The organism is Mycobacterium sp. NGS57 (assembly GCF_059812405.1).
In genome coordinates, this window is the sequence record NZ_JCALCP010000001.1 from 224,685 (window position 1) to 278,996 (window position 54,312).

The window sequence follows — 54,312 nt, forward strand, 5'->3', positions numbered from 1 at the left end:
CACTCAACCTCGACGAATTGATCGCCACGCTGACCGCCGAGCGTATTTCGACCATGGTGACCGTTCCGGCGATATATGCCCTGATGTTGCGGCACAAGGCCTTTGCCGGCGCCGACGTGTCCGGCGTCCGCTGGGTGGGCTACGGGGGCGCGCCGATCGCCCCGTCGTTGGTCAGATCGGTGCAGGAGGCGTTCGGCCAGGCGACCGTGTCCAACGGTTACGGCATGACCGAGACCGCGTCGCTGATGACCGCCCTGCCCGACCGCGACGCCGTCGAGCACGCCGACTCGGTCGGCTACGCGGTCCCCTCGGTGGACCTGGGTCTGGTCCCGTTCGCCGGCGACGAGCCCGGGGTGGGGGAGCTGGTCGCCCGCGGCGCCAATGTCACTGCGGGCTACTGGAATCGGCCGGATGCCACCTCGGAGACGTTCCGGGACGGCTGGCTGCACACCGGCGACGTGGTCCGCGTCGACGACGCGGGACGCGTGCACATCATCGACCGGCTCAAGGACATCATCAACCGGGGCGGCGAGAACGTCTCCAGCGTCGAGGTCGAGGCCGCGCTGCTGGGGGCGCCCAACGTCGCCGACGCCTGCGTGCTGGCGGTGCCCGACGACGTGATGGGGGAAAAGGTCGGCGCCGTCCTGGTCGCCGGCGAGGGCGAGATCGACGTGCGCGCCGTGCTCGAGCACTGCCGCGGCCAGCTGGCCGACTACAAGGTGCCCCAATACCTCAGCGTGGTGGCAGACGCGTTGCCGCGCAACGCCGGCGGCAAACTGCTCAAGGGCGAGCTGCGCGGGCAGGTGCGATGGGGCGATCCGCTCCGATGAGCACCGCCCTGCTGATCGCCAACCGCGGTGAGATCGCACTCCGAATCGTCCGCACCGCGACCGAACTGGGAATCCGCACGGTGGCCGTCTACGCCGACGACGACGCCGACAGCCCCCACGTGCACGCCGCCGACGAGGCGATCGGCCTGCCGGGTACCGGACCGGGTGCCTACCTCGACCACGGCGAGCTGCTGGCGGCGGCCAAGACGTCCGGCGCCGAGCTGATCCACCCGGGCTACGGGTTCCTCTCGGAGAACGCCGAATTCGCGCGCGCCTGCGCGTCCGCCGGGTACACCTTCGTGGGACCGGACGCCGGCGTGCTGGAGTTGGTCGGCAACAAGTCGTCGGCCCGCGCGGCCGCGGCGGCCGCCGGGGTCCCGGTGCTGCCCGCGACCGAGGGGCCGAGCGGTGTCGAGGACGTCAAGGCCTTCCTCGCCGGCCGGGACGGCGCCGTGATGATCAAGGCCCTCGCCGGCGGCGGTGGCCGGGGCATGCGCAAGGTGCGCGCCCCGGACGACGTCGACGCCGCCTACCGGCAATGCGCCGCGGAGGCTCAACTCGGCTTCGGCGATCCCGCGCTGTTCGCCGAGGCGGTCCTCGACGCCGCGCGCCACATCGAGGTCCAGGTGGTCGGCGCGCCGGCCGGGCACCAGACGCACGCGCTGGCCCTCGGCGACCGCGACTGCAGCATCCAGCGCCGCTATCAGAAGCTGATCGAAATCGCACCGGCGCAGGGTCTTTCGGATGCGCTGCGGCGCGCCCTGCACCGGGCGGCGGCGCGGCTGTGCGCTCGCGTCGGGCTGCACGGGCTGGCCACCGCGGAGTTCCTGGTCGCCGGCGACGAGTTCGTGTTCCTCGAGATCAACCCGCGCATCCAGGTCGAGCACACGGTCACCGAGGAAATCACCGGGCTGGACCTGGTGGCCGTGCAGCTGGCCATCGCCGGCGGCGCGTCGTACTACCAGCTGCGGCTGCCGGCCGGGATCGCCTCGGACGGAACCGAGGTCATCGGTGAGCCGGCCGCGCGGCGCGGCATCGCGATCCAGGCCCGCGTCAACATGGAGACATTCGCCGCCGACGGGTCGGTGGCCTCGGCGGCGGGCACGCTGACGGCGTTCTCGCCGCCGAGCGGCCCCGGCGTCCGCGTCGACACCTACGGCCGGCCGGGGCTGACGACCAGCCCGCGCTACGACTCGCTGCTGGCCAAGGTGATCACCCACGCACGCGGCCCGTCCTGGGCCGCGGCGGTGCGCAAGGCCCGCACCGCGCTCGGCGAATTCACCATCGAGGGCGTGGGCACCAACCTCGTGTTCCTGCGAGAGTTGCTGGGCGACAGCCAGATCCAATCCGGGTGGGTGACGACGGACTTCCTCGACGACAAGCTCCCCGAGCTGGCCGCCGCCGCGCTGGCCCACCGGCAGGACGCCCGCGTGGCCGCGGTCGAGCTGTACCCGGGCGAGGAGGCGCTGCGCGCGCAACTGGCCGGCACCGTGGTCGAGGTGGCCGCCGATGGCACCGAGGTCGTCGCCGGCGGGCAATTGGCGGTCCTCGAGGCGATGAAGATGCAGCATGTGCTCGCCGCGCCGGACGCGTTGCGGACGGTCCGCAGCCTCGTGGCGCCGGGCCAGGTCGTCGGGACCGGGGATCCGCTGCTGGTGTTCGTCCGCACCGGCGCGGGCGCCGATGCCGAATCACCCTCGGCAGCCATGGATCTCGACCGGCGGCGCGCCGACCTCGACGAGGTCGCGCAGCGGCATCTGCTCACCCTTGACGAGGGCCGCCCAGCGGCCGTCGCCAAGCGGCGCGCGCGCGGCCGGCGTACGGCCCGCGAGAACATCGCCGATCTGATCGATCCCGGCAGCTTCGTCGAATACGGCGCGCTGGCCGTCGCCGCCCAGCGCAGCCGGCGCACCGAAGAGGACCTGATCGCCAACACGCCCGCAGACGGACTGGTCGCCGGCCTGGCCAGCATCGGCGCGGATCGTTTCGGGCGCGCGGCGGCCGAGGCGGTCGTCGTGTCCTACGACTACACCGTGCTGGCCGGGACGCAGGGCATGCGCAACCACGCCAAGACCGACCGCGTCTTCGAGCTCGCGGGCCGAAAACGCCTGCCGGTGGTGCTGTTTGCCGAGGGCGGCGGCGGCCGGCCCGGCGACACGGACGTCGGCGGCGCCGCCGGCCTGGACGTGCCGACCTTCCGGATGCTGGCCGGGCTGTCGGGGCGGGTTCCGCTGGTGTCGATCGTCTCGGGCCGGTGCTTCGCCGGCAACGCGGCGCTGGCCGGGGTGTGCGACGTGATCATCGCGACCCCGGACGCCAACATCGGGATGGGCGGGCCCGCCATGATCGAGGGCGGCGGGCTGGGCGTCTACCCGCCGGAGGCGATCGGCCCGATCGACGTGCAGCGCCACAACGGTGTGGTGAGCCTGGCCGCCCGCGACGAGGCGCACGCGGTGTCGCTGGCCCGCCAGTACCTGTCGTACTTTCAGGGCGACGTGGACCACTGGGATGCACCGGATCCGCGGCTGTCCCGACATGTGGTGCCGGAGAACCGGTTACGGGCCTACGATGTGCGCCGCGCGATCGAGTCGATCGTCGACACCGGGTCCGTCCTGGAGCTGCGCCCCGACTACGGCGTCGGGATCGTCACCGCGCTGGTGCGTGTCGAGGGGGTGGCCTACGGGCTGATCGCCAACAGCACGCACCACCTCGGCGGCGCGATCGACGCCGAGGCGGCCGACAAGGCCGGCGACTTCCTCGCGCTGTGCGAATCGTTTCGGCTGCCGGTGATCTCGCTGTGCGACACCCCCGGATTCATGGTCGGCCCGGACGCCGAGAAGGAGGCCGCGGTGCGGCGTTTCGGCCGGGTGTTCGTCCTCGGCGCGAAGTTGACCGTGCCGCTGGGAATGATCATCCTGCGCAAGGGCTATGGGCTGGGCGCGATGGCGATGGCCGGCGGGTCGTTTCGGGCGCCGCAGTTCACGGTGGCGTGGCCCACCGGGGAGATCGGCGGCATGGGCCTGGAGGGCGCCGTGCGGCTCGGTTTCAGCAAAGAGCTTGCCGCCGAAGAGGATCCAGCCGAGCGCCAGAAGCTGTTCGACAAGCTCGTCGCGGCGGCCTACCAACACGGCAAGGCGCTGCGATCGGCCACCACGTTCGAGCTCGACGACGTGATCGACCCCGCGGACTCCCGAGCCTGGATCACCAGGCTCCCGGCTAACATGCGTGTCGAACACTCAACGGAAGGCCCACGCTGATGACGTCACAAGATCTGACCGGCCGCACCGCGATCATCACCGGCGCCTCGCGCGGAATCGGGCTGGCGATCGCCCAGCAATTGGCCACCGCCGGCGCCGACGTGGTGCTGACCGCCCGCAAGCAGGAGGCGGCGGAGGCGGCCGCTGCCCAAGTCGGCGAGAAGGCCCTGGGTGTCGGCGCGCACGCCGTCGACGAGGACGCCGCCCGGCGCTGCGTGGAGCTGACGCTGGAGCGCTTCGGCAGCGTCGACATCCTGGTCAACAACGCCGGGACCAACCCGGCCTACGGCCCGCTGATCGACCAGGACCACGCCCGCTTCACCAAAATCTTCGAGGTGAACCTGTGGGCCCCGCTGCTGTGGACCTCGCTCGTCGTGAAGTCGTGGATGGGCGAGCACGGCGGGGCGATCGTCAACACGGCGTCGATCGGCGGCCTGCACCAGTCACCGGCGATGGGCATGTACAACGCCACCAAGGCCGCGCTGATCCATGTCACCAAGCAACTCGCACTGGAACTTTCGCCGCGCGTGCGCGTCAACGCCATCGCGCCCGGGGTGGTGCGCACCCGGCTGGCCGAGGCGCTGTGGAAGGACCACGAGGATCCCCTGGCCGCGTCGATCGCGCTCGGCCGCATCGGTGAGCCGGTCGACGTGGCGGGGGCGGTGGCCTTTCTGGTTTCCGACGCGGCGAGCTGGATCACCGGCGAGACGATGGTCATCGACGGCGGCCTGCTGCTCGGCGCCGCGCAGGGCTTCCAATCCCGGGGCGGCTCATGAGCAGCGACGACGTCGACACACGTGTGCGTGCGCTGCTCGACGCGCACGACCCGGCGTCCAGCGACCCGCGCGAATTCCTTGGCGCGCAATACGATGCGGGGCTGGCCTGGGTGCACCTGCCGGAAGGGTTCGGCGGGCTTGGCTTGCCGCGCACGGCGCAGGAACGGGTCGACGCGCAGCTTGCGGGCGCGGGCGCGCCGGTCGGCGGGACGCCCAAGAACTACATCGGGATGGGGATGGCGGCGCCGACGATCGCCGCGTTCGGCACCGACGAGCAGAAGCGAAAGTTCCTGCGCCCGTTGTTCACCGGCGAGCAGATCTATTGCCAGCTGTTCAGCGAGCCGGGCGCCGGGTCGGACCTGGCCGGGGTGGCAACCCGCGCGGTCCGCGACGGTGATGACTGGATCGTCAACGGCCAGAAGGTGTGGACGTCCCAGGCCCAGCACGCGCAGATGGCCATCCTGGTCGCCCGCACCGACCCGACGGTGCCCAAACACCAAGGGCTGACGTACTTTCTGTGCGACATGACCCAACCCGGCGTCGAGGTCCGGCCGCTGCGCCAGATCACCGGTGAGGCCGAGTTCAACGAGGTGTTCCTCACCGATGCCCGGGTGCCCGACGCCAACCGGCTGGGCCCCGAGGGCGGCGGCTGGCGGGTCGCGACGACCACGCTCAACAACGAGCGCATCGCGATCGGCTCGCGCTCCGGTGCGCCGCGGGAAGCCGGCCACATCGGCAAGGTCACCGCGGCCTGGCGTGACCAGCCGGCGCTGCGGGATCCCGCCATGCACGACGAGCTGATGCGGCTGTGGGTGGACGCGGAGGTGCTTCGGCTCACCGGTGAACGGCTGCGGCAGCAGGCCAGCTCCGGCCAGCCCGGCCCGGAGGGCGCCGGCATGAAGGTGGCGTTCGCCCGTCTGGCGCAGGCGATCTCGGGATTCGAGATCGAGCTGCACGGCGAGGCGGGCCTGCGCTACGACGACTGGACGATGCGCAGGCCCGAAACGGTCGACCTGATCGGGCGTGAGCCCGGCTACCGCTACCTGCGGGCGCGCGGCAACTCCATCGAGGGTGGTACGTCGGAGATCCTGCGCAACACCATCTCCGAGCGAATCCTCGGCCTGCCCGGCGAACATCGCGTCGACAAGGATGTCGCCTTCAAGGACCTGAACAAGGGGGACCAATGAGCGTCGGCGACCTGCTGTACTCCGACACCGAGGAGGCGTTGCGCGACAGCGTTCGCCACCTGTTCGCCGACCGCTGCCCGCCGGAGTTGGTGGCGAAGGCGTACGACCAACCACCGCAAGACTTTTCGGACCTCTGGCGGACGCTGGCAGTCGAGCTGGGGGTGGCCGGGCTGCTGGTGCCGGAGGCGCACGGCGGCGCAGGCGCGGGCGCCCGGGAAGCCGCCGTCGTGATGGAGGAGATCGGCCGCGCCGTCGCACCCGTGCCGTTCTTGACCAGCGCGGTGCTCGCCACGGTCGCGCTGTTGGAGGCCGGCGACACCGAAATCCTGCCCGAGTTGGCGCAAGGATCGCTCACCGCGGCGCTGGTGGTGCCGCTGTCGGCGGCCCCCTGGGACCCGGTCGCCGGGCTGAGCGCCGGCCCCGACGGCGTGAGCGGCACGGTCAGCAGCGTCGCCGGCGCCGGCGAGGCCGACGTGCTGGTGGTGCCGGTCGCCGGCCCCGACGGCCCCGAACTGCACACCGTCGCGCGCACCGCGGCCGGTGTCGAGGCCTCACCCGTGCTGGCCCTGGACATGACGAGGCCCCTTGCGGACGTGCGTTTCTCGGCGGCGGAGACGACGCGGGTGGGCGGGGCGGACGGGCCGATCGACGCGGCGCTGCAGACGGGTGCGGCGCTGCTGGCGTCCGAGCAGCTCGGTCTCGCGCAGTGGTGTTTCGACACCACGCTCGGCTACGTCAAGGAGCGCAGGCAGTTCGGCCGCGCGATCGGCTCCTACCAGGCGATCAAACACCGGCTGGCGGACCTGTGGTTCGACGTCGGGTCCGCGACGGCGGCCGCCCGCCACGCCGCCGACACCCGCGCGTGCGGCTCCCACGATGCCGAAGTGGCCTCCAGCATCGCCCAGGCCTACTGCAGCGGCGTCGCGGTGCACGCCGCCGAGGAGTGCGTGCAACTACACGGCGGGATCGGAATGACCTGGGAGTATCCGGCGCACCTGTACCTCAAGCGGGCCAAGGCCGATCAGCTGGCGCTGGGCAGCGCCTATCGTCACCGCGCCCGCGTGGCCCAGCTGGTCAACGTGCCGGCGTCCTGATCCGGCGCGTCGTTGTTGAGCCATAGCTCTTCGGTGCGGTCATGGAAGGTGACCAGCGCGACGGTGTCGTCGCGGCGGCGCATCGCCGACTTGCTCATGTTGGCCCATACCGCGTGACCCGATTTGTGCCGGAGCTCGACCACGTGCTTGGCGCCCGTGCCGACCAGCGCGACCCAGCGGTCGTCGGCCGGCATGCGGAAAAAGATGTTCTCGAATTCCATCGTGAGAAGCTCGTCGCACGAATAGCCCACCATGTCGCAGAACGGGCCGTTGGCGAACAGGATGGTCCCTATGCGGTCGACCGCCAGGGCCGGGGCCGGAAGCCGTTCCAGGACGAGCAACGCGGGCATCCGCTGGAGTTCTTCGATGGGCCCCTGGTCGGGGGGTCTCGGGCTGCGGCGCTCAACGCGCCGGCCGTTAACGGCTGCGGGACTCTTCGTGATCACGGTCTACCCTTCGTCGCCCACGCACCCGATGCGGGGATTAGCGCACTTCGGTCTAAATGCGCTGACCGCAAATATTATGGTAAGGCCGATGGTTAGTCCATAGTTCGTTAGCCGTATTAGCTATTTGCCACGCGTCCAATTATTTTCCGAGGTAATTGCCGCCATCATTATTAGCTGCACGTTCATCTTCCCGATTGTCGGGCGATACGCCAGCCCGTCGCAGCAAACACCTTTTATGAGCTTCGCTAACTCCACGCACGCCGAGTCGGCGGCGGAATGCCGTGGCCAGCAACCGCCGCTATTGACCATCGCTAACTTGGGGCGCCGCGCACTCCGGGCGCCGGGGCAATTGCTTGCCAATTCGTGGGGATTACCGCGCCAGCGCCGAGGAGAACGTCCCCGTCATCGCCGTCCAGTGCCGCTCGTCGGCGGCCACATCGTAGGGCGGGTTGTCCGGTACCGCGAAGCCGTGCCCCGCCGAATACCACTCGATGGTGTGGTTCACGCCGGCCGCCGTCAGGGCCTTGTCGAGTTGTTCGGCGTGGTCGGCCGTGAACGACGCGTCCTTCTCGGCGCCGCCCACGTACACGGTCGCGGTCATCCGGTCGGCCAGCAGGTGCGGGCTGTCCGCGCCGTCGGTCACCAGCCCGCCGCCGTGGAACGACGCCGCGGCGGCGACGCGGTCCGGCACGCGGCCGGCCACCACCAGCGAGGTGCGTCCGCCCATGCAGTAGCCGCACACGCCGAAGCGGTCCCCCGACACCTCGGGACGGGCGGCCAGGTAGTCGAAGAAGGCCCCGGCGTCGGCGGCCATCTTGTCCGGCGTGACGCTGCCGATCATGCCGAACAGCCGACCGCGCTCCTTCGGATCGCCGAACACGGTCGCCATGTCGAACGGGGCCCAGTTGCCGCTGCGGTAGTACACGTCGGGAAGCAGCACCGCATAACCGAAACCGGCCAGCTTCGCGGCCATCTGGTCGAAGGTGTCGCGCACGCCGCCGGCGTCGCAGTACATCACGACTCCGGGCCAGGGTCCCTGTCCATCGGGGGTGAACAATGCGACGGGGCAGGAGCCGTCGGGGGTGGTGACGGTGTCGGTGATCTTCGGCATGGCATCCGTTCTACTCCCCGGCCCCAGAGCTAAATCAGTCGGCGCCGACCCGCCGCGCCCGGCTTCGCCGCGCTTGCGATCGCCGCTAAGCTGGCCGCGTGCCTGTCCCCACCCCCTACGAGGACCTGCTGCGCGTGGTGCTCGAGCGGGGCGCGGCCAAGTCCGACCGCACCGGCACCGGGACCCGCAGCCTGTTCGGTCAGCAGCTGCGCTACGACCTTTCGGCCGGCTTCCCGCTGCTGACCACCAAGAAGGTGCACTTCAAATCGGTGGTCTACGAGCTGCTGTGGTTTTTGCGCGGCGACTCCAACGTGGCCTGGTTACACGAGCACGGCGTCACCATCTGGGACGAATGGGCAAGCGACACAGGCGATCTCGGTCCGATCTACGGCGTGCAGTGGCGGTCCTGGCCGACCCCGGCCGGTGAGCACGTCGACCAGATCAGCGCCGCGCTGGAGCTGCTGCGCACCGACCCGGACTCGCGGCGCATCATCGTCTCGGCGTGGAACGTCGGCGACATCCCGCAGATGGCGCTGCCGCCGTGTCACGCGTTCTTCCAGTTCTACGTGGCCGACGGGCGGCTGAGCTGCCAGCTCTACCAGCGCAGCGCCGACCTGTTCCTCGGCGTGCCGTTCAACATCGCCAGCTACGCGCTGCTCACCCACATGATGGCCGCCCAGGCCGGGCTGTCGGTGGGCGAGTTCGTCTGGACCGGCGGCGACTGCCACATCTACGACAACCACGTCGAGCAGGTGCGGCTGCAGCTGGGCCGCGAGCCGCGCCCGTACCCGGAACTTCATCTGGCCCAGCGGGATTCGATCTTCGACTACACCTACGATGACGTCGTGGTGAAGAACTACGATCCGCATCCCGCGATCAAAGCTTCCGTCGCTGTATGAGGGACCTGGGTCTGGTGTGGGCTCAGTCGACGTCCGGTGTGATCGGCCGCGGCGGCGACATCCCGTGGCGCGTGCCCGAAGACCTGGCCCGCTTCAAGCAGGTGACCCTCGGGCACGCCGTGGTGATGGGCCGGCGGACCTGGGAGTCGCTGCCGGCGCAGGTTCGGCCGCTGCCCGGGCGCAGAAACATCGTGCTCTCGCGCCGGGCCGGCTTCGTGGCCGACGGCGCCGAGGTGCTCGGTTCGCTCGAGGAAGCCCTGACGGAGCCGCAGACGTGGGTGATCGGGGGCGCGGAGGTCTACCGGCTCGCGCTGCCGCAGGCCGCCCGCTGCGAGGTCACCGAGGTCGAGATCGACCTGGTCCGCGACGACGAGGACGCGCTGGCCCCGGTGCTCGACGAGGGGTGGGTGGGCGTCACGGGGGAGTGGCAGAGCAGCCGCACCGGGCTGCGCTACCGCTTTCACAGCTACCGTCGGGCGTGAGCGCGCGCACCTGCGCCTTTTAGGCCGACCGCGCGATCCTGACATACTCGGAAGTCGGGGTCGGGGGCGCACGGGGTCTACCAGGCGTTTCCAGGAGGGGAAAATTGGCAGTGATAACCGAACCCGCGAAGACGTTCACCCGCATGTTCCGGGGCTACGACCCGGGCGCGGTTGACGCGCACATAGAGATGCTGACCGCCAAGCAGCAGCTGCTGGTCGATGACGTCGAGAGCCTGCGGGCCCGGCTGCGTGAATCCGGCGACGAAACGGCCGCACTGCGCAAGGAGGTCGCCGTCCTCACCGACACCTCGCCCACGCCGCACGCGATGCAAAAGCGGATGGCGACGATGTTGCGGCGCGCGGTCGACGAGATCTCCGAGATGCAGGCCGAGGCGCGGGCCGAGGCGGACGCGCTGATCGCGGCGGCCGAGGCCGAGATCGAGGCCGAGCGGCGCAAGCACGAAAAGACGCTGGCGGACCTGGAGGCGCGCCGAAAGGCGATGGAGGCCGAATACCAGGAGGCCAAGGACAAGCTCGAGGCCGAGCTGGCCGGCATGCGCGAGGACGCCGACCAGGCGCGTGAGCAACTCCTCGCCGACGCCAGGCAGCAGGCCGATCACGACCGCGAGCAGGCCCGGCAAGCGGTGGACGAGGCGACCCGGCAGCGCATCAGGATCCTGGAGCAGTTGATGGGCGTCTACCGCGACCTGGACGCCGTTCCGGCCGCCCTCGAGTCGGCGTACCGGGAACAGCAGGATCCGGCGGAGCAAAAAGTCGGCGCGGGCTAAGCGTCGCCGCCGGGGATGTCCGATGGCGCCGGTATCCTCGGCGCGTGTCCATCCCGAGGCTGTCCGCCGCGCAGGCCCGGCGGATAGCCGTTGCGGCCCAAGGGTTTAGCGAGCCGCACCCGGCCGGCCCGGTCAATCGCGGGCATCTGAAGCGGCTGATCTCGAGAATCCAAGTGCTGCAACTGGATTCGGTGTCGGTCGCGGTCCGCGCCCACTACGCGCCGGTGTTCAGCCGGCTGGGCCCCTACGACCGCGACGTGCTCGACCGCGCGGCCTGGGGGCCGCGCCCGGCGCGGCTGCTGGCCGAATACTGGGCCCACGAGGCCGCGCTGATGGCCGTCGAGGACTGGCCGCTGCTGCGCTGGCGGATGCGCCAATACCGCCACGGCCGCTGGCGCACGCACATCGCCAGGGATAATCCTCGGCTCGCCGACGACGTCGTCGCCGCCGTCGCGGAGCTCGGGCCCAGCACGGCCGGTCAGATCGAGGCGCACCTGGCTGCCGCGCCGCGCCGCAAGAAGGGAACCTGGTGGACCCGCAGCGACACCAAGTGGGTCGCCGAGGCGTTGTTCGCCGCCGGGGTGCTCACCACGGCCACCCGGGTCGGCTTCGCACGGCACTACGACCTGGTGGAGCGGGTGCTGCCGGCGAGCGTGCTGGCCCGTGAGGTCGGCGACGACGAGGCCGTCCGCGAGCTCACGCTGCGCGCGGTGACCGCGCTGGGCGTGGGCACCGAGGCCGACATCCGCGACTACTTCCGCCTATCCGCCGCCCAGACCAAGCCCGCGATCGCCGGGCTGGTGGCCGCCGGCGAGGTCGAACCCGTCGACGTCGACGGCTGGTCTGCGCCGGCGTACCTGCGGGCCGGGCGCACGGTGCCGCGCGTCGACCGCGGCACCGCGCTGCTGTGCCCGTTCGACCCGCTGATCTTCTTCCGGCCCCGCGTCGAGCGGCTGTTCGGTTTCCACTACCGCATCGAGATCTACACCCCGGCCGCGCAGCGCAAGTACGGCTACTACGTGTGGCCGCTGCTGCTGGACGGCGAGCTGGTCGCGCGGGTCGACCTCAAAGCCGACCGGACCGCCAACTCGCTGCGGGTGCTCGGAGCATTCGGCGAGACCGGTAAGCCGCGCGCGCACGCCGCCGCGGCCCTGGCCGGCGAGCTGGAGTCGATGGCGTCGTGGCTGGGCCTGGGCGGGTTCAGCGTGACCGGGAGGGGCGATCTGGCCGGGGAACTGCGCGCGGCGGTCAAGCGGGCCGGCTGATGGCCGAAAGCGTCAGGCTGGGAGACCATCTCGAATTCGGCGCCGGGGGCGCGCCGCCGGAGCGAGTGCCCGACGGACGCTACCCGGTGTACGGCGCCAACGGCGCCATCGGCAATGCGGACCGTCACAACGCGCGTGGCCCGCTGATCGTCATCGGCCGCGTCGGCTCGTACTGCGGCAGCCTGCGCTATTGCGACCGCGACGTGTGGGTGACCGACAACGCGTTGGTCTGCCGGGCCAAGAAACCCGAAGAGACGCGCTATTGGTATTACGCGCTCCAGGCGTGCGGGCTCAACCGGTACCGCGGCGGGTCGGGGCAACCGCTGCTCAACCAGGGTGTCCTGCGCGAGGTTTCGGTCCGCGCCGCCGCCGCGCGGGACCGCCGGCGCATCGGCGAGATCCTCGGCGCCCTGGACGACAAGGTCACGGCCAACCGCCGCGTCGTCGCGGCCGCCGAGGCCCTGATGGTTGCGATAGCCGGGCAAGTCTCCGAAACGACCGCCCTGTCGAACCTGGCGGCCCGATCGACGCGTTCGCTCCACCCGCGCGGGATCGACGGCCGCGTCGCGCATTACAGCTTCTCCGCCTACGACGACGGCGCCCGACCGAGACTCGTAGACGGTGGCGCGATCAAGAGCACCAAATTCGTCCTGCCCGGGCCCTGCGTGTTGTTTGCCAAGCTGAATCCGCGCATACCGCGCATCTGGAACGTCGCCGGTCTGCCTACCGAACTCGCTTTGGCGAGCACCGAGTTCGTCGTTCTGCGACCCATGGACGGCGTCGACACCTCGGCGGTCTGGTCGGCGCTGCGGCAACCCGAGGTCTTGGCGACGCTGCAACGCAGGGTTGCGGGCGTGACGGGCAGCCACCAGCGGATCCAACCGGGCGACTTGCTCGACGCCGAGGTGCGCGATGCGCGCCGGTTGAGCCGCGAATCCGCGGAGGCGCTGACGGGCCTCGGTGGCCTGTGCCATGGACGGCGCGCGGAATCCGCGCGCCTGGAGGCGGTTCGCGAAACGCTGTTGCCTGCGCTGATCTCGAGCAGTGTAGATGATCTACCCTAGGTTAGGTATCCTTCTACCATGAGCCTCAACATCAAGAGCTCACGGGCGGTAGCGCTCATACGCGAACTGGCCGCCCGCACCGGGACCAACCAGACCGCCGCGATCGAGGACGCGGTCGCGCGGCGCCTGTCGGAGCTGGACCGCGAAGAGACCACGCGCGCCGAGTCCAGGCATGCGGCCGCGGAACGGACCCTGGCCGAGCTCGGCAGATTTCTCACTGACGACGACAGGCATGCGATTAGGCGGAGCGACGCCGAGCTCGACGACGACAACGGGTTAGCGCGGTGATCGTCGATACCTCGGCGATCGTCGCGATTGCGCTGGGCGAGCCGGACGTTGACACGCTCAAACAGGTGCTGGCCCGCTCGAGCGACACCCGGATGTCCGCGCCCACCTACGTCGAACTGTGTGCGGTCCTGCAACGCCGGGACAAGCCGGAGATCGGCCGCCTGGTCGATCGCTTGCTGGCCGACTACGGAATCCGGATCGAAGCGTTCGATGCCGAGCAGGCACGCGTTGCCGCGCAGGCGTATCGAGACTATGGGCGCGGCAGCGGACATCCCGCCCGGCTCAACGTCGGGGACACGTACAGCTATGCGCTGGCCCATGTCACCGACGAGCCGCTGCTGTTTCGCGGCAGCGATTTCTCCCACACCGATATCCGGTCGGCGTGCCCCTGATGGCGCCGCGGAAAAGGCAAGGGCCGCAGCCCCCGTCGGCGACAAAGGAGCTCAAGGACACGCTCTGGAAGGCCGCCGACAAACTGCGTGGTGCGCTGTCCGCCGGCCAATACAAGGACGTGATCCTGGGCCTGGTGTTCCTCGAGTACGTCTCCGATGCGCATGACGAGACACGGGACTCCTTCGTGGTGCCGCCGACCGCGCGCTGGAAGGGCTTGGCGGACAACGCCAAAGGAATGCCCGCGCGCATAGGTCAGCTCGTCGACGAGGCGATGGACGCGGTGATGACGGCGAACCCGACGCTGGGGGGAACGCTGCCGCGGCTGTACGCCGCCGTCGACCAGCGCCGGCTCGGCGAGCTGATCGACCTACTCGACAACGCGCGGTTCAGCCGGCAGGGCGAGCGCCGCGCGCGGGATCTGCTGGGGGAGGTCTACGAGTACTTCCTCGGGAATTTCGCCCGCGCGGAAGGAAAGCGCGGAGGCGAGTTCTTCACCCCGCCGGGCGTGGTGCGCGTGATCGTCGAGGTGCTGGAGCCGTCGGGCGGGCGGGTGTACGACCCGTGCTGCGGGTCGGGCGGCATGTTCGTGCAGACCGAAAAGTTCATCCACACCCACGACGGTGATCCCGTGGTGATCTACGGGCAGGAGAGCGTCGAGCAGACCTGGCGGATGGCGAAGATGAACCTGGCCATCCACGGTCTCGACAACACGGGCCTCGGCGCGCGGTGGGGCGACACCTTCGCGTGCGACCAGCACCCGGACGTCGAGATGGACTATGTGATGGCCAATCCGCCCTTCAACATCAAGGACTGGGCACGCAACGAGAACGACTCCCGATGGCGCTTCGGTGTTCCGCCCGCCACCAACGCGAACTACGCCTGGATCCAGCACATCCTGTCCAAGCTGGCGCCGGGCGGCAAAGCCGGCGTGGTGATGGCGAACGGTTCGATGTCGTCGAACTCCAACGGCGAGGGCGATATTCGTGCGCAAATCGTCGAGGCGGACCTGGTGTCGTGCATGGTGGCGCTGCCCGCCCAGCTGTTCCGCAGCACCGGGATTCCCGTATGCGTGTGGTTCTTCGCCAAAGACAAGACCGCGGGTGAACGGGGGACGGTCGACCGGACCGGGCAGGTCCTGTTCATCGACGCCCGCGAACTCGGTTACCTGGTCGATCGCACCGAGCGCGCGCTGGCGAACGAGGAGATCGTCCGCATCGCCGAGACCTACCACGCCTGGCGCGGATCGCGGTCCGCCGTCGCGAAAGGCGTTGGCTACCTGGATGTTCCGGGATTCTGTAGATCGGTGACGCTGGCGGAGGTCAAAGCCGCCGGCTACGCGCTGGTTCCCGGGCGGTACGTCGGCGCTCCCGACGTCGAGGACGACGACGAGCCGGCCGGCGAGAAGATCACGCGGCTCACGAAAGAACTGCTCGACGCGCTCGACGAGTCCGCGCGGCTGGAGAAGGTCGTGCGCGATCACCTGACCGGACGGGGCGACCACCCGCGCCGGCCGTAGGCCCGGCTCCCGGAGATAAGGTGATCGCCGTGGCCGAGACCGCCCCGCTGCGCGTACAGCTGATCGCCAAGACGGAGTTCCTGGCGCCGCCGGACGTGCCGTGGACGACCGACGCGGACGGCGGCCCCGCGCTGACCGAGTTCGCCGGCCGGGCCTGCTATCAGAGCTGGTCGAAGCCCAACCCCAAGACGGCGACCAACGCCGGCTACATCAACCACATCATCGACGTCGGGCACTTTTCGGTGCTCGAGCACGCCAGCGTGTCGTTCTACATCACCGGCATCTCGCGGTCGTGCACCCACGAGCTGATCCGGCACCGGCACTTCTCCTACTCGCAGCTGTCGCAACGCTATGTGCCCGAAGGCGACTCGCGGGTCGTCATCCCGCCGGGCATGGACGACGATCCTGAACTGCAGCAAATCCTCGCCGCGGCCGCCGACGCCAGCCGCGCCACCTACGCCGAGCTGTTGGCCAAGCTGGAGGACAAGTTCGCGAAGGGTCAGCCGGGCGAAAAACTGGGGGCACTGCGGCGCAAGCAGGCCCGTCAGGCCGCCCGGGCCGTGCTGCCCAACGCGACCGAGACCCGCATCGTGGTGACCGGCAACTACCGGGCGTGGCGGCACCTCGTCGCGATGCGGGCCAGCGAGCACGCCGACGTGGAGATCCGGCGGCTGGCCATCGAGTGCCTGCGCCAGCTCGTCGACGTCGCGCCAGCCGTGTTCGCCGACTTCGAGGTCTCCACGCTGGCCGACGGCACCGAGGTCGCCACCAGCCCGCTGGCCACCGAGGCCTGAGTTCGCGCGCCGAGCGTCCGCAAAATGTCAGTCCGAGCGGCGTGTCGCTGAACAAACACGCGCGCTCGCGGCTTTGGCAACGCGCGGCGGTAGCAAAAGGCCTTGGTACCGCCAGGTAACCTGGAGACCGTGAGTTCCGTCGGATTCGACGTCCCCGCCCGGTTGGGAACCCTGCTGACCGCGATGGTGACCCCCTTCGCCGCCGACGGCGCCCTGGACACCGCCGCGGCGGTGCGGCTGGCGAAGCACCTGGTGGATGCCGGGTGCGACGGCCTGGTGCTCTCCGGCACCACCGGCGAGTCGCCGACCACCAGCGACGACGAGAAGCGCGAGCTGTTGCGTGTCGTGCTCGAGGCGGTGGGGGACCGGGCCCGCGTCATCGCCGGCGCGGGCACCTACGACACCGCCCACAGCGTCGCCCTGGCCAGGGCCTGCGCGGCCGAGGGGGCGCACGGGCTGCTGGTCGTCACGCCGTACTACTCGAAGCCCCCGCAGGCCGGGCTGATCGCGCACTTCACCGCCGTCGCCGACGCCACCGAGCTGCCGGTGCTGCTCTACGACATCCCGCCGCGCTCGGTCGTGCCGATCGAACCCGAGACCCTGCACACGCTGGCCCGGCACCCCAACATCGTCGGCGTCAAGGACGCCAAGGCCGACCTGCACGGCGGCGGCCAGATCATGGCCGAGACCGGCCTGGCCTACTACTCCGGCGACGACGCGCTGAACCTGCCCTGGCTGGCGATGGGCGCCACCGGCTTCATCAGCGTGATCGGCCACCTGGCCGCGGGCCAACTTCGGGAGTTGTTGTCCGCCTTCAATTCCGGGGACATCAGCACCGCCCGCAAGATCAACGGCTCCGTCGCCCCGCTGTGCAACGCGATGGCCCGCCTGGGCGGGGTGACGATGTCCAAAGCCGGACTGCGCCTGCAGGGCATCGACGTCGGGGAGCCCCGGCTGCCGCAGCTGCCGGCCACCCCCGCACAGGTCGAGTCACTGGCCGCCGACATGCGCGCGGCGTCGGTGCTCAGGTAAGCCAAAGGGTGGCCGCCAAGTGGATGTAGACCTCGCCCCGCCGGGACCCCTGCGCCCGGGCGGGCTGCGGGTCACCGCGCTGGGCGGCATCAGCGAAATCGGCCGCAACATGACGGTTTTCGAACACCTGGGCCGGCTGCTGATCATCGACTGCGGCGTCATGTTCCCCACCCACGACGAGCCCGGCGTCGACCTGATCCTGCCCGACCTGCGCCACATCGAGGACCGGCTCGACGAGATCGAGGCGCTGGTGCTGACCCACGCGCACGAGGACCACATCGGGGCGATCCCGTTCCTGCTGCGGCTGCGGCCCGACATCCCGGTCGTCGGCTCGAAGTTCACCCTGGCGCTGGTCGCCGCGAAATGCCGCGAGTACCGGATCAAGCCGGCCTTCGTGCAGGTGGCCGAGGGGCAGCGCACCACCCACGGTGTGTTCCAGTGCGAGTACTTCGCCGTCAACCACTCCATCCCGGACGCGCTGGCCATCGCCGTGCACACCGGCGCCGGGACCGTCCTGCACACCGGCGACATCAAGCTCGACCAGCTTCCGCTCGACGGCCGGCCCACCGACCTGCCCGGCATGTCGCGGCTGGGCGACGCGGGTGTGGACCTGTTCCTGTGCGACTCGACCAACTCCGAGATCCCCGGCGTCGGGCCTTCGGAAAGCGAGGTGGGCCCCACCCTGCACCGGCTGATCCGGGGCGCCGACGGTCGCGTCATCGTGGCGTGCTTCGCCTCCAACGTGGACCGGGTGCAGCAGATCATCGACGCGGCAGTGGCTTTGGGCCGGCGGGTGTCGTTCGTGGGGCGGTCCATGGTGCGCAACATGGGCATCGCCCGGGAGCTGGGCTTCCTGCGGGCCGACGACTCCGACCTGATCGACATCTCGGCCGCCGAGTTGATGCCGCCGGAGCGGGTGGTGCTGATCACCACCGGCACCCAGGGCGAGCCGATGTCGGCGCTGTCGCGGATGTCGCGCGGCGAGCACCGCAGCATCACGCTGACGTCGGAGGACCTGATCATCCTGTCGTCGTCGCTGATCCCCGGCAACGAGGAAGCGGTGTACGGTGTGATCGACTCGCTGGCCAAGATCGGTGCCCGAGTCGTCACCAATCAGCAAGTGCGCGTGCATGTTTCGGGCCACGCCTACGCGGGCGAACTGTTGTTCCTCTACAACGGCGTGCGGCCGCGCAACGTGATGCCGGTGCACGGCACCTGGCGGATGCTGCGTGCCAACGCCAAGCTGGCGGCGCGCGCCGGGGTGCCCGAGGAATCGATCCTGTTGGCCGAGAACGGCGTCAGCGTCGACCTGATGGCCGGGCAGGCCTCGATCGCCGGGGCGGTGCCGGTGGGCAAGATGTTCGTGGACGGGTTGATCACCGGCGACGTCGGCGACATCACCCTGGGCGAACGGCTGATCCTGTCGTCGGGCTTCGTCGCCGCGATCGTGGTCGTCTCGCGCGAGTCCGGGCGTCCGGTGGTTGCGCCGCAACTGCTTTCGCGGGGGTTCTCCGAAGATCCCAAGGCGCTGGAGCCCGCGGTGCGCAAGGTCGAGGTGGAGCTGGAGCAGCTGGCCGCCGACAACGTGACCGACGCGGTGCGGATCGCCCAGTGCGTGCGCCGCACCGTGGGCAAGTGGGTCGGCGAGACCTACCGCCGGCAGCCGATGATCGTGCCGACGGTCTTGGAAGTGTGAGCGGTCTAGACCTCGTTTTTTTCCGCGTAGGCCGACCATTCCAGTTGGGACGCACCGAGTTTGCGGCCGGTGGGCTCGACGTAGCGGCGGACGAGCTCGTCGGGCCCGGCCTGCTCCACCAGCCGCCAGCCGTACTCGCCGAGGAACGCCGCGACGTCCTCGGGCTGCAGGCCGAAATGCCACAGTTGGTGGCGCTCGCGCACGTTGCGGTACAGCGTGCGGGTGCCGTACCGGTTGGTGCCGTCGATGAAATCCCTTCGCACGTAGGTGAACACCAACCGGCTGCCCGGTGCGGCCGCGCGCAGGCCCTCGAGGGTGCGCCGCACACCGCCTTCGGTGAGGTACTGGGTCACGCCCTCGCAGACGAAGAACGCGCGGTAGCCGGTGCGATAGCCGTGTTCGGCCAGCGAGGTGAGCAGGTCGTCGCGCTCGAAGTCCAGCGCCACCAACCGAACCGACAGCGGCAACTCGCCCAGCACCCGCCGCACCGTCTTGGCCTTGCGGGCGATGTTGACCGGCAGATCGACCTCGAAGACCGGGACGCGGACCCGCCGGGTGAGCAGGTACGGGCGGGTGTCGAGCCCGGCGCCGAGGACGACGACCGCGTCGATGTCGTCGAGCGCCGCGTCGAGCTTGTCGGCGATGAAACGCTTGCGGCAGGCCAGATTCGCCCACAGCCCGGGGCCGGTGTACTCCGAGCCGCGGACCAGCAGCCGCCGCGCCGGCGCCCACCGGGTCGCGGCGACCAGCCAGCGCAGCGGGGCCGGTAGGAACAGCTCCGCCAGGTCGTCGTCCACCAGGCGGCTCCCCGGCGGCTCGTTGCGCTCCACGGCCGCCAACACGATGGGGCCGAAAGCGGTCTGCGCCACGGGGTTCGGTGCCATCGCGGACTACTTGTTCAAAAAGCCCGCATCGACGGGCAGGGTGACCCCGGTGACGTAGCGGGCCTGATCCGACACCAGCCACGCCACCGCGTTGGCGACATCCTCGGCCGCCAGCACCTCCACCGGCATGGCGTTGCCCATGGATTCGGTGCCGGCGGCCATCTTGGCCAGCCATTCCCGGGTGAACTCGTTGTTGATCATCGGGGTCTCGACACCCGACGGATGGATCGAGTTGACCCGGATGTATTGCTTGGCAAGCAGATTCGCGTACACCCGCATCAACCCGACCACACCGTGCTTGGCGGCGGCATAGCCGACCGAACCGGCGTCGGGACTGCCGACGCCGGCCAGCCCCGCGCTCGAGCTGATCAGCACGATCGACCCGCCGGTGCCCTGCTTGACCATCGTCGGTATCGCGGCCTTGATGGTGTTGTACACCCCGGTCAGGTTCACGTCGATGACGTCGCGCCAGCCGTCGTCGCCGGCGGACATCGGCGCGATGCCGGCGTTGGCGACGACGATATCGAGCCGGCCGAACTCGTCGAGGCCCGCCTGCAGCGCCGCGGACAGCGAGCCCCGGTCGCGCACGTCGGCCTGCCTCGCCACGATCCGGGCGCCGGTGTCCTCGACCAGCTTGACCGTGGCCGCCAGGTCCTCCGGGGTGGCCAGCGCGTAGGGCACGCTGGCGATCTGGTCGCACAGGTCGACCGCGATGATGCCGGCGCCGTCGGCGGCCAGGCGAACCGCGTGCGCGCGGCCCTGACCGCGCGCGGCTCCGGTGATGAAGGCGACCTTGCCCTCGAGCGGCCGGGCCATTACGCGCGCAGCTGTCCCTTGCCCGGCTCGCCCGCGGGCACCGGCTGCAGCATCTTGATGTCCGGCGCCCCGGCCAGGTGCTCGCCGGCCGCCGCGAACATCTTGCCGATCGCCGGCGCGGTGCTGTGCGCCTTGAGCGCATCCTCGTCGGCCCACTGCTCGACGAACACGAAGGTCTCGCCCGTCTGGTGCAGCGAGTACAGCTGGCAGCCCGGCTCGTCGTGCACTTCGCCGACCGCGGCGGTGAGGATGTCGCGGGCGGTGTCGACCGATTCGGGTTTGACGGTCATGGTGGCGACGACGACGACGGGCATGCGGGCTCCTAGCGGTCTGAGGGGGACGGCTGCCACCCTATCCCGCGTCCACCCAAATGGTGAGGGCCGCGACCGCGATCGCGACGGCTGCCAGCGCAACCGTGTCCACGGGACCCAGCCGCGCCGGGCTCGACCTGGCGACGCGCAACTCGCGGGCGATCAGGAACAACGGGAATGTCACGCTGATGGCGATGGCGAATCCGCCCAGGATGTACAGCCACACGAACCTGACGCCGTGCTTGCGCGCCTCGACCACCATGAGCACGGCGGCGGCGAGGAAGAACAGCAGGATGTCGACCGTCAGCGACCTCGACGCGGCGGTGACCTTCGAGTCGTCGAGAAACGCCGCGAGAAACCGGCCGGGCCGGTCGAGATAGGCGACGTTCTGGCTCCAGGTGCCGACCAGCGCGGCGATCGCGATGACGGCATACACCGCGCAGCGGATCTTGCCGGCCGTCGGGAAGCCGGTGGAGGGGTCAACAGCAGTGGTTTCGGCCATCCGGCCATTAAAGACGCGTCGACGACCAGACCGTCACGTTTTTGTGACCCGTGTGGCAGATGGTGAATATGGGGCGTTTGCGACTAGGCTTGGCGTCATGCCCAGTAAGACCGCCGCCCGCTCCGGAAGCCGAACGAGCAGGTCAAAGGCCCCTTCGCGAGGCAAGCCCGCAAGCCGGCGACCGGCGGCGTCCCGCAAGAGGGCCGGCCGGCCCGCGAAACGCCGCAACCGGTCGGTGTTGGTCGGCGCCGGGCTGACCTGCGGGCGGGCCATGCGCGCCACCTGGCTGATGGCGGCGCGAGGGACCGGCGGGGCGGCCCGGTCGCTTGGGCGGGCCCACGACATCGACCCCGAACACCGCCGCGACGGGATCGCGCTGGTCCTGCTCGGCCTGTCCGTCGTCGTCGCCGCGAGCTCGTGGTTCGACGCCGCCCGGCCCGTCGGGGCGTGGGTCGACACCGTGCTGCGGACCTTCATCGGCGCGGGCGTGCTGGCGCTGCCCGTCGTCGCCGCCGCGGTGGCCGTGACGCTGATGCGCACCCAGCCCAACCCCGACGCGCGGCCGCGGCTGATCCTGGGGGGCAGCCTGCTCGCCCTGTCGGCGCTCGGCCTGCGCCACCTGTGGTCGGGCTCGCCGGAAGATCCCGAATTGCGCCGGCGCGCGGCGGGATTCGTCGGCTTCGCCATCGGCGGGCCGCTGTCGGACGGGCTGACCCCCTGGATCGCGGCGCCGCTGTTGTTCATCGGGTTCATGTTCGGGCTGCTGCTGCTGACCGGCACCACCATCCGGGAGGTGCCCGACGTGGTCCGCGCCATGTTCGGCCCCCGGCTGGGCGGCAATGACGACGACGACGTTGCGTACGACTACGCCGACGAGTTCGACGACGAACCCGCACCCCGCGACGACTTCTCCGACGGGTACTACGACGAGTCCCCGGAACAGCAGCCCCAGGCCTGGCCGTCGGCTGACGGCCCGAGTGCCGAAGCTCCGCTGGCCGACGACACGCCGACCATTCCCGAACCCGGGCGCGCCCGCCGTCGCTCGAAGAAGACCACCGAAATACTGGACCGGGTCGTCGAGGGCCCCTACACGCTGCCGTCGCTGAGCCTGCTGGTGGCCGGCGACCCGCCCAAGAAGCGCAGCGCCGCAAACACCCAGATGGCCGACGCCATCAGCGAGGTGCTCACCCAGTTCAAGGTCGACGCCGCCGTCACCGGCTGCACGCGCGGGCCCACCGTCACCCGCTACGAGGTCGAGCTGGGCCCCGGCGTCAAGGTGGAGAAGATCACCGCGCTGCAGAAGAACATCGCCTACGCGGTGGCCACCGAGAGCGTGCGCATGCTGGCCCCGATACCGGGCAAGTCCGCGGTCGGCATCGAGGTGCCCAACACCGACCGCGAGATGGTGCGCCTGGCCGACGTGCTGACCGCGCCGTCGACCCGCCGCGACCACCACCCGCTGGTGATCGCGCTGGGCAAGGACATCGAGGGCGATTTCATCAGCGCCAACCTGGCCAAGATGCCGCACCTGCTGGTCGCCGGGTCGACGGGATCCGGCAAGTCCAGCTTCGTCAACTCGATGCTGATCTCGCTGCTGACGCGGGCCACCCCGGAGGAGGTCAGGATGATCCTGATCGACCCCAAAATGGTGGAACTGACGCCGTACGAAGGCATTCCGCACCTGATCACGCCGATCATCACCCAGCCGAAGAAGGCGGCGGCCGCGCTGGCGTGGCTGGTCGAGGAGATGGAGCAGCGCTACCAGGACATGCAGGCCTCCCGGGTGCGCCACATCGACGACTTCAACGAGAAGGTGCGCTCGGGGGCGATCACCGCGCCGCTGGGCAGCCAGCGCGAGTACCGCCCCTACCCGTATGTGGTGGCGATCGTCGACGAGCTGGCCGACCTGATGATGACCGCGCCGCGCGACGTCGAGGACGCCATCGTGCGGATCACCCAGAAGGCCCGCGCCGCGGGCATCCACCTGGTGCTGGCCACCCAGCGCCCGTCGGTGGACGTCGTCACCGGGCTGATCAAGACCAACGTGCCCTCGCGGCTGGCGTTCGCGACGTCGTCGCTCACGGACTCCCGGGTCATCCTCGACCAGCAGGGCGCCGAGAAGCTGATCGGGATGGGCGACGGCCTGTTCCTGCCGATGGGCGCCAGCAAGCCGCTGCGTTTGCAGGGCGCGTTCATCACCGACGAGGAGATCCACGCCGTCGTGGCCGCCTGCAAGGACCAGGCCGAGCCCGAATACACCGACGGCGTCACCACCGCCAAGCCCACCGGCGAGCGCACCGACGTCGACCCCGACATCGGCGACGACATGGACGTGTTCCTGCAGGCCGTGGAGCTGGTGGTGTCCAGCCAGTTCGGGTCGACCTCGATGCTGCAGCGCAAGCTGCGGGTCGGGTTCGCCAAGGCCGGCCGGCTGATGGACCTGATGGAGACCCGCGGCATCGTCGGCCCGTCCGAGGGCTCCAAGGCGCGCGAGGTGCTGGTCAAGCCCGACGAGCTCGCCGGGACGCTGGCGTTGATCCGGGGGACTGCGAATTCCGATGGGGGCCCCGAATAACGCCGAATGTGAAACTGCTGCGAGTTTCCTGCCGGAATTTCACAACCACTGCACGCTCGGCGACGGGCGGTGTTAGGCTCCGCGTCTCGCGCATCAGCTCGAACTGGTCGGGGGGGTTATCTAGCCAAGGAGGCTAGCCATGCCATTGCTCAGTGTCGTACCGGAACTCGTATCGCAGGCAAGCGGAAACCTGGCGAACATCGGCTCCACTTTGCGCAGCACCCTCACGGCGGCGATGACGCCGACGACGGCGATCGCGGCCCCGGCCCAAGACGAAGTGTCGGCGGCGATTACCGCTTTGTTCGCCGGCCATGCCGGGGAATTCCAAGCCGCGAGTGCCCAGGCAACGGCGTTTCACGATCAGTTCGTGAACCTGTTGAACGGCGGGGCGGCTCAGTACCTGAACACCGAGGTCGCCAACGCTCAGCAAGCCGCGATCCACGCGGTGGGCCCGGCGGCCGCCGACGCCACGCCCGACTTCTTCACCAGCTCAACCCAGCAGTACGGTCCCGTCACCGTCGCCACGACCTCGACGGCCACGTCGTCGACCCTGGACGCGTACATCGGAAGTCCATTCGGTAACTTTTCGTTGCTGTCGGCTAACACCTATTTCTCGCCAACGCCCATCGGGCCGCCGGATGCGCCCTTCACGCCGTTCGACCTTCATCTCGGTTTTCTGAACAACGGTTTCGGCTGGACCGCGTCAGGCCTTCCCGTCGGGGCGAACAACTTCGAGTACTCGTTTTATGCCACCAATTTCTGGGACACCACGCAGGGCTTTTATTTTTCCGGGCCGCTCTCGGGTACCGGCACTTTGACGGCGAGCATCCTCGAGGCCTATGGCCCGTTAGGCCCCACCGGAATTTCGTTCATCTCGGAATCCGGCGCGCCGTACGTGCCCTGGGTCGTCTTCAACGGTTCACCGGTTTTCGCCATTTAGCACGCCTACAGCACCAGCAGCATCCGGGAATTGCCCAAGATGTTGGGCTTGACGTAGCTCAGGTCCAGGAATTCGGCGACACCGATGTCGTAGGAGCGGCACATCTCCTCGTACACCTCCGCGGTCACCGGTGTGCCCTCGATCTCGGTGAACCCGTGCCGGGCGAAGAACTCCGTCTCGAAGGTCAGCACGAACAGCCGCCGCAACTCCAGCTCGCGCGCGACCTGCAGCAGCCGGTCGACGATCGCGTGGCCGATGCCGTGGCCCGTCATCGCCGGGTCGACAGCGACGGTGCGGATCTCGCCGAGGTCGGCCCACAGCACGTGCAGCGCCCCGCAGCCGACCACCTTGGACTCGTATTCGGCCACCCAGAACTCCTGGACCGCCTCATACAGCGTCACCAGGTTCTTTTCCAGCAGGATCCGCCCCGAATAGGTGTCGACGAGGTGTTTGATCGCGGAGACATCCGAGGTTCGCGCGCGCCGGACCACGGGCTCGCGGCCCCGGGAGCTTTCGGTCACGGGTAACAGTATCGGCGACGCGAAGGGGCACGCTGGTCAACCGTTATTCTGATGCCGTGTCGGGACAGCCGCAGACCGGTCCGCTAACGGGACCGACCGGCCGCGCCCGCATCGCCAACCTCGCCAACACCCTGACCCTGCTGCGGCTGGCGCTGGTCCCGGTCTTTCTGCTCGCGCTGTTCACCGCCGACGGCCACCAAATGGCCAACCGGATAGCGGCTTTCGTGATCTTCGCCATCGCCTGCCTCACCGACCGGTTCGACGGGCTGCTGGCCCGCAACTACGGGATGGCCACCGAATTCGGCGCGTTCGTGGATCCGATCGCCGACAAGTTCCTGATCGGGTCGGCGCTGATCGGGCTGTCGATGCTGGGCGACCTGCCGTGGTGGGTGACCGTGGTGATCATGACCCGCGAACTGGTGGTCACGCTGCTGCGGCTGGCGGTGATCCGCCGCGGCGTCATCCCCGCCAGCTGGGGCGGCAAGCTCAAGACCGTCGTGCAGGCGCTGGCGATCGGGCTGTTCGTGCTGCCGCTGCCGGGGGCGCTGCACGTGGCCGCCTCGGTGGTGATGGGGATCGCGATCGTGCTCACCGTGGTCACCGGCGTCGACTACGTGGCCGGCACCGTCAAATCGGTGCGCGACGCGACCGACTGAGCGGGAACCAGCCCGGCATCGCCGGCGTTGAGCGTAATGAGCGCCTGCTGAAGCGGGGTTGTTAGTGACATTTCGAGTGTGGGCAGGGCCGACTGGACGAAGGAGAGCAGGATGCCGCCATTGATGCGCGAGGTCATCGGGGACGTTTTGCGCCGGGCCCGGACGTCACAGGGCCGGACGCTGCGCGAGGTGTCGGACTCCGCGCGGGTCAGCCTCGGGTATCTGTCGGAGGTCGAGCGGGGGCGCAAGGAGCCCTCCAGCGAACTGCTGTACGCCATCTGCGACGCGCTGGACGTGCCGCTGTCGACGCTCCTCACCGGCGCCGGCGAGCGGATGGCGAGCGCGGAGCGCGGCGCCTACGCGGAGACCGGCACTTCCATCGATCCGGGCACCAAGGTTGTCATTCCGCCCGTGGTGTCGCTGGCCGTGGCCTGACCTTCGCGCTGTTCCAGGCGCAAGGGGTGGGGGGATCGGCGCCGACCCGTTAAATTGAGCGACAGGGCAGACCCGGAAGCGAAGGTGGAGCTGACTGATGGCCAATCCATTCGTCAAAGCGTGGAAATACCTCATGGCGCTGTTCAACGCCAAGATCGACGAGCACGCCGACCCGAAGGTGCAGATCCAGCAGGCCATCGAGGAGGCGCAGCGCCAGCACCAGGCGCTGACCCAGCAGGCCGCGCAGGTGATCGGCAACCAGCGCCAACTGGAGATGCGGCTCAACCGGCAACTGGCGGACATCGAGAAGCTGCAGGTCAACGTGCGTCAGGCCCTCACGCTGGCCGATCAGGCCACCGCCGCGGGGGATGCCGCCAAGGCCACCGAGTACAACAACGCCGCCGAGGCGTTCGCGGCCCAGCTGGTGACCGCCGAGCAGAGCGTCGAGGACCTCAAGACCCTGCACGACCAGGCGCTGTCGGCCGCGGCCCAGGCCAAGAAGGCCGTCGAACAGAACGCGATGGTGTTGCAGCAGAAGATCGCCGAGCGCACCAAGCTGCTCAGCCAACTCGAACAGGCCAAGATGCAGGAACAGGTCAGCGCGTCGCTGCGGTCGATGAGCGAGATCGCCGCGCCGGGCACCACCCCCAACCTCGACGAGGTTCGCGAGAAGATCGAGCGCCGCTACGCCAACGCGGTGGGTGCGGCCGAGCTCGCGCAGGGTTCGGTGCAGGGCCGCATGCTCGAGGTCGAACAGGCGGGCGTCCAGATGGCCGGCCATTCGCGGCTGGAGCAGATCCGCGCGTCGATGCGCGGCGAGGCCCTGCCGGCCGGCGGGACGGCCGCTGACGCCGCGCCTGCCACCCCCGCGCCCGCCGAGACCAGCGGTGGCCAAGTCGCCGAGAAGCCCCTTGGCCAGTAACGCGCCGGACGGCCCGCGATGGCGGTGAAAACGACCCAGCGGGGGCCGTGGCGCGGGTTGTTGCAGCGGGGATTCGAGACCGCCGCCGATGTTTCCGAGCTGGTGGCCCGAAAGATCAGCGCCGCCGCCGATCCGCGGGCCCGGCAGCTGCGCCGGCGCCGCCGGGCGTTGCGGTGGGGCCTGATATTCAGCGTCGGGTGCCTGTTTTGGATCGCCGTGACCGGGGTGCTGGCGGCCTGGGGCTGGTTCACGCTGCTGCTGCAGGTCACCGGCGCGGTCGCGGTGGTGCTGGCGATTCCGGCGACGCTGCTGCTGCTTCGCTACCGGTGGCTGCGCGCGGAGCCGCTGCCGGCACAACGGCCCGCCGGAGCCCGCCGGCTGCCCCCGCCCGGTTCGGCCGCGCGGCCCTCGATGTACGCGCTGGGCGCCTCCGAGCGCGGATTCTTCTCGCTGCTCGGCGTGATCGAGCGGGGCGCCATGCTGCCGGCGGACGAAATCGGTGACCTGACCGAAGCGGCCCGCAAGACCTCGGCGGCGATGGCCACCACCGCCACCGAGGTGGTGTCGATGGAGCGCGCCGCCCAGCACTCGGAGTCGTCGCGGTCGCATCTGGTGCCGACCATCAACGCGTTCACCGCGCAGTTGAGCGCCGGTGTGCGCCAGTACAACGAAATGGTCACCGCCGCAGCGCAATTGGTGTCCGCCGCTAACGGCGACACCGGCGCAACCCGGCAGCGCTACCGCAGCGAGCTGGTCGGCGCCACCGATCGGCTGCTCGGTTGGGCGCAGGCGTTCGACGAACTGGGCGGGCTGCCCCGGCGCTAGACGGGGTCAGTCCTCGGGCCGGGGCCTGTAACGCTCGATGTAGGCCCGGTGGATGTGGGCGTCGCGCTCGCGGGCGCGTTCGTCGACGAGGTCGGGGTCCAGGTCGTGCACCGCCAGCATGTGCCGGCGCCACACCTTGTTGAGCGCGTGCGAGAAATAGACGAACGGAATCAGGATCGGCAGCGTCATGCCCAGGTGGACGTCCAGCGTGGTCGGGATCAACCAGAACGGGGCCAGCACCAGCACGGCCGGAACCGCGACGCGCCTCATCATCCGGCCGGTGGCGCCCTTGCCGGCCAGGTCGTGGCGCACCCAATCGCGCATCGAGTCGGGCAACCGCGCCCCGGCGCAATAGCGGACGAATTGCCACGGGTTGGGCTTTCTGCGGACGTCGCTCATGGTCTTACAGTGTCGCTTTCAGCGGTGGGATCACCAACGCGGCCAGGCCGCGAACCGTCGCCTTGAGCATGTCGTAGACGTCCACGTAATCCCGCCAGAGGGTGATTCGGCCGTTGTGTACCTCGAACACGCCGCACACCCAGAACTGGATCCGCAGCGGCCCGAGGATCAGCGCGTCGGTGCGCTCGGTGAGCACCGCGGCGCCGTCGGCGGCGGCGCGGTGGATCTTCACCTCGAATCCGATGCGACCCTGCATCTTTCGAAGTAGCTTCGCGGTGCGGCGGCCGCCGCGGATCTTCGACAGCCCGACGTTCTGGTAGACGAGATCGTCGTCGAGAGCTGCGTCCACGGTGTCGAAGTCCTCGTCCTGTAGGGCGTTCAGGAAACCCTCGACCGTGCGGATGTTCGCAGCGCCGGTCTCAGTCAGCTCGGTCATGGGTGCCAGCCTAGCCCGGCGCTGTGGCAGGGTAGGGCCGATGCGCGTCGCCGTGGTCGCCGGGCCGGATCCCGGGCACTCGTTTCCCGCCATCGCGCTGTGCCAACGCTTCGCCGCGGCCGGCGACGAGCCCGTCCTGTTCACCGGCGCGGAATGGACCGGCGCCGCCCGCGGGGCCGGCGTCGAGGCCGTCGAGCTGGACGGCCTGGCGGCCACCGACGACGACGTCGACGCCGGGGCCCGCATCCATCGGCGCGCGGCGCGGATGGCCGTGCTCAACGTGCCCGCGCTGCGCGACCTGGCGCCCGACCTGGTGGTCTCCGACGTCATCACCGCCGGCGGCGGCATGGCCGCCGAGCTGTTGGGAATCCCGTGGATCGAGCTCAACCCGCATCCGCTGTACCTGCCGTCGAAGGGGTTGCCGCCGATCGGCAGCGGGCTGGCGCCGGGCACCGGCGTGCGCGGCCGGCTGCGCGACGCGGCCATGCGGGCGCTGACGGGGCGGTCCTGGCGCGCCGGTATCAAGCAGCGCGGGGCGGCCCGGCTCGAGATCGGGTTGCCCGCCGTCGACCCGGGGCCGCTGCGCCGGCTGATCGCCACGCTGCCCGCCCTGGAGGTGCCCCGCCCGGACTGGCCGGAGGAGGCCGTCGTCGTCGGGCCGCTGCACTTCGAGCCGACCGATCGGGTGCTCGAGATCCCGCCCGGTGCCGGGCCGGTGATCGTGGTCGCGCCGTCGACCGCGCTGACCGGGACCGCGGGGCTGGCCGAGGTCGCGCTGGGAAGCCTGGTGCCGGGGGAGACGCTGCCGGCGGGCTCACGCCTGGTGATCTCGTGGCTGGACGGGCCCGAGCTGGCGCTGCCGCCGTACGCGGTGGCCGGGCTGGGACACCAGTCGGAGCTGTTGACGCACGCCGACCTGGTGATCTGCGGCGGGGGCCACGGGATGGTGGCCAAGACGATGCTGGCCGGGGTCCCGCTGGTCGTGGTCCCCGGCGGCGGGGACCAGTGGGAGATGGCCAACCGGGTGGTGCGCCAGGGAAGCGGCCGGATGATCCGGCCGCTGAGCGCCGACGCCCTGGCGGCCGCGGTCGGCGGGGTGCTGTCGTCGCCGGGGCACCTGCGGGCCGCGCGGCGGGCCGCCGCCGGGAGCGCCGACGTCACCGACCCGGTCGCCGTGTGCCACGAAGCGCTGGCGCTCACTGGGTAAGTTGGCTGACGTGCGGCTGACGGAGTTCAACGAGCGGGTGGTCTTGCGGTTCGGCGCCGCCTACGGCGCGTCGGTGCTGGCCGATCACGTGCTCAGCGGTTTCGGCGGCCGGACCGCCGCGCAGGCGATCGAGGAAGGCGTCGAGCCGCGCGACGTCTGGCGCGCGTTGTGCGTCGACTTCGACGTGCCGCGCGAGCAGTGGTGACCCGTTGGAATCGAGTGTGAGTTCAAGGCTTTGAGCGTGAGCGTAGGGCGGGTTTCGGCCCGGGTTTCCGCCCAGGCTTCAGAATCAAAGCCCAGGATTCACAGTCGATTCCGGTTCGGCGGCGGCACCCGGTCGAACACGCAATCGCCGCACAGCGACGCCTCGGGGACGCGGTAGAACAGGCAGCAGCTGCGGCGCCGGAAGCCCAGCTGCGGGCCGCTGAGCTCGCCGGATCCGGCCAGCACGCCGGCGTCCAGCAGCGCGCCGGTGATCGCGACGACCGGCCCGCGCAGGTCGGGGCGCGCCATGAGCAGGGCCCGCGAGGCCCCGACGAGGGCGGACGCGATGTTGCCGGCCAGCAGAGCGGGCGCCAGCTTCACCGGCAGGCCGGCGGCCAGCGGTTCCATGTGCTCGTGCACGACGACGCGGTACAGCCGCTCGGCCGACGGGGAGCCTGTCCCGACGGGTTCGGGCATGCGCAGGTGCGGCCCGTCGTTCGCGCGCTGCAGGCCGCTCAGGTCGGGGACGACGCCGTGGCCCAGTGCGCAGGCCAGCACCGGCGACCACAGCCGCGTGGCGTGGCCGAGGTGGACCAGCGAGGCGCCGATTCGCAGGTCCGGTGTGCCGTAGCGGCGGGCGGTGGCGTCGATCAAGTCGGCGCAGCCGTCGGCGTAGGACTGCCCGACCGGGTGCCACCCCGCCGCGTCGCCGCCCACGGCAAGCGCGAAAAAGCCTCCGTAGGACGAGATCTCGGCGAGCTCGGCGGAGATGTCCATGTCCGGGCCACCCATCCTCGTCGGGGAAAACCCTCTGGCTCTGGCCGCCGCCCCGTCGGCGCCTTTCGGCAGCAGATGCTGCCACACGCCGCGCCGCGCCCGGCGTGTCAGCTTGAATCGAACAGGTGTTCGGCTACTGTGGTGATCACTGAAGAGGACGACTTGTCGGTGGCCTTCTCTAGTGTCACGGCCAACCGACCGAAACCGGTCACAGAACACCGACTACAGGAGAGCATCATGGCGCAAGCCCCCGATCGCGAGAAGGCCCTCGAGCTGGCGATGGCCCAGATCGAGAAGAGTTACGGCAAAGGCTCGGTGATGCGTCTCGGCGACGAGATGCGTCAACCGATCTCGGTCATCCCGACCGGATCCATCGCCCTGGACGTGGCCCTGGGCATCGGCGGCCTGCCCCGCGGCCGGGTCGTGGAGATCTACGGCCCGGAGTCCTCGGGTAAGACCACCGTCGCCCTGCACGCGGTTGCCAACGCCCAGGCCGCCGGCGGCGTCGCGGCGTTCATCGACGCCGAGCACGCCCTGGACCCCGACTACGCCAAGAAACTCGGCGTGGACACCGACTCGCTGCTGGTCAGCCAGCCCGACACCGGGGAGCAGGCCCTGGAGATCGCCGACATGCTGATCCGCTCCGGCGCGCTGGACATTCTGGTCATCGACTCAGTGGCGGCCCTGGTGCCGCGCGCGGAACTCGAAGGCGAGATGGGTGACAGCCACGTCGGCCTGCAGGCCCGGCTGATGAGCCAGGCGCTGCGGAAGATGACCGGCGCGCTCAACAACTCGGGAACCACCGCGATCTTCATCAACCAGCTCCGCGAAAAAATCGGCGTGATGTTCGGCTCACCCGAAACGACAACGGGCGGAAAAGCTTTGAAGTTCTACGCGTCGGTGCGCCTGGACGTGCGCCGGATCGAGACGCTCAAGGACGGCACCAACGCGGTCGGCAACCGCACCCGGGTCAAGGTGGTCAAGAACAAGGTGTCGCCGCCGTTCAAGCAGGCCGAGTTCGACATCCTCTACGGCCGAGGCATCAGCCGTGAAGGCTCGCTGATCGACATGGGCGTGGACCAGGGCTTCATCCGCAAGTCCGGCTCGTGGTTCACCTACGAGGGCGAGCAGCTCGGCCAGGGCAAGGAGAACGTCCGCACCTTCCTGATGGAAAACGCCGACGTGGCCAACGAGATCGAGAAGAAGATCAAGGAAAAGCTCGGCATTGGCGCGGTCGTGACCGACGACCCCTCCGGCGATGTCCTCCCCGCTCCCGTCGACTTCTGAGCCCTCCCGCGAAGAGCAGGCGCGGGCGTTGTGCCTGCGCCTGCTCACCGCGAGAGCGCGCACGAGGGCCGAGCTAAACGGGCAGCTGGCCAAGCGCGGCTACGCCGACGACGTCAGCGCCCGGGTGCTCGACCGGCTGGCCTCCGTCGGCCTGATCGACGACACGGAGTTCGCCGAGCAGTGGGTGTCCTCCCGGCACGCGCGGGCGGGCAAAAGCAAGCGCGCGCTGGCCGCCGAGTTGCGCACCAAGGGTGTGGACAACGAGGTGATCACCGCGGCGCTGGGCGGGATCGACGCGGACGCCGAGCGGGACCGCGCCGAGGAGCTGGTGCGCTCCAAGCTGCGCCGCGAGACGCTGAGCGACGAAGCGCGGGTGACGCGCCGGCTGGTGGCGATGCTGGCGCGCCGCGGCTACAGCCAGAACCTGGCCTGCGAGGTCGTGCTGGCCGAGCTGGCGGCCGAACGGGAGCGCCGCCGCGTCTAGCTGCGGGTTAATCCGATAACCCACGGTCGCCGTACCATGGCCCCGTGACTTCGACCGCGGTCCCGGTGCGCACCTACCAGGTGCGCACCTACGGCTGCCAGATGAACGTCCACGACTCCGAGCGGCTGGCGGGGCTGCTGGAGGCGGCCGGCTACGCCCGCGCGGCCGAGGGTGCCGACGCCGACGTCGTCGTCTTCAACACCTGCGCGGTGCGGGAGAACGCCGACAACAAGCTCTACGGCAACCTCAGCCACCTGGCCCCGCGCAAGCGCGGCAACCCCGACATGCAGATCGCGGTCGGCGGCTGCCTGGCCCAAAAGGACCGGGATGCGCTGCTGCGCAAGGCGCCGTGGGTCGACGTCGTCTTCGGCACGCACAACATCGGGTCGCTGCCTACGCTGCTGGACCGGGCCCGACACAACAAGGTCGCGCAGGTAGAGATCGCCGAGGCGCTGCAGCAGTTCCCGTCGTCGCTGCCCAGCGCCCGCGAATCCGCTTACGCCGCCTGGGTTTCCATCTCCGTCGGGTGCAACAACAGCTGCACGTTCTGCATCGTGCCGTCGTTGCGCGGCAAGGAGGTCGACCGCAGCCCGGCCGACATCCTGGCCGAGGTGCGGTCGCTGGTCGCCGACGGCGTGCTCGAAGTCACCCTGCTGGGCCAGAACGTCAACGCCTACGGCGTGTCCTTCGCCGACCCGGCGCTGCCGCGCAACCGCGGCGCGTTCGCCGAGTTGCTGCGCGCCTGCGGACAAATCGACGGGCTGGAACGGGTGCGGTTCACCTCCCCGCACCCGGCCGAGTTCACCGACGACGTCATCGAGGCGATGGCGCAGACACCCAATGTCTGCGAAGCCCTGCACATGCCGCTGCAGTCGGGATCCGACCGGGTGCTGCGCGCGATGCGCCGCTCGTATCGCGCCGAGCGTTATCTGGGCATCATCGACCGGGTCCGGGCCGCCATGCCGCACGCGGCCATCACCACCGACCTGATCGTCGGGTTTCCCGGCGAGACCGAAGAGGATTTCGCCGCCACCCTCGACGTCGTGCGGCAGGCCCGGTTCTCGGCTGCGTTCACCTTCCAATACTCCAAGCGGCCCGGCACCCCGGCCGCCGAACTGCCCGACCAACTGCCGAAAGCCGTTGTGCAGGAACGCTACGAGCGGCTTGTCGAGCTGCAGGAGAAGATCTCGCTGGAGGGCAACCGGGCCCTGGTCGGCCGAACCGTCGAACTGCTGGTCGCCGCCGGCGAGGGACGCAAGGACACGATCACGGCGCGGATGAGCGGGCGGGCGCGCGACGGCCGGCTGGTGCACTTCGCGTCGACCGACGCGGTGCGTCCCGGCGACGTCATCACGACACAGATCACCGAGGCCGCGCCGCATCACCTCATCGCCGACGCGGGGATCCTCACCCACCGCCGCACCCGGGCCGGCGACGCGCACGCCGCCGGCCGGCGGCCGCGCACGATCGGGCTCGGCATGCCCGCCGTTGGACCCACCCTCGAACCACTAGAACCCCTGGGATGTGCCCGATGAAGAACGAACACACCGACATCGACGCGTTGCGGACCGAGATCGAGGCCGCCGAACGCCGGGTGGCGCGCGAAATCGACCCCGGTGCAAGGGCTTTGGTGGTCGCGATCCTGGTGTTCGTGCTGCTGGCGTCGTTCATCCTGCCGCACACCGGCCACGTGCGCGGCTGGGACGTGCTGTTTTCCAGCCACGACGCCGGCGCGGCCGCGGTGGGTCTGCCGTCGCGGGTGTTCGCCTGGCTGGCGCTGGTGTTCGGGGTGGGCTTTTCGATGCTGGCGCTGCTGACGCGCCGGTGGGCCCTGGCCTGGATCGCGCTGGCGGGCTCGTCGATCGCGTCGGCGACCGGGCTGTTGGCCGTCTGGTCGCGCCAGACCGTCGCCGCCGGGCATCCCGGACCCGGGCTGGGGCTTTTCGTCGCGTGGATCACTGTGATCCTCTTGACGTTTCACTGGACCCGTGTGGTGTGGACGCGCACCGCCGTGCACCTGGCGGCCGAGGAACAGCGCCGCCGCGTCGCCGCCCAGCAACAGTCCAGGACTCTGCTGGACAGCCTGGACGACCCGGGTGACGGGACGCCTCCCGCTGTGGAACGCGGTGAGCAACGGTAGATGGCTCGTGCCGCGCTCGCCGGTATGCCGAATCGCGACGAGCGGTTGCCAGTGCGTCATACGGTTTATGATCGGTGTATGACGATGCTCAGCTTCCGCGCCGACGACGCGGACGCCGCCGAGGTCGAGCGGTGGGCGCGACGGCTGCGCATCGACCGATCTGAGCTGCTCCGCGAGGCTCTGCGCCGCCACCTGGCCGAGCTCGCAGCCGACCAGGAGGCGCGCGCCTACGCCGAGCGGCCCCTGGACGATGGAGAGCGGGCGCTGGCCCAGATCGCCGATTGGGGGCCTGCCGAGGACTGGGCTGACTGGGCCGATGCGGCGCGGTGACTTGTGGTTCGCCGCAACCCCGGGCGGTGACCGGCCCGTGCTCATCCTTACCCGGGATCCCCTCGCGGACCGGATCGGCGCGGTCGTCGTAGCGGCACTGACCCGGACCCGCCGAGGTCTCGTCTCGGAGTTGGAACTGACTGCCGGCGAGGACGGCCTACCGAGCGACTGCGTCGTCAACTTCGACAACATTCACACGCTGCCGCGCACGGCATTCCGGCGCCACATCACCCGTTTGTCCCCAGCACGATTGCACCAGGCATGCCGCGCACTGCGTGCAAGTACCGGATGCTGAACTAGCTTCTGCGGGTCAGCGCCTCGGCCGCCGCATCGGCCCACTGCCGCCACTGGTCGGCGTTGGCCCTGGCGTCCTCGGCCTCCTTGGCCCGGCCGGCCGCCGCCGCCTTCTGGGCCTGCAGCTCGTACTGCTCGGCGCGGGTCCGGAACTGCTCGGCGCGGGCCTGAGCCTGGGGATCGGACCAGTCCGCCTCGCCGGCGTCGCGCACCTTCTTCTCGACCGCGCGCAGCCGCCGCTCCAACTCGGCGGACCGTTCCCGCGGCACCTTTCCGATCGCGTCCCACTTGTCGGCGATCGACCGCAGCGCCGCCCGCGCCGCATCCAGGTTGCCGATGTCGAGCTTCTCCGCCTCGGCCAGCAGTGCCTCTTTGGCGGTGGCGTTGGCGCGGAATTCGGCGTCCTTTTCCGCCGTCGCCGCGTTACGCGCCGTGAAAAAGCAGTCCTGGGCGGCCTTGAAGCGCCGCCACAGGGCGTCGTCGACCTCCCGCGTCGTGCGCCCGGCCGCCTTCCACTCGGTGAGCAGCTTGCGGAACTCGGCGCTGGTCGCGGTCCACTCCGTCGAGTCGGACAGCTCCTCGGCCCGCTCGCACAGCCGCTCCTTGGACTGCCGGACGCCCGACCGCTCCCGGTCCAGCTCGGCGAAATGCGCCCCGCGCCGCCGGTTGAACGTGTCCCTGGCCGCGGAGTAGCGCTTCCACAACGCGTCGTCGACCTTGCGGTCCAGGCCGCTGATCGTCTTCCACTCGTCGAGGATGGTGCGTAGCCGGTCGCCGGCGGCCTTCCATTGCGTCGAGTTGGCGGCCAGGTCCTCGCATTCCGCCGCCAGCGCCTCCTTGCGGGCGGTCTGCGCGGCCCGGTGCTCCTCGCGCTTGGAGCGGTCGGTCGCGATGCTGGCGTCGGCGTGCTCGAGGATGGCGGCCAGCCGGGCCGCGAGCGCGTCGACGTCACCCAGCACGGTCGCGCGTGGCAACGACTCGGACAGCGCGGACGCGTTGGCCTTGATCTTGCGGGCGTCCGCGGTCCCGGAGGCCAGCCGCTCCTCCATCAGGGTGATCTCGGTGCTCAGGTCGTCGAAGCGCCGGCCGAAATGGGCGAAGGCGGCCTCGCGGTCGCCGGCCTGCCAGGACCCGACGACCCGCTCGCCGGCCCCGCTGATCAGCCAGACGGTGCCGTCGTCGTCGACGCGGCCGAACCGGTGCGGGTCGCTGGACGGGTGTGCGACCAGCTGGTGCGCTCCCGTGCTCACCGGCCGCGGCCCGGGGCGTGGTCCCGGACGCGGTGCGGGCTTGGGTGGTGCGTGGCTACCGGGCTCGTCGGCCGTCATGCGCTCGTCACCGCCCTTCTGCCACCTTCACCCAACCCTTTCGCGCGGTCGTGTCCCGCGCGGGCCGGCTCCAACAGTATTCAAGCAGCTTGGCCGCCCGCGCGCGCCCACCTGTTACCGCCCGGATCAGCGGGTAACAGTTCGATTCCACCGCCGCTCCGGTCGCACGGCCACGCCGCACCGCCCGGTAGCGTGGCGGGGACCGCTGCGGCCGCGCCCCGTTCCGCGGGCCGTACAGTGGTCGTTGAACTGCTATGAAACGGCGCGTGTACACAAGGCTTTCGGGGGGAGCGCTGGTGAGGGGTTCCCATGACCAAAGTTGACGTCGCCGCGCTGATCGCCTTGTGCGCGGCGCTGGCCTCCGCGATCGGCGACGTGATCCGGCAGCGCTCGGCGCAGGAGATCACGGACAAGGAAGTCGGCCACCTCGAGCTGTTCCGCATGTCGTTGCGCGACAAGCGGTGGTGGCTGGGCGGCGTGGCCGCCGTGGCCAACTACAGCCTGCAGGCCGCGGCCCTGGCGTGGGGGTCGGTCGTGCTCGTGACGGCGCTGCAGGTGACGGCCCTGTTGTTCGCGCTGCCGATCTACGCGCGGCTGACCAAGCACCGGGTCACCCGTTGGGAGTGGATGTGGGCCTTCGTGCTGGCGGCCGCGCTGGCGGTGGTCGTCATCGTCGGCGACCCGACGGCCGGTCACCAGCGCGCCCCGCTGTCGACGTGGATCGTCGTGGCCGCGGTGCTGGGCCCCGCCCTGGTGGTGTGCGTCGTGGCGGCGCGGATCTGGTCCGGCCACCCGATCGCGGCGGCACTGCTGGCGGTGGTGGCGGGTTCGTCGCTGGCAGTGTTCGCGGTGCTGACCAAGGGCGTCGTCGAGGTGCTCGAGAGCGGCCCTGGCGCCGTGCTGAGCGCACCCGAGTTCTACCCGTGGCTGGCGGCGGCGTTGTGCGGAATGATCTTCCAGCAGTCCGCTTTTCGGGCAGGCGCGCTGACCGCGTCGTTGCCGACGATGACCGTGTGCAAGCCGGTGGTGGCCGGCGTGCTGGGTGTCATGGTGCTCGACGAGACGCTGAAGGCCCATGGCCCCGGGGCGATCGTCCTGGTCGCGGCGGTGGCCATGGTGATCGTCGCGACGGTCGCTTTGGCGCGCGGGGAGGCCGCCTCGATGGCGGCGGGCTCGGGGCGCGACGTGTTGGATGCCCTGCGCGACGGCGAGCCGCTGCACCCGGCCGCGCCCAACGGAAGCCGGACGATCACCTAGCTCGGTCCCGGCTAAGTTTGGTCACGTGCTGGGCCCCATCGCGATCGTTCCCTCGACGCCGCTGCTCGTTCCAGAGCTCGCGGGATCGGCCGCCGCCGAGGTTGCCGACCTGACCGCCGCGGTGCTGGCCGCGGCCGCCCTGTTGCCACCGCGCTGGGTGGCCATCGGCACCGGCCGCGACGACGACGTGCTGGAATCCGCGGCCAGCGGCACCTTCGCGGGCTTCGGCGCCGACGTGGCCGTCCACCTGTCGCCGCACCCGCACGAGCCGGCCGAGCTCCCGGTGTGCGCGCTGCTGGCCGCGTGGGTGCGGGGCCGGGCCCGGCCCGAGGCCAGCGTGCAGGTGCGCGTCTACCGCGGCGACCACGACGCCGAGACGGCCCTGGCCCGCGGCCGGCAGCTGCGCGCCGACATCGACCGCGCACCCGAACCCGTCGGCGTGCTGGTGGTGGCCGACGGCGCCAACACCCTCACGCCGGGCGCCCCCGGCGGCCACCACCCGGACGACGCCGAGGCACAGCTGGCGCTGGACGACGCGCTGGCCGACGGCGACGCCGCCGCGCTGACCCGGCTACCCCCGCAGATCGGCGGGCGGGTCGCGTTCGGTGTGCTGGCCGGTCTCGCCGAGCCGGGGCCGCGATCGGCCAAGGAGCTCTACCGCGGCGCCCCCTACGGCGTGGGCTACTTCGCCGGCATCTGGCAGCTGTGAGCCGGGCCGTGCGACCCGTGGCGATCGTCGGGCCCACCGGCACCGGCAAGTCGGACCTGGCGCTCGACTTCGCGGAACGCGTCGGCGCCGAGATCGTGAACGCCGACGCGATGCAGCTCTATCGCGGCATGGACATCGGCACCGCCAAGCTGCCGGCCGGGGCGCGCCGCGGCATTCCCCACCACCAGCTCGACGTGCTGAACGTCACCGAGACCGCCAGCGTCGCGCGCTATCAGCAAGACGCGGCCGCCGACATCGAGGCGATCGCCGGCCGCGGCGCGGTGCCGGTGATCGTGGGCGGATCGATGCTCTACATCCAATCCCTGCTGGACAACTGGTCGTTTCCCGCGACCGATCCCGCGGTGCGGACCCGCTGGGAAGCGCGGCTGGCCGAGGTCGGGGTGGCAGAGCTGCACGCCGAGCTGGCCCGCCGTGACCCGGCCGCGGCCGCGGCGATCCTGCCCACCGACGGCCGGCGCACCGTGCGCGCCCTCGAGGTGCTCGAACTCACCGGAAAGCCGTTCGCCGCGTCCGCACCGCGCATCGGCGTCCCGCGCTGGGAAACCATCATCGTCGGATTGGATTGCGAGACAACGCGTCTCGATGTGCGCCTGGCCCGGCGTACCGAGGCGATGTTCGACGGCTGCCTGGTCGACGAGGTGCGCGCGCTGCTGGGCGAGGGGCTGCGCGACGGGGTCACCGCCTCGCGCGCGGTGGGCTACGCCCAGGTGATCGCCGACCTGGACGCCGGCGGCGACGGCGACGGCGCGCGGGAACCGACGTTCGTGGCTACGCGGCGCTACGTGCGACGGCAGCGGTCGTGGTTTCGCCGCGACCACCGCATCCGCTGGCTCGACGCGGCCGCACCCGACCTCGTCGCGCAGGCGATGCGCGCGTGGCGGGACGTATCCTGAACTGGTGATTTTCGCCAAGGGCCACGGCACGCAGAACGACTTCGTGCTGCTCCCCGACCTGGACGCGGAGCTGACGCTGACCTCCGCCCGCGTGGCCGCGCTGTGCGACCGGCGCCGCGGCCTGGGCGCCGACGGGGTACTGCGGATCACCACCGCGCGTGCCGCCCTGCGGGTGGGGGTGCTCGACCGCCTGCCCGACGGGGTCGGCGTGAGCGACTGGTACATGGACTACCGCAACGCCGACGGGTCGGCGGCGCAGATGTGCGGCAACGGCGTGCGGGTGTTCGCGCACTACCTGCGCGCCAGCGGGCTGGAATCCCGCGACGAGTTCGTCGTCGGCTCACTGGCCGGCGCGCGGCCCGTCGTGCTGCACCAGACCGGAGACACCGATGCCGAGGTCACCGTCGACATGGGCAAGGCCCATCGGCTCGGTAGCGGGCACGCGGTGATCGGCGGCAGGCGGTTCACCGGCCTGGCCGTCGACGTGGGGAACCCGCACCTGGCGTGCGTGGACCCGCAGCTGAGCGCCGAACAGCTCGCCGCCCTGGACGTGGGCGCGCCCGTGCAATTCGACCGCACCCAATTCCCCGACGGCGTCAACGTCGAGGTGCTCACGTCGCCGGCCTGGGGCGTGGACGGGGGATCCGTGAGCATGCGGGTGCACGAGCGCGGGGTGGGGGAGACCCGCTCCTGCGGCACCGGAACCGTCGCCGCCGCTGTCGCCGCGCTCGCCGATACCGGCGCCGACACCGGCACGCTCACCGTGCGGGTGCCCGGCGGCGACGTCGTGGTGACCATCACCGACGCCACCAGCTACCTGCGCGGGCCGTCGGTGCTGGTGGCCCGCGGCGAGCTCAGCGAGGAATGGTGGCGCGCACAATAATTCGGATGCACGGCACCGATTTGGCGGGCAGTATTGCTAATTGCCTATGACACATCCCGAAACTCCCTTTCCCGAACTCGAGCCCAGCGCGGGCGAACTCGCCCTCGAAGACCGCTCGGCACTGCGCCGGGTCGCCGGGCTGTCCACCGAACTCGCCGACGTCTCCGAGGTCGAGTACCGCCAGCTGCGCCTGGAACGCGTGGTGCTGGTCGGCGTGTGGACCGAGGGCAGCGCCGCCGACAACCAGGCCAGCATGGCCGAGCTGGCGGCGCTGGCCGAGACCGCCGGCTCGCAGGTGCTCGAGGGGCTCATCCAGCGCCGCGACAAGCCGGACCCGTCGACCTACATCGGCTCCGGCAAGGCGGCCGAACTGCGCGAGGTGGTCATCGCGACCGGCGCCGACACCGTCATCTGCGACGGCGAGCTGTCCCCGGCGCAGCTGACCGCGCTGGAGAAGGCCGTCAAGGTCAAGGTCATCGACCGCACCGCGCTGATCCTGGACATCTTCGCCCAGCACGCCACCAGCCGGGAAGGCAAGGCGCAGGTGTCGCTGGCCCAGATGGAGTACATGCTGCCGCGGCTGCGCGGCTGGGGTGAGTCGATGTCGCGGCAGGCCGGCGGCCGCGCCGGCGGCAGCGGCGGCGGCGTGGGCCTGCGCGGTCCCGGCGAGACCAAGATCGAGACCGACCGGCGGCGCATCCGCGAGCGGATGACCAAGCTGCGCCGCGAGATCAAGGACATGAAGCAGGCCCGCGACACGCAGCGCAGCCGCCGGCTGACGAGCGACGTCCCGTCGGTCGCGATCGTCGGCTACACCAACGCCGGCAAGTCCAGCCTGCTCAACGCGCTGACCGGGGCCGGGGTGCTGGTGCAGGATGCGTTATTCGCCACCCTCGAGCCCACCACCCGCCGGGCGGAACTGGTGGACGGCCGGCCGTTCGTGCTCACCGACACCGTCGGGTTCGTCCGCCACCTGCCCACCCAACTCGTCGAGGCGTTCCGCTCCACCCTGGAAGAGGTCGTCGACGCCGACCTGCTGGTGCACGTGGTCGACGGCGCCGACGTCAACCCGCCTGCCCAGATCAACGCGGTGCGCCAGGTGATCGCGGAGGTGATCGCCGATCATGACGGCGACGCGCCACCGGAATTGCTCGTCGTCAACAAGGTCGACACCGCCAGCGACCTGGAGCTGGCCAAGCTGCGGCACGGCCTGCCCGGCGCGGTGTTCGTCTCCGCGCGCACCGGCGAGGGCATCGACGCCCTGCGGCGGCGGATCGCCGAGTTGGCGGTGCCCGCGGACGTCGCCGTCGACGTGGTGATCCCGTACGACCGCGGCGACCTGGTCGCCAGGCTGCACGCCGGCGGGCGCGTCCAGCGCGAAGAGCACGACGCCGACGGCACCCGCATCCGCGCCCGCGTGCCGGCGGCGCTGGCCGCCGCCGTGCGCGAGTTCTCCGCCGACCGGGAGGCCTGACCCCGCCGAATGCCGACCAACCGGCTGGTTGGTATATCTTGGGCGGCACAGTCCCGATCGCCGGAGGTCCCACGCATGAGCAGTGCCATCAAGTACGAGCGCACTCTTTTCGAGCCCGAGCACGAATTGTTCCGCGAGTCCTACCGCGGCTTCCTCGACCGCCACGTGGCGCCCTACCACGACGAGTGGGAGGAGGCCAAGATCGTCGACCGCGGCGTGTGGCTCGAGGCAGGCAAGCAGGGCTTCCTGGGCATGTCGGTGCCCGAGGAGTACGGCGGCGGCGGCAACCCCGACTTCCGGTACAACACGATCATCACCGAGGAGACCACCCGCGGCCGCTACAGCGGGATCGGGTTCGGCCTGCACAACGACATCGTGGCGCCCTACCTGCTGAACCTCGCGAACGACGAGCAAAAGCAGCGCTTGCTGCCCAAGTTCTGCACGGGCGAGCTGATCACCGCGATCGCGATGACCGAACCGGGAACCGGCAGCGACCTGCAGGGCATCAAGACGCGCGCGGTCAAGCAGGGCGACCACTACGTGCTCAACGGCTCAAAGACGTTCATCACCAACGGAATCAACTCCGACCTGGTGATCGTGGTGGCCCAGACCGACCCCGACAAGGGCGCGCAGGGCTTCAGCCTGCTCGTCGTCGAACGCGGCATGGAGGGCTTCGAACGCGGCCGCCACCTCGACAAGATCGGCCTGGACGCGCAGGACACCGCCGAGCTGTCGTTCACCGACGTGCATGTGCCGACCGAAAACCTGCTCGGTGAGGAGGGCATGGGGTTCATCTACCTCATGCAGAACCTGCCGCAGGAACGCATCGGCATCGCGATCATGGCGGCCGCCGCCATGGAGCAGGTGCTGGAGCAGACGCTGCAATACACCAAGGAGCGCAAGGCTTTTGGCAAGCCGATCGGCAGTTTCCAGAACAGCCGATTCGTGCTGGCCGAGCTGGCCACCGAGGCCACCGTGGTGCGCATGATGGTCGACGAGTTCATCCGCCTGCACCTGGACGGGAAGCTGACGGCCGAACAGGCCGCGATGGCCAAGTGGTATTCCACCGAGAAGCAGGTGCACCTGATCGACCGCTGCCTGCAGCTGCACGGCGGCTACGGCTACATGCGCGAATATCCCGTCGCGCGAGCCTATCTCGACGCCCGGGTGCAGACGATCTACGGCGGCACCACCGAGATCATGAAGGAAATCGTCGGCCGCAGCCTCGGCGTCTAGCAATCCGGTCAATTAATGAATGGCCTAAATGGTCATTTCGTCGGGCAGATCGCTGACCGGCTAACGGCTTCGCGTACCGTCGGCGCATGCGTTTCTCGTGTGGCGACAGCGCGGTCGCATGCGGAGGCCGGTCGCGGTTCGGGCGTAATCCTGCATCATTTCGACATCGGCCCGGTCACCGTTTCCGTAAATTTCGTAATTTGACTTCGCATTCCTCCCCGGCGCAGGCAAAGTTATGCGAGCCCGGCGACAATCCGGTTCGTAACGGGGATACTTCCTCGCGGTGGGGGTACGACCCGCGTGCGGGGCTTGCAGGTGCGGGCATGGCCAGTGATAGGGGGCTAACCCTCGGCTGGGAGGCTTGGTGAACGGGCAGAGACGTCGGATGCGCCGGCTGGTCGGGCGCGCTGTGATCGGCATGGCGACCACGGTGATGGCGGCCGCGCTGCTCGCGCCCACCGCATCGGCGTCCCCGATCGGCGATGCCGAGGCCGCCATGATGGCGGCCTGGGAGAAGGCCGGTGGCGACACGTCACCGCTGGGCGCCCGCAAGGGCGACGTCTATCCCGTCGCGGACGGGTTCGCGCTGGACTTCGACGGTGGCCGGATGTTCTTCACCACCGACACCGGGGCGAAATTCGTCTACGGGCCGATCCTGGACAAATACGAGTCGCTGGGCGGTCCGGCCGGCAGCGATCTGGGATTCCCCACCATCAACGAGGTCCCGGGCCTGGCGGGCCCCGATAGCCGCGTGGCCACCTTCTCCGCCGGCGACAAGCCGGTCATTTTCTGGACATCCGAGCACGGCGCGTTCGTCGTGCGCGGCGCGCTGAACACCGCATGGGACAAGCTGGGCAGCTCGGGCGGCGTGCTGGGCGCGCCGACGGGCGACGAGACCCACGACGGTGAGGTCGCGTCCCAGAAGTTCAGCGGCGGCGAGATCTCCTGGAACCGCACAACCAAGGAGTTCACCACCGCCCCGGCGGCGCTGGCCGATCAGCTCAAGGGTCTGCAGGTCACGATCGACCCGGCCGCGGCCATCAACGCGGCCTGGCGCGCGGCGGGCGGAGCCACCGGCCCGCTGGGTGCCAAGCAGGGCGGGCCGTATCCGATCGGCGGCGACGGCATCGCGCAGAACTTCGCCGGCGGCAAGGTGTTCTTCAACCCCGCCACCGGCGCGAACGCCCTGGAAAGCGACATCCTCGCCAAGTACGAGTCGCTGGGCGGCCCGGTCGGCAGCGACCTCGGCTTTCCCACGGCCAACGAGTCCGACGGGGGCCTCGGGCCCGCCAGCCGGATCGCCGCGTTCGCCGCCGCGGACAAGCCGGTGATCTTCTGGACCCACGACCACGGCGCGTTCGTCGTGCGCGGCGCGATGAAGGCCGCGTGGGACAAGCTGCGCGGTCCCGGCGGCAAACTGGGCGCCCCGGTCGGCGACCAGTCCGTGACGGGCGACGTGGTCTCGCAGCAGTTCAGCGGCGGCAAGATCTCGTGGGACCGGACGAAGAACGCGTTTTTCACCGAGCCGTCGAACCTGGCCCCCTTGCTGTCCGGTCTGCAGGTGTCCGGGCAGAACCAGCCGAGCACCGCGGCGATGCCCTCCCATGGCAAAAAGCTCGACTGGCACCGGTGGTGGCCGCTTGCCCTCATCCCGCTGGCGGTGCTGCTGGTGCTCGCGGCATTGGCGACCTGGTGGCGCCGTCGTCGCACTCCGCGTGCCGCCGCCGAAACCCCCGGCCACGAGCCCCAGCCCGAAACCGACGCCTACGAGCCGGCCGCCGACGGGCGCTGGAGCGCCGGCGACACTGCCCACAACGGCGATGCGACCACCGACCATTTCGTGCGCGGCGACCTCAACCCGCCCGAGCAGCAGCCACCGGCCGAGGCCCCGCCCGCCGCGCGGGTGAGCTGGAGCCGCGGCGGCGGCGAGGGGACCGCGGAGGAAGACCCCGACGCGGTGCAAACGGATTCCATCCCCGTCGTCTCGGCGGCCGCCTTGTCCGAGGCCGGCTACGCCGACGCTCCGGTGCAGGCCGAGCAGCAGGGCTATTCCGAGCCCCAGGACGCCGGCTACATCGACGCCGAGTATGAGGAGGCCGGCTACGACGACTACGCGGAACCCGGATATCCGGACGTCGCCGTTCCGCGCACCCGCCCCGAAGCCGCCTACCTCGCTGCCGACGAAGCCGACGGAGCCGACGAAGCCGCCGAAGCCGACGAAGCCGGCGGAGCCGGCGAACTCGGGGAGCCGGACGTCGCCTACGCCGCGGATGTCGTGGACGACGACATTCCCGCCGCCGTCGTCGACGAAGAACCCGACGTCCCGATCGCCCTGGGGTCCGAGGCGGAGCAGCGCGCGGGTCGGCACGCGGCTTTTGATGACGAGGAGCTGCCGGAGGTGGCCGGCGCCGCGCCGGTGGCCGGCGGGCGCCCGACCATCCACCTGCCGCTGAACGACCCGTACCAGGCGCCCGACGGATACCCGATCAAGGCCAGCGCCCGCTCCGGGCTGTACTACACCCCGGGCAGCGAGCTCTACCACGACACGCTGGCCGAACTCTGGCTGTCCAGCGAGCAAGTCGCGCAGGCCAACGGCTTCATCAAGGCCGACTGAGCCGGCCGCGCGTCAGACCTTGCGGATCACCGTGACGACCTTGCCGAGGACGGTCGCGTCGTTGCCGGGGATGGGGTCGAACGCCGGGTTGTGCGGCATCAGCCACACCTGACCGCCCGCGCGCTTGAACGTTTTGACGGTGGCCTCGCCGTCGATCATGGCCGCGACGATGTCGCCGTTGTCGGCGACGTGCTGCTGGCGCACCACCACCCAGTCGCCGTCGCAGATCGCGGCCTCGACCATCGAGTCGCCCACGACCTTGAGCAAAAACAGCGTGCCCTCGCCGACCAGCTCGCGCGGCAGCGGGAAGACGTCTTCGACGGCCTCCTCGGCGAGGATCGGCCCGCCCGCGGCGATGCGCCCGAGCACCGGGACGTAGCTGGGCTCGGGCAGGGCGTCGGAGCCGGCGACGTCGGTCACCGGCGCCCGCGCGGCCCCGGCGCTCTCGTCGGCGCCGCGCACGTCCACGGCGCGGGGGCGGTTCGCGTCGCGGCGCAGGTAGCCCTTGCGCTCCAGCGTGCGCAGCTGATGCGCCACCGAGGATGTCGACGTCAGACCCACGGCGTCGCCGATTTCCCGGATGCTCGGCGGGTAGCCGCGCGTGGTGACCGACTCGCGGATGACGTTCAAGATGGTGCGCTGCCGTTCGGTCAGCGCGGAGTCCACGGATTGCAACCGGCCGTCCGCGGTTGATGGCGTGTCGTTGCTGTCGTCCATGCACTGAATGTAGCCGCGCCGCGGCAAAGAATCAAACATGTGTTCGACTGGTGTGTCGGGCCCGGCCGCGGGGGGAATAACAAGTGTGTAACTTTCGCGCGGATCGGGTATTTGGGCGCCATGACCGTGATGTACGGGGCGCGCACCCACCCAGCCGTCGGGAACTTGTCGGTGGGGGCGTCTAGCGTTTGGCTCGTGCGACACGCTTCGCTCAAATGTTCGGGTTTCGAACACACGAGCGACTATTGTCGAACACACGAGCGAGAACGAGTTGACCGGAGGAACGCAGATGACCATCATCCACGCAGTCTCGCCGCGCACCAGTAGCGTCCGCCGCCCGGTCAACGGGCCGGCGCAGGGGCCTCGTGCCGGCCACCGTGCTGGTCCGGCCCGCACCCGCAGGCCCGGGCCGTCCCGGCCGGCGGGTGCGCCCACGCGCTACTACGGCACCGGCGTCGCGATGTCGGTAATCCCGCACCGCAGGCGTCCCGTCACGGTGCTCACGACGCTGGGCCTGGCGCTGGTCGCCGGGATCGTCACCGTGTGGCTCGGCCTGATGGCCAACCTGGGCCAGGCCGCCAACGACGCCGCGGGCGCGGGCGCCGCCGCGGTGCCCGACCGGCTCGCCGTCGTGCGGGTCGAACCGGGGGAGTCCCTGCAGGATGTCGCGCACCGGGTGGCCCCGGACGCGCCGGCACGCCAGGTCGCCGAGCGCATCCGCGAGCTCAACGATCTCAACTCGCCGGCGCTGGCCGCGGGCCAGACGCTGATCGCGCCGGTGGGCTGACCGCGCGGGAGCGCGCGGGTACGCTTTCAACGTCTTTCGAAGTTCTGGGGTTCTGCATCCCTGGCAGGTGAGCACGGCGAAGGAGCGGTCATGCACTGTCCGTTCTGCCGCCACCCCGACTCCCGGGTGATCGACTCACGGGAAACCGATGAGGGGCAGGCCATTCGGCGCCGCCGGTCGTGCCCCGAGTGTGGCCGGCGCTTCACCACCGTCGAAACCGCGGTCCTGGCGGTGGTCAAACGCAGCGGTGTCACCGAGCCGTTCAGCCGGGAGAAGGTCATCAGCGGCGTCCGCCGGGCGTGCCAGGGCCGCCAGGTCGACGACGACGCGCTGAACCTGCTCGCCCAGCAAGTGGAAGACACAGTGCGGGCCGCCGGGTCGCCCGAGATCCCCAGCCACGAGGTCGGTCTGGCCATCCTGGGTCCGCTGCGCGACCTCGACGAGGTGGCCTACCTGCGGTTCGCCTCGGTTTACCGGTCGTTCGAGTCGGCGGAGGACTTCGAGCGGGAGATCGAGACGCTGCGCGCGCACCGCGACGTGTCGGCTCCCGGCTGACGGGGCCGCCCACTCGCTAGGCTGTTTTCATGCCGCCCGACTTGCATCCCGATCTCGAAGCACTGGCGCCGTTGCTGGGGACGTGGGGCGGTGAGGGCTCGGGCAAGTACCCGACGATCGAGCCCTTCGAGTACGTCGAGGAAGTCACCTTCGCCCACGTGGGCAAGCCGTTTCTGGCCTACACCCAGAAGACCAAGGCGGCCGCCGACGGCAAGCCGCTGCACGCCGAGGCGGGATACCTGCGGGTGCCGCGGCCCGGGCAGCTCGAGTGGGTTCTGGTCCATCCGAGCGGCATCACCGAGATCGAGGTGGGCACGTATTCGGTGGACGACGGCGTCATCGAGGTGGAGCTGTCGACGAGCGCCGGCGGCACGATCGGGCTGGCCCCCAGCGCCAAAGAGGTTACCGCGCTTGGGCGTTCGTTGCGCCTCGACGGCGACGAGCTGTCCTACTCGGTGGACATGGGTGCCGTCGGGCAGCCGCTGCAAAACCATCTCACGGCGGTGTTGCACCGGCGCTGAGCGCGACGAAAGTCGTTGCCCCGCTGAGAGATCAGATGGCGCTGCCGACGACGGTCACCCGCTCGACGTCGAGCACGGACAGCAGGTCGCGCATCCCGTTGGCGTAGGCGGCCACCTAGTAGTCGGCGCGTGGTTTGTCGGACTTCCCGTGCCCCAGCAGGTCCGGCGCGATGACCGTGAATCTGGGCGCCGTGACCTCGCGCACCGGGCGAAGGTTGCTCCTGCGCTTGGTCGATTCAGGCCCGGTCGTCGTCGTCGGGCTTCTTCTCCGCCTGTTGGGCGAGGAAGCGCTCGAACTCGGCGCCAAGCTCGTCGCCGCTGGGCAGATCCCCGTCGCGAGTCAGTAACGACCTGTTCTCCTGAGCGTCGATGAAGGCATCGTACTGACGCTCCAGCGCCGCGACCACTTGGGCCACCTCCGCGCTGGACTGGACCTGCTCGTCGACCTTGGCCCGGATCTCCGCAGCGGCGTCGGTCAGCGCCGACAGCGGCAGCTCCAGCGATCCGCTCTTGGCCACCTGCTCGAGCAGCGCCTGGGCGGCGGCCGGGTAGTCGGTCTGCGTCAGGTAGTGCGGGACGTGCACGGTGAAGCCGACGACCTCGTGGCCGTGCTGGGCCATCCGGTATTCCAGCAGGTTGGACGCGCTGCCGGGAACCTGGATCTCCGAGATCCAGGGCTGGAAGTCGGCGATCAGCTCCTTGTTGTTGGAATGCGCCGTCAGCGTGATCGGCCGCGTGTGCGGCACCGCCATCGGGACGGTGCCCAGGCCGATAGTGCGCCGCACGCCCAACCGCTCGGCGAGCAGGCGCACGGCGGTGACGAAACGCTCCCACTTGAGGTCCGGCTCCATGCCCGCCAGCAGCAGAAACGGGTTGCCGGCGCTGTCGCGCAGGGCGTAGAGGGTCAGCTCTGGGTCGTCGTAGTTGGTGAAGTGGTCGGTCTTGAAGGTCATCAACGGCCGCCGCGAGCGGTAGTCCAGCAATTCGTCGATCGCGAAGGATGCGACCAGCTCGGTGTCCAGGGCGGCCCGCAGGTGCGCGGCGGCCAGGCGAATCGCATGACCGGCGTCGGAGAACCCCTCCAGGGCGTGCACCAGCACCGGGCCGCGGCCGTCGGCCGTCGACAACTGGGGCGCCGGGAACTCCAGCTCGTACATCCCGGGCTGCCCTGGCTGGTAGTCGTCATCCGGGCTTTGATGGCGGGCCATCGGGGTTTCCTCCTCTTCGGGAACCTCTCCAGGGTGCCCTACCCAGTGTCGCCCGAATCGGCGGGCACCCCTATGAAACAGCAAACCTTCGCGCGCACGGCGGCCGGCCGGGTTTCTGCCGGGCGCCCCGCGGTCGGGCATGATGGACACGAAATGCGCATACTGATGCTGTTGCTGTGCTCGGGGGTCGGCCTGGCGACGTTGCTGACGTCGTGCACCCGGCCCGCCGACCCTGCGGCGCGCCCCGTCGTCACCACGCCGGTGGCCACCAAGCCCGTGCAGCGTCTCAGCCAGCCCCAGCAGACCGCGGTCGCCGCCCCGGTCGACCCCGACCGGCGCGTCGGCGCCATCTTCATCAACGACGGCCCGCTGCACGTCTGCACGGGCTCGGTGGTGCACTCGGCGACCGGGAATCTCGTGATGACCGCGGCGCACTGCCTGGCCGGGGCCGCCAAGCTGATCTTCGTCCCGGGTTTCGCCGGCGACGCCCCGCCCGCCCCGGCCGACACGTGGAAGGCCGACGCGGTCTACCTCGACCCGCGCTGGACCGCCGCCAAGGACCCGCGCGCGGACTATGCGATCGTCCGGGTCAGCAACGACGCCGGCGTGGCGGTCGAGTCGCGCGTCGGGCTGGCGTTGACCCTGGGCACCGCGCCGCCGCCGGGCACCCACGTCACGGTCCTGGGCTATCCGGCGGGCGTCGGCGGCGCACCGATCGGCTGCCAGGCCAACACCGCTGAAAACGACAGCGGGTTTCCGGCGTTCCCGTGCGAGGGGCTGGTCGACGGCACCAGCGGCGCGCCCTGGGTCAGCGGCACCACCCTCACCGGCCTGATCGGCGGTTTCCAGCGTGGCGGGTGCGCCGCGGACGTGTCGTACTCCGCCCCGTTCGACGCGCAGACCGCGCAGTTGCTGGCCCGCGCCGAGGCCGGCGGCCCCGGCGACCCGGTGCCCAACGACCTCGACGACAGCTGCTGACCCTCAGCGCCGGAACTGGCTGAGCGCCCGCATCTTGTTGGTCACGTCCAGCGCGGCAACCTTGTAGGCCTCCGAGAACGTCGGGTAGTTGAACACCGCGTCGACCAGGTAGTCGATGGTGCCGCCGCAGCCCATCACGGCCTGCCCGATGTGCACCATCTCGGTGGCGCTGGTCCCGAAGATGTGCACCCCGAGCAGCCTGCGGTCGTCGGTGGACACCAACAGCTTGAGCATGCCGTAGGAGTCGCCGGCGATCTGGCCGCGGGCCAACTCCTTGTAGCGGGCGACGCCCACCTCGTAGGGGACCGAGTCCTTGGTCAGCTCCACCTCGGTGGCCCCGACGTAGGAGATCTCGGGGATCGAATAGATGCCGATCGGCTGCAGGTCGGTGATGCCGTCGGTCGGCTCGCCGAACGCGTGGTAGGCGGCCAGCCGGCCCTGTTCCATCGACGTCGCGGCCAGCGCCGGGAACCCGATGACGTCGCCGACGGCGTAGATGTGCTCCACCTTGGTCTGGAACGTCCCGTCGACCCAGATCCGCCCGCGGCCCTCGACCTCGAGCCCGGCGTTGTGCAGGTCGAGGTGATCGGTCTGGCCCTGGCGTCCCGCGGAGTACATGACCGTCTCGGCGGGGATCTGCTTGCCGCTGGCCAGGGTGGTGACGGTGCCCGCGGCCCCGACGTCGACGGCGGTCACCTCCTCGCCGAAGCGGAATGTCACCGCCAGGTCGCGCAGGTGGAACTTGAGCGCTTCGACCACCTCGGGGTCGCAGAAGTCCAGCATGTCGTCGCGCTTTTCCACCACGGTGACCTTGGTGCCCAGCGCGGCGAACATCGACGCGTACTCGATGCCGATCACGCCGGCGCCGACGACGACCATCGACGCCGGCAGCGACTTGAGGTCGAGGATGCCGTCGGAGTCGAGCACCCGTTCCTCGTCGAACTCGACCCCGGACGGCCGCGCCGGCCTGGTGCCGGTGGCGATGACGATGTATTCGCCGCTCACCGTGGTCATCTCGCGGCGCCCCGGGTCCTCGACGACGATGGTGTGCGGGTCGACGAACCGGCCGTGGCCCACCAGCAGGTCGATCCGGTTGCGCATCAACTGGTTGCGCACCACGTCGATCTCCTTGCCGATCACGTGCTGGGTGCGCGCCAGCAGGTCGGCGGGGGTGATCCGGTCCTTTACGCGGTAACTCGCACCGTACAGCTCGCGCTGGGTCATGCCGGTGAGGTAAAGGACGGCCTCGCGCAACGTCTTTGACGGGATCGTGCCGGTGTTGACGCAGACGCCGCCGAGCATCCGGCCGCGTTCGACGATCGCCACGGACTTGCCCAGCTTGGCCGACGCGATCGCGGCCTTCTGGCCCCCCGGCCCCGAACCGATGACGACGATGTCGTACTCCTGCATCGAACCCATGGATAGACGATACGGCCCACAGTCGGGACTTTCTCCACAGGCGAGTGGCCGGATGTCGTTGCGTGAGCACGACTCGACGGTGCCTGCCGTCAGCGTTGGTGCCCATGACGAACCAACGACCTGAGCATCACGCAGATTTCGAACTCAACCGCCCCGGGACGCTGATCGCGGCGCTGCCCGCCGTTCTCGGTTTCGTTCCGGAGAATTCGTTGGTAGTGGTGTCCGTGGACGACGGCGAAATGGGCGCGGTGTTGCGGGTGGACCTGTCCGAGAAGCTGGTGCACGGGGTCGGCAAACTCGCCGAACTCGCCGCCGCCGCCGCGCCGCAGGCCGCGATCGCGGTGATCGTCGACGACAAGGGCGCCCCCTGCCCGGGATGCAACGACGAGCACCGGCAGTTGTGCGAAGCGCTCGCAGAGGCGTTGTCGCACTACGACATTGAGCTGTGGGCCGCGCACGCCGTGGATCGGGTGGCCCCGGGCGGGCGGTGGCATTGCGTGGACGGCTGCGGGGCGGGCGGCACGATCGACGACCCCTCGGCCTCGCCGCTGGCCGCCGCGGCGGTGTTCGACGGGCGGCGGCTCTACCGTCGTCGCGCCGACCTGCAGGCCGTCATCGCCGTCGAGGACCCGGACCGCAGCGCGGGGCTGGCGGGCGTGCTGCGGCGGCAGGTCGCCAAGCGGGAACTGGCGCATCGCTCCGACCCCATTGGGTGCGAGCGCCGCGACGTGAAGGCCGCGATGGCCGCCGCCGCCCGCCTCGCCGGCGGCGCGACGCTGTCCGCCGCCGAGCTCGCGGCCCTGGGCTGCGCGCTCACCGATGTGCAGGTGCGCGACACGCTGTACGCCCTGGCGGTCGGCGAATCGGCGGACGAGGCCGAGTCGCTGTGGGCGCTGCTGGCGCGCACCCTGCCCGAGCCGTGGCGGGTCGAGCCCCTGGTGTTGTTGGCTTTCAGCGCCTACGCCCGCGGCGACGGCCCGCTGGCGGGGGTGTCCCTGGAGGCGGCGCTGCGCGGCGACCCCGGCCATCGGATGGCGGGCATGCTGGACCAGGCGCTGCAGTCCGGCATCCGCCCGGAGCGCATTCGGGACCTGGCGGTCAGCGGCTACCGGCTGGCCAAGCGGCTGGGAGTGCGGCTACCGCCGCGGCGCGACTTCGGCCGGCGCGCGGGCTGACCGGCTGGGCCTCAGACCTTTTCGACCTTGACGGCGTGCGCCATCTCGTGGGGAAGGGTGACGTTCTCGTGGCCCGGGATGAGGATGGTGACCCCGCCGCCGGCGGGGCTGGTCTCGACGGTCACCCGGGCGTTGGGAACCACCCCGGCGTCCTTGAGTCGGGTGATCAGGTCGATGTCGCCCTGGACGTGTTCGGTGAGCTGGCGCACCACCACCGCGACCGGCGACCCGGCCGGCAACTCGGTCAGCCGGACCAGGTTGACGTCGTCGGCGCCGGACTCCGGGCCCACGCCGAGGTCCAAAAGACCCGGGATCGGGTTGCCGAAGGGCGATGTCGTCGGGTGGTTGAGCACCTTGATCAGCCGCCGCTCCACGTCCTCGCTCATCACGTGCTCCCACCGGCATGCCTCGGCGTGCACCTCTTCCCAGGGCACCCCGATGACGTCGACGAGCAACCGCTCGGCGAGGCGGTGCTTGCGCATCACGGCGATCGCGAGCGTCCGGCCCTTGTCGGTGAGTTCCAGATGGCGGTCGCCGGCCACGTGGAGCAGGCCGTCCCGCTCCATCCGCGACACGGTCTGGCTGACGGTCGGGCCACTCTGCTCGAGACGTTCGGCGATACGGGCACGCAGCGGCGTCACGCCCTCTTCCTCGAGGTCGTAGATGGTCCGCAG

Annotated in this window: 57 protein-coding genes and 1 pseudogene (2 of these 58 running past the window's edge); 42 read left to right on the forward strand and 16 right to left on the reverse strand. The window is 70.3% G+C overall.

All coding sequences use genetic code 11. The annotated features are described in order from the left end of the window. The 5 genes in view from AC5Y43_RS01140 to AC5Y43_RS01160 are tightly spaced (each overlapping or abutting the next) and all read left to right on the forward strand, a layout consistent with a single transcriptional unit that may run on beyond the window. On the forward strand, window positions 1-830 hold the 3' portion of the coding sequence (locus tag AC5Y43_RS01140; RefSeq protein WP_499968440.1) for a class I adenylate-forming enzyme family protein. Its footprint begins 706 nt before the window's first position; only the last 830 of its 1,536 coding nucleotides appear in the window; its start codon lies beyond the left edge, outside the window; the stop codon is at window positions 828-830. Continuing rightward, window positions 827-4,087 (forward strand): acetyl-CoA carboxylase family protein, encoded by a 3,261-nt coding sequence (locus AC5Y43_RS01145; RefSeq protein ID WP_499968443.1) that lies wholly within the window; start codon window positions 827-829, stop codon window positions 4,085-4,087. The genes AC5Y43_RS01140 and AC5Y43_RS01145 overlap by 4 nt, the downstream gene beginning before the upstream one ends. After that, on the forward strand, window positions 4,087-4,863 hold the full coding sequence (locus tag AC5Y43_RS01150) for an SDR family oxidoreductase (RefSeq protein ID WP_499968445.1): 777 nt from the start codon (window positions 4,087-4,089) through the stop codon (window positions 4,861-4,863). The genes AC5Y43_RS01145 and AC5Y43_RS01150 overlap by 1 nt, the downstream gene beginning before the upstream one ends. Continuing rightward, window positions 4,860-6,050: an acyl-CoA dehydrogenase family protein gene (locus AC5Y43_RS01155; protein WP_499968448.1), complete on the forward strand. Its 1,191-nt coding sequence runs from the start codon at window positions 4,860-4,862 to the stop codon at window positions 6,048-6,050. Before AC5Y43_RS01150 ends, AC5Y43_RS01155 begins: the two co-directional genes overlap by 4 nt. Then, complete coding sequence (locus tag AC5Y43_RS01160) at window positions 6,047-7,144, forward strand: acyl-CoA dehydrogenase family protein (protein ID WP_499968450.1); 1,098 nt, start codon at window positions 6,047-6,049, stop codon at window positions 7,142-7,144. Before AC5Y43_RS01155 ends, AC5Y43_RS01160 begins: the two co-directional genes overlap by 4 nt. On the opposite strand, the gene AC5Y43_RS01165 is transcribed toward AC5Y43_RS01160, so the two are convergent. Both AC5Y43_RS01165 and AC5Y43_RS01170 read right to left on the reverse strand, forming a co-directional pair. Beyond that, window positions 7,099-7,494 (reverse strand): PAS domain S-box protein, encoded by a 396-nt coding sequence (locus AC5Y43_RS01165; RefSeq protein WP_499968452.1) that lies wholly within the window; start codon window positions 7,492-7,494, stop codon window positions 7,099-7,101. The genes AC5Y43_RS01160 and AC5Y43_RS01165 overlap by 46 nt on opposite strands. Before the next feature lie 466 nt (window positions 7,495-7,960). Continuing rightward, on the reverse strand, window positions 7,961-8,701 hold the full coding sequence (locus tag AC5Y43_RS01170) for a dienelactone hydrolase family protein (RefSeq protein ID WP_499968455.1): 741 nt from the start codon (window positions 8,699-8,701) through the stop codon (window positions 7,961-7,963). Window positions 8,702-8,799: 98 nt separating this feature from the next. Here AC5Y43_RS01170 and AC5Y43_RS01175 point away from each other — a divergent pair, with 98 nt between their 5' ends. The 11 genes from AC5Y43_RS01175 to AC5Y43_RS01225 all read left to right on the forward strand — a co-directional run bounded on the left by AC5Y43_RS01175 (window position 8,800) and on the right by AC5Y43_RS01225 (window position 18,918). After that, a complete protein-coding gene (locus tag AC5Y43_RS01175) occupies window positions 8,800-9,600 on the forward strand; it encodes a thymidylate synthase (RefSeq protein ID WP_499968457.1) in 801 nt (266 codons plus the stop codon). After that, window positions 9,597-10,082, forward strand: coding sequence for a dihydrofolate reductase (locus AC5Y43_RS01180; protein ID WP_499968459.1), 486 nt, complete (start codon window positions 9,597-9,599; stop codon window positions 10,080-10,082). The genes AC5Y43_RS01175 and AC5Y43_RS01180 overlap by 4 nt, the downstream gene beginning before the upstream one ends. Before the next feature lie 110 nt (window positions 10,083-10,192). Next, a complete protein-coding gene (locus AC5Y43_RS01185; RefSeq protein WP_499969348.1) occupies window positions 10,193-10,870 on the forward strand; it encodes a cell division protein DivIVA in 678 nt (225 codons plus the stop codon). A gap of 44 nt (window positions 10,871-10,914) precedes the next feature. Continuing rightward, window positions 10,915-12,135, forward strand: coding sequence for a winged helix-turn-helix domain-containing protein (locus AC5Y43_RS01190; protein WP_499968461.1), 1,221 nt, complete (start codon window positions 10,915-10,917; stop codon window positions 12,133-12,135). Next, window positions 12,135-13,199, forward strand: a complete 1,065-nt coding sequence (locus AC5Y43_RS01195) for a restriction endonuclease subunit S (protein WP_499968463.1) — start codon at window positions 12,135-12,137, stop codon at window positions 13,197-13,199. The genes AC5Y43_RS01190 and AC5Y43_RS01195 overlap by 1 nt, the downstream gene beginning before the upstream one ends. An 18-nt stretch (window positions 13,200-13,217) precedes the next feature. Beyond that, window positions 13,218-13,487: a type II toxin-antitoxin system VapB family antitoxin gene (locus AC5Y43_RS01200; RefSeq protein WP_499968465.1), complete on the forward strand. Its 270-nt coding sequence runs from the start codon at window positions 13,218-13,220 to the stop codon at window positions 13,485-13,487. After that, window positions 13,484-13,879: a type II toxin-antitoxin system VapC family toxin gene (locus tag AC5Y43_RS01205; RefSeq protein ID WP_499968467.1), complete on the forward strand. Its 396-nt coding sequence runs from the start codon at window positions 13,484-13,486 to the stop codon at window positions 13,877-13,879. Before AC5Y43_RS01200 ends, AC5Y43_RS01205 begins: the two co-directional genes overlap by 4 nt. Further along, window positions 13,879-15,396: a class I SAM-dependent DNA methyltransferase gene (locus AC5Y43_RS01210; RefSeq protein WP_499969350.1), complete on the forward strand. Its 1,518-nt coding sequence runs from the start codon at window positions 13,879-13,881 to the stop codon at window positions 15,394-15,396. Before AC5Y43_RS01205 ends, AC5Y43_RS01210 begins: the two co-directional genes overlap by 1 nt. A 29-nt stretch (window positions 15,397-15,425) precedes the next feature. Beyond that, complete coding sequence (gene thyX, locus AC5Y43_RS01215; RefSeq protein WP_499968470.1) at window positions 15,426-16,190, forward strand: FAD-dependent thymidylate synthase; 765 nt, start codon at window positions 15,426-15,428, stop codon at window positions 16,188-16,190. Window positions 16,191-16,319: 129 nt separating this feature from the next. Then, window positions 16,320-17,222: a 4-hydroxy-tetrahydrodipicolinate synthase gene (gene dapA / locus AC5Y43_RS01220; protein WP_499968471.1), complete on the forward strand. Its 903-nt coding sequence runs from the start codon at window positions 16,320-16,322 to the stop codon at window positions 17,220-17,222. A gap of 19 nt (window positions 17,223-17,241) precedes the next feature. After that, a complete protein-coding gene (locus AC5Y43_RS01225; RefSeq protein ID WP_499968474.1) occupies window positions 17,242-18,918 on the forward strand; it encodes a ribonuclease J in 1,677 nt (558 codons plus the stop codon). Window positions 18,919-18,923: 5 nt separating this feature from the next. On the opposite strand, the gene AC5Y43_RS01230 is transcribed toward AC5Y43_RS01225, so the two are convergent. Genes AC5Y43_RS01230 through AC5Y43_RS01245 form a run of 4 tightly spaced genes read right to left on the reverse strand, consistent with a single transcriptional unit; the run spans window position 18,924 to window position 21,431 of the window. Further along, window positions 18,924-19,802 (reverse strand): SAM-dependent methyltransferase, encoded by an 879-nt coding sequence (locus AC5Y43_RS01230; protein ID WP_499968476.1) that lies wholly within the window; start codon window positions 19,800-19,802, stop codon window positions 18,924-18,926. Between the two features lie 6 nt (window positions 19,803-19,808). After that, on the reverse strand, window positions 19,809-20,618 hold the full coding sequence (locus AC5Y43_RS01235; RefSeq protein ID WP_499968478.1) for a mycofactocin-coupled SDR family oxidoreductase: 810 nt from the start codon (window positions 20,616-20,618) through the stop codon (window positions 19,809-19,811). Continuing rightward, window positions 20,618-20,932 (reverse strand): putative quinol monooxygenase, encoded by a 315-nt coding sequence (locus AC5Y43_RS01240; RefSeq protein WP_499968480.1) that lies wholly within the window; start codon window positions 20,930-20,932, stop codon window positions 20,618-20,620. The genes AC5Y43_RS01235 and AC5Y43_RS01240 overlap by 1 nt, the downstream gene beginning before the upstream one ends. Before the next feature lie 37 nt (window positions 20,933-20,969). Continuing rightward, window positions 20,970-21,431, reverse strand: coding sequence for a DUF2834 domain-containing protein (locus tag AC5Y43_RS01245; RefSeq protein WP_499968482.1), 462 nt, complete (start codon window positions 21,429-21,431; stop codon window positions 20,970-20,972). Window positions 21,432-21,528: 97 nt separating this feature from the next. On the opposite strand from AC5Y43_RS01245, the gene AC5Y43_RS01250 reads away from it, so the two are divergent. Both AC5Y43_RS01250 and AC5Y43_RS01255 read left to right on the forward strand, forming a co-directional pair. Next, entirely contained in the window at window positions 21,529-24,006 is a 2,478-nt protein-coding gene (locus tag AC5Y43_RS01250; protein WP_499968484.1) for a DNA translocase FtsK, read from the forward strand. A gap of 139 nt (window positions 24,007-24,145) precedes the next feature. Beyond that, complete coding sequence (locus AC5Y43_RS01255) at window positions 24,146-24,946, forward strand: PE family protein (RefSeq protein WP_499968486.1); 801 nt, start codon at window positions 24,146-24,148, stop codon at window positions 24,944-24,946. A 5-nt stretch (window positions 24,947-24,951) separates the two neighbouring features. On the opposite strand, the gene AC5Y43_RS01260 is transcribed toward AC5Y43_RS01255, so the two are convergent. Further along, window positions 24,952-25,467: an amino-acid N-acetyltransferase gene (locus tag AC5Y43_RS01260; RefSeq protein ID WP_499968489.1), complete on the reverse strand. Its 516-nt coding sequence runs from the start codon at window positions 25,465-25,467 to the stop codon at window positions 24,952-24,954. A 56-nt stretch (window positions 25,468-25,523) separates the two neighbouring features. Here AC5Y43_RS01260 and pgsA point away from each other — a divergent pair, with 56 nt between their 5' ends. The 4 genes from pgsA to pspM all read left to right on the forward strand — a co-directional run bounded on the left by pgsA (window position 25,524) and on the right by pspM (window position 28,305). After that, entirely contained in the window at window positions 25,524-26,123 is a 600-nt protein-coding gene (gene pgsA, locus AC5Y43_RS01265) for a CDP-diacylglycerol--glycerol-3-phosphate 3-phosphatidyltransferase (protein ID WP_499968490.1), read from the forward strand. A 111-nt stretch (window positions 26,124-26,234) separates the two neighbouring features. After that, window positions 26,235-26,558, forward strand: a complete 324-nt coding sequence (gene clgR, locus AC5Y43_RS01270; protein ID WP_499968492.1) for a transcriptional regulator ClgR — start codon at window positions 26,235-26,237, stop codon at window positions 26,556-26,558. A 97-nt stretch (window positions 26,559-26,655) separates the two neighbouring features. Next, a complete protein-coding gene (gene pspA / locus AC5Y43_RS01275) occupies window positions 26,656-27,480 on the forward strand; it encodes a phage shock protein PspA (protein WP_499968494.1) in 825 nt (274 codons plus the stop codon). A gap of 18 nt (window positions 27,481-27,498) precedes the next feature. Further along, window positions 27,499-28,305: a phage shock envelope stress response protein PspM gene (gene pspM, locus AC5Y43_RS01280; RefSeq protein WP_499968496.1), complete on the forward strand. Its 807-nt coding sequence runs from the start codon at window positions 27,499-27,501 to the stop codon at window positions 28,303-28,305. 6 nt (window positions 28,306-28,311) lie between these two features. On the opposite strand, the gene AC5Y43_RS01285 is transcribed toward pspM, so the two are convergent. After that, on the reverse strand, window positions 28,312-28,704 hold the full coding sequence (locus tag AC5Y43_RS01285; protein ID WP_499968498.1) for a DUF5313 domain-containing protein: 393 nt from the start codon (window positions 28,702-28,704) through the stop codon (window positions 28,312-28,314). Window positions 28,705-28,708: 4 nt separating this feature from the next. Then, entirely contained in the window at window positions 28,709-29,140 is a 432-nt protein-coding gene (locus tag AC5Y43_RS01290) for a limonene-1,2-epoxide hydrolase (protein WP_499968501.1), read from the reverse strand. Window positions 29,141-29,180: 40 nt separating this feature from the next. Between AC5Y43_RS01290 and AC5Y43_RS01295 the strand changes: the two genes are divergently transcribed. Together AC5Y43_RS01295 and AC5Y43_RS01300 are read left to right on the forward strand one after the other, a co-directional pair. Next, window positions 29,181-30,347 carry a glycosyltransferase gene (locus tag AC5Y43_RS01295; protein ID WP_499968503.1) on the forward strand — a complete coding sequence of 389 codons (1,167 nt, stop codon included), beginning with the start codon at window positions 29,181-29,183 and terminating at the stop codon, window positions 30,345-30,347. A 10-nt stretch (window positions 30,348-30,357) separates the two neighbouring features. Beyond that, window positions 30,358-30,552 carry a DUF3046 domain-containing protein gene (locus AC5Y43_RS01300; RefSeq protein ID WP_499968505.1) on the forward strand — a complete coding sequence of 65 codons (195 nt, stop codon included), beginning with the start codon at window positions 30,358-30,360 and terminating at the stop codon, window positions 30,550-30,552. 98 nt (window positions 30,553-30,650) lie between these two features. Here AC5Y43_RS01300 and AC5Y43_RS01305 read toward each other — a convergent pair whose 3' ends face one another. Continuing rightward, window positions 30,651-31,328: a (2Fe-2S)-binding protein gene (locus AC5Y43_RS01305; protein WP_499969352.1), complete on the reverse strand. Its 678-nt coding sequence runs from the start codon at window positions 31,326-31,328 to the stop codon at window positions 30,651-30,653. Window positions 31,329-31,565: 237 nt separating this feature from the next. Between AC5Y43_RS01305 and recA the strand changes: the two genes are divergently transcribed. The 6 genes from recA (at window position 31,566) to AC5Y43_RS01335 (ending at window position 35,864) form a co-directional block, all read left to right on the forward strand. Continuing rightward, window positions 31,566-32,615, forward strand: a complete 1,050-nt coding sequence (gene recA / locus AC5Y43_RS01310; protein ID WP_499968507.1) for a recombinase RecA — start codon at window positions 31,566-31,568, stop codon at window positions 32,613-32,615. Next, window positions 32,587-33,099: a recombination regulator RecX gene (recX, locus tag AC5Y43_RS01315; RefSeq protein WP_499968509.1), complete on the forward strand. Its 513-nt coding sequence runs from the start codon at window positions 32,587-32,589 to the stop codon at window positions 33,097-33,099. Before recA ends, recX begins: the two co-directional genes overlap by 29 nt. A 44-nt stretch (window positions 33,100-33,143) precedes the next feature. Further along, window positions 33,144-34,634 (forward strand): tRNA (N6-isopentenyl adenosine(37)-C2)-methylthiotransferase MiaB, encoded by a 1,491-nt coding sequence (gene miaB / locus AC5Y43_RS01320; protein WP_499968511.1) that lies wholly within the window; start codon window positions 33,144-33,146, stop codon window positions 34,632-34,634. After that, window positions 34,622-35,239 (forward strand): Rv2732c family membrane protein, encoded by a 618-nt coding sequence (locus AC5Y43_RS01325; RefSeq protein ID WP_499968514.1) that lies wholly within the window; start codon window positions 34,622-34,624, stop codon window positions 35,237-35,239. The genes miaB and AC5Y43_RS01325 overlap by 13 nt, the downstream gene beginning before the upstream one ends. 84 nt (window positions 35,240-35,323) lie before the next feature. Further along, window positions 35,324-35,569: a ribbon-helix-helix protein, CopG family gene (locus AC5Y43_RS01330; RefSeq protein WP_499969354.1), complete on the forward strand. Its 246-nt coding sequence runs from the start codon at window positions 35,324-35,326 to the stop codon at window positions 35,567-35,569. Further along, complete coding sequence (locus AC5Y43_RS01335) at window positions 35,556-35,864, forward strand: type II toxin-antitoxin system PemK/MazF family toxin (RefSeq protein ID WP_499968516.1); 309 nt, start codon at window positions 35,556-35,558, stop codon at window positions 35,862-35,864. Before AC5Y43_RS01330 ends, AC5Y43_RS01335 begins: the two co-directional genes overlap by 14 nt. Window position 35,865: 1 nt before the next feature. Here the strand turns inward: AC5Y43_RS01335 and AC5Y43_RS01340 are convergent, their stop codons facing one another. Next, window positions 35,866-37,191, reverse strand: coding sequence for a DUF349 domain-containing protein (locus AC5Y43_RS01340; RefSeq protein WP_499968518.1), 1,326 nt, complete (start codon window positions 37,189-37,191; stop codon window positions 35,866-35,868). Window positions 37,192-37,500: 309 nt separating this feature from the next. On the opposite strand from AC5Y43_RS01340, the gene AC5Y43_RS01345 reads away from it, so the two are divergent. From AC5Y43_RS01345 to AC5Y43_RS01375, 7 genes are all read left to right on the forward strand, one after another. Beyond that, window positions 37,501-38,448 (forward strand): DMT family transporter, encoded by a 948-nt coding sequence (locus AC5Y43_RS01345; RefSeq protein ID WP_499968520.1) that lies wholly within the window; start codon window positions 37,501-37,503, stop codon window positions 38,446-38,448. A 25-nt stretch (window positions 38,449-38,473) separates the two neighbouring features. Continuing rightward, the gene (locus AC5Y43_RS01350; protein ID WP_499968523.1) at window positions 38,474-39,157 is read left to right on the forward strand and encodes a class III extradiol ring-cleavage dioxygenase family protein; all 684 of its coding nucleotides are present in this window, start codon (window positions 38,474-38,476) and stop codon (window positions 39,155-39,157) included. An 8-nt stretch (window positions 39,158-39,165) separates the two neighbouring features. Beyond that, a complete protein-coding gene (gene miaA / locus AC5Y43_RS01355; RefSeq protein ID WP_499969356.1) occupies window positions 39,166-40,071 on the forward strand; it encodes a tRNA (adenosine(37)-N6)-dimethylallyltransferase MiaA in 906 nt (301 codons plus the stop codon). 4 nt (window positions 40,072-40,075) lie between these two features. After that, a complete protein-coding gene (dapF, locus tag AC5Y43_RS01360) occupies window positions 40,076-40,954 on the forward strand; it encodes a diaminopimelate epimerase (protein WP_499968525.1) in 879 nt (292 codons plus the stop codon). Window positions 40,955-41,000: 46 nt separating this feature from the next. Continuing rightward, on the forward strand, window positions 41,001-42,428 hold the full coding sequence (gene hflX, locus AC5Y43_RS01365; RefSeq protein ID WP_499968527.1) for a GTPase HflX: 1,428 nt from the start codon (window positions 41,001-41,003) through the stop codon (window positions 42,426-42,428). Between the two features lie 75 nt (window positions 42,429-42,503). Beyond that, window positions 42,504-43,664 carry an acyl-CoA dehydrogenase family protein gene (locus tag AC5Y43_RS01370; protein ID WP_499968529.1) on the forward strand — a complete coding sequence of 387 codons (1,161 nt, stop codon included), beginning with the start codon at window positions 42,504-42,506 and terminating at the stop codon, window positions 43,662-43,664. A gap of 364 nt (window positions 43,665-44,028) precedes the next feature. Further along, window positions 44,029-46,278, forward strand: a complete 2,250-nt coding sequence (locus AC5Y43_RS01375) for an LGFP repeat-containing protein (RefSeq protein WP_499968531.1) — start codon at window positions 44,029-44,031, stop codon at window positions 46,276-46,278. 12 nt (window positions 46,279-46,290) lie between these two features. On the opposite strand, the gene lexA is transcribed toward AC5Y43_RS01375, so the two are convergent. Continuing rightward, window positions 46,291-46,995: a transcriptional repressor LexA gene (gene lexA, locus AC5Y43_RS01380; RefSeq protein WP_499968533.1), complete on the reverse strand. Its 705-nt coding sequence runs from the start codon at window positions 46,993-46,995 to the stop codon at window positions 46,291-46,293. A gap of 289 nt (window positions 46,996-47,284) precedes the next feature. Between lexA and AC5Y43_RS01385 the strand changes: the two genes are divergently transcribed. The 3 genes from AC5Y43_RS01385 to AC5Y43_RS01395 all read left to right on the forward strand — a co-directional run bounded on the left by AC5Y43_RS01385 (window position 47,285) and on the right by AC5Y43_RS01395 (window position 48,858). Beyond that, window positions 47,285-47,782, forward strand: coding sequence for a LysM peptidoglycan-binding domain-containing protein (locus AC5Y43_RS01385; RefSeq protein WP_499968536.1), 498 nt, complete (start codon window positions 47,285-47,287; stop codon window positions 47,780-47,782). A 90-nt stretch (window positions 47,783-47,872) separates the two neighbouring features. Beyond that, window positions 47,873-48,337, forward strand: coding sequence for a transcriptional regulator NrdR (gene nrdR, locus AC5Y43_RS01390; protein ID WP_499968538.1), 465 nt, complete (start codon window positions 47,873-47,875; stop codon window positions 48,335-48,337). 29 nt (window positions 48,338-48,366) lie between these two features. Next, window positions 48,367-48,858, forward strand: coding sequence for a peroxynitrite isomerase (locus AC5Y43_RS01395; RefSeq protein ID WP_499968540.1), 492 nt, complete (start codon window positions 48,367-48,369; stop codon window positions 48,856-48,858). 34 nt (window positions 48,859-48,892) lie between these two features. On the opposite strand, the pseudogene AC5Y43_RS01400 reads toward AC5Y43_RS01395, so the two are convergent. Both AC5Y43_RS01400 and AC5Y43_RS01405 read right to left on the reverse strand, forming a co-directional pair. Beyond that, window positions 48,893-49,048, reverse strand: a pseudogene (locus AC5Y43_RS01400) (alpha/beta fold hydrolase); the annotation flags it as partial. 46 nt (window positions 49,049-49,094) lie between these two features. Then, entirely contained in the window at window positions 49,095-50,066 is a 972-nt protein-coding gene (locus AC5Y43_RS01405; RefSeq protein ID WP_499968541.1) for a proteasome assembly chaperone family protein, read from the reverse strand. A gap of 153 nt (window positions 50,067-50,219) precedes the next feature. Here AC5Y43_RS01405 and AC5Y43_RS01410 point away from each other — a divergent pair, with 153 nt between their 5' ends. Then, window positions 50,220-51,044, forward strand: coding sequence for a trypsin-like serine peptidase (locus tag AC5Y43_RS01410; RefSeq protein WP_499968543.1), 825 nt, complete (start codon window positions 50,220-50,222; stop codon window positions 51,042-51,044). A 3-nt stretch (window positions 51,045-51,047) separates the two neighbouring features. Here AC5Y43_RS01410 and sthA read toward each other — a convergent pair whose 3' ends face one another. Continuing rightward, complete coding sequence (gene sthA / locus AC5Y43_RS01415; protein WP_499969358.1) at window positions 51,048-52,454, reverse strand: Si-specific NAD(P)(+) transhydrogenase; 1,407 nt, start codon at window positions 52,452-52,454, stop codon at window positions 51,048-51,050. A gap of 113 nt (window positions 52,455-52,567) precedes the next feature. Between sthA and AC5Y43_RS01420 the strand changes: the two genes are divergently transcribed. Next, window positions 52,568-53,638 carry a DUF4192 domain-containing protein gene (locus tag AC5Y43_RS01420; protein WP_499968545.1) on the forward strand — a complete coding sequence of 357 codons (1,071 nt, stop codon included), beginning with the start codon at window positions 52,568-52,570 and terminating at the stop codon, window positions 53,636-53,638. Between the two features lie 11 nt (window positions 53,639-53,649). Here the strand turns inward: AC5Y43_RS01420 and AC5Y43_RS01425 are convergent, their stop codons facing one another. After that, window positions 53,650-54,312, reverse strand: the 3' portion of a protein-coding gene (locus AC5Y43_RS01425; protein ID WP_499968547.1) for an iron-dependent transcriptional repressor DtxR. It continues 33 nt past the right edge of the window; 663 of the gene's 696 nt are visible here — the last part of the coding sequence; its start codon lies off the right edge, out of view; its stop codon occupies window positions 53,650-53,652.

What these genes read in the sequence shown, in the direction of transcription:
- AC5Y43_RS01150 (WP_499968445.1), top strand. Translation starts at nt 4,087, where the DNA reads ATGACGTCACAAGATCTGACCGGCCGCACCGCGATCATCACCGGCGCC.
- AC5Y43_RS01195 (WP_499968463.1), top strand. Translation starts at nt 12,135, where the DNA reads ATGGCCGAAAGCGTCAGGCTGGGAGACCATCTCGAATTCGGCGCCGGG.
- AC5Y43_RS01405 (WP_499968541.1), bottom strand. Translation starts at nt 50,066, where the DNA reads ATGGCCCGCCATCAAAGCCCGGATGACGACTACCAGCCAGGGCAGCCC.
- AC5Y43_RS01345 (WP_499968520.1), top strand. Translation starts at nt 37,501, where the DNA reads ATGACCAAAGTTGACGTCGCCGCGCTGATCGCCTTGTGCGCGGCGCTG.
- AC5Y43_RS01240 (WP_499968480.1), bottom strand. Translation starts at nt 20,932, where the DNA reads ATGCCCGTCGTCGTCGTCGCCACCATGACCGTCAAACCCGAATCGGTC.
- AC5Y43_RS01335 (WP_499968516.1), top strand. Translation starts at nt 35,556, where the DNA reads ATGCGGCGCGGTGACTTGTGGTTCGCCGCAACCCCGGGCGGTGACCGG.
- AC5Y43_RS01370 (WP_499968529.1), top strand. Translation starts at nt 42,504, where the DNA reads ATGAGCAGTGCCATCAAGTACGAGCGCACTCTTTTCGAGCCCGAGCAC.
- AC5Y43_RS01160 (WP_499968450.1), top strand. Translation starts at nt 6,047, where the DNA reads ATGAGCGTCGGCGACCTGCTGTACTCCGACACCGAGGAGGCGTTGCGC.
- AC5Y43_RS01420 (WP_499968545.1), top strand. Translation starts at nt 52,568, where the DNA reads ATGACGAACCAACGACCTGAGCATCACGCAGATTTCGAACTCAACCGC.
- hflX (WP_499968527.1), top strand. Translation starts at nt 41,001, where the DNA reads ATGACACATCCCGAAACTCCCTTTCCCGAACTCGAGCCCAGCGCGGGC.
- AC5Y43_RS01180 (WP_499968459.1), top strand. Translation starts at nt 9,597, where the DNA reads ATGAGGGACCTGGGTCTGGTGTGGGCTCAGTCGACGTCCGGTGTGATC.
- AC5Y43_RS01165 (WP_499968452.1), bottom strand. Translation starts at nt 7,494, where the DNA reads ATGCCCGCGTTGCTCGTCCTGGAACGGCTTCCGGCCCCGGCCCTGGCG.
- AC5Y43_RS01145 (WP_499968443.1), top strand. Translation starts at nt 827, where the DNA reads ATGAGCACCGCCCTGCTGATCGCCAACCGCGGTGAGATCGCACTCCGA.
- AC5Y43_RS01200 (WP_499968465.1), top strand. Translation starts at nt 13,218, where the DNA reads ATGAGCCTCAACATCAAGAGCTCACGGGCGGTAGCGCTCATACGCGAA.
- AC5Y43_RS01250 (WP_499968484.1), top strand. Translation starts at nt 21,529, where the DNA reads ATGCCCAGTAAGACCGCCGCCCGCTCCGGAAGCCGAACGAGCAGGTCA.
- AC5Y43_RS01290 (WP_499968501.1), bottom strand. Translation starts at nt 29,140, where the DNA reads ATGACCGAGCTGACTGAGACCGGCGCTGCGAACATCCGCACGGTCGAG.
- AC5Y43_RS01295 (WP_499968503.1), top strand. Translation starts at nt 29,181, where the DNA reads ATGCGCGTCGCCGTGGTCGCCGGGCCGGATCCCGGGCACTCGTTTCCC.
- nrdR (WP_499968538.1), top strand. Translation starts at nt 47,873, where the DNA reads ATGCACTGTCCGTTCTGCCGCCACCCCGACTCCCGGGTGATCGACTCA.
- AC5Y43_RS01305 (WP_499969352.1), bottom strand. Translation starts at nt 31,328, where the DNA reads ATGGACATCTCCGCCGAGCTCGCCGAGATCTCGTCCTACGGAGGCTTT.
- AC5Y43_RS01170 (WP_499968455.1), bottom strand. Translation starts at nt 8,701, where the DNA reads ATGCCGAAGATCACCGACACCGTCACCACCCCCGACGGCTCCTGCCCC.
- AC5Y43_RS01340 (WP_499968518.1), bottom strand. Translation starts at nt 37,191, where the DNA reads ATGACGGCCGACGAGCCCGGTAGCCACGCACCACCCAAGCCCGCACCG.
- AC5Y43_RS01235 (WP_499968478.1), bottom strand. Translation starts at nt 20,618, where the DNA reads ATGGCCCGGCCGCTCGAGGGCAAGGTCGCCTTCATCACCGGAGCCGCG.
- clgR (WP_499968492.1), top strand. Translation starts at nt 26,235, where the DNA reads ATGCCGCCATTGATGCGCGAGGTCATCGGGGACGTTTTGCGCCGGGCC.
- AC5Y43_RS01330 (WP_499969354.1), top strand. Translation starts at nt 35,324, where the DNA reads ATGCTCAGCTTCCGCGCCGACGACGCGGACGCCGCCGAGGTCGAGCGG.
- AC5Y43_RS01325 (WP_499968514.1), top strand. Translation starts at nt 34,622, where the DNA reads ATGTGCCCGATGAAGAACGAACACACCGACATCGACGCGTTGCGGACC.
- AC5Y43_RS01155 (WP_499968448.1), top strand. Translation starts at nt 4,860, where the DNA reads ATGAGCAGCGACGACGTCGACACACGTGTGCGTGCGCTGCTCGACGCG.
- AC5Y43_RS01395 (WP_499968540.1), top strand. Translation starts at nt 48,367, where the DNA reads ATGCCGCCCGACTTGCATCCCGATCTCGAAGCACTGGCGCCGTTGCTG.
- AC5Y43_RS01410 (WP_499968543.1), top strand. Translation starts at nt 50,220, where the DNA reads ATGCGCATACTGATGCTGTTGCTGTGCTCGGGGGTCGGCCTGGCGACG.
- sthA (WP_499969358.1), bottom strand. Translation starts at nt 52,454, where the DNA reads ATGCAGGAGTACGACATCGTCGTCATCGGTTCGGGGCCGGGGGGCCAG.
- pspM (WP_499968496.1), top strand. Translation starts at nt 27,499, where the DNA reads ATGGCGGTGAAAACGACCCAGCGGGGGCCGTGGCGCGGGTTGTTGCAG.
- pspA (WP_499968494.1), top strand. Translation starts at nt 26,656, where the DNA reads ATGGCCAATCCATTCGTCAAAGCGTGGAAATACCTCATGGCGCTGTTC.
- AC5Y43_RS01210 (WP_499969350.1), top strand. Translation starts at nt 13,879, where the DNA reads ATGGCGCCGCGGAAAAGGCAAGGGCCGCAGCCCCCGTCGGCGACAAAG.
- AC5Y43_RS01285 (WP_499968498.1), bottom strand. Translation starts at nt 28,704, where the DNA reads ATGAGCGACGTCCGCAGAAAGCCCAACCCGTGGCAATTCGTCCGCTAT.
- AC5Y43_RS01230 (WP_499968476.1), bottom strand. Translation starts at nt 19,802, where the DNA reads ATGGCACCGAACCCCGTGGCGCAGACCGCTTTCGGCCCCATCGTGTTG.
- lexA (WP_499968533.1), bottom strand. Translation starts at nt 46,995, where the DNA reads ATGGACGACAGCAACGACACGCCATCAACCGCGGACGGCCGGTTGCAA.
- AC5Y43_RS01255 (WP_499968486.1), top strand. Translation starts at nt 24,146, where the DNA reads ATGCCATTGCTCAGTGTCGTACCGGAACTCGTATCGCAGGCAAGCGGA.
- AC5Y43_RS01245 (WP_499968482.1), bottom strand. Translation starts at nt 21,431, where the DNA reads ATGGCCGAAACCACTGCTGTTGACCCCTCCACCGGCTTCCCGACGGCC.
- recX (WP_499968509.1), top strand. Translation starts at nt 32,587, where the DNA reads ATGTCCTCCCCGCTCCCGTCGACTTCTGAGCCCTCCCGCGAAGAGCAG.
- recA (WP_499968507.1), top strand. Translation starts at nt 31,566, where the DNA reads ATGGCGCAAGCCCCCGATCGCGAGAAGGCCCTCGAGCTGGCGATGGCC.
- AC5Y43_RS01385 (WP_499968536.1), top strand. Translation starts at nt 47,285, where the DNA reads ATGACCATCATCCACGCAGTCTCGCCGCGCACCAGTAGCGTCCGCCGC.